Origin of the sequence: Klebsiella sp. RC2, assembly GCF_014192815.1 — a bacterium.
In the GTDB taxonomy this organism is placed as follows: domain Bacteria; phylum Pseudomonadota; class Gammaproteobacteria; order Enterobacterales; family Enterobacteriaceae; genus Klebsiella; species Klebsiella variicola.
This window is the reverse complement of record NZ_JACHYL010000003.1, coordinates 455,223-511,756: the sequence shown is the minus strand read 5'-3', so window position 1 is coordinate 511,756 and position 56,534 is coordinate 455,223. Positions and strand designations below refer to the sequence as shown.

General features: G+C 57.9%; 53 protein-coding genes and 1 pseudogene (2 of these 54 cut by a window edge). 39 read left to right on the top strand and 15 right to left on the bottom strand.

Going from position 1 to position 56,534, the window contains the following annotated elements; translation table 11 throughout:
• Both FHW76_RS12045 and FHW76_RS12040 read left to right on the top strand, forming a co-directional pair.
• Positions 1 to 747, top strand: the 3' portion of a protein-coding gene (locus FHW76_RS12045; RefSeq protein WP_008805236.1) for a M20 aminoacylase family protein. It extends 423 nt beyond the left edge of the window; only the last 747 of its 1,170 coding nucleotides appear in the window; the start codon falls outside the window, past its left edge; the stop codon is at positions 745 to 747.
• 25 nt (positions 748 to 772) lie between these two features.
• Complete coding sequence (locus tag FHW76_RS12040; protein WP_008805235.1) at positions 773 to 2,164, top strand: MFS transporter; 1,392 nt, start codon at positions 773 to 775, stop codon at positions 2,162 to 2,164.
• Here the strand turns inward: FHW76_RS12040 and pspF are convergent.
• Entirely contained in the window at positions 2,155 to 3,144 is a 990-nt protein-coding gene (gene pspF, locus FHW76_RS12035; RefSeq protein WP_008805234.1) for a phage shock protein operon transcriptional activator, read from the bottom strand. The two genes, FHW76_RS12040 and pspF, sit on opposite strands and share 10 nt — an antisense overlap.
• 152 nt (positions 3,145 to 3,296) lie before the next feature.
• Between pspF and pspA the strand changes: the two genes are divergently transcribed.
• The 8 genes from pspA to FHW76_RS11995 all read left to right on the top strand — a co-directional run bounded on the left by pspA (position 3,297) and on the right by FHW76_RS11995 (position 10,332).
• Positions 3,297 to 3,965: a phage shock protein PspA gene (gene pspA, locus FHW76_RS12030; RefSeq protein WP_004203910.1), complete on the top strand. Its 669-nt coding sequence runs from the start codon at positions 3,297 to 3,299 to the stop codon at positions 3,963 to 3,965.
• A 55-nt stretch (positions 3,966 to 4,020) separates the two neighbouring features.
• A complete protein-coding gene (pspB, locus tag FHW76_RS12025) occupies positions 4,021 to 4,245 on the top strand; it encodes an envelope stress response membrane protein PspB (RefSeq protein WP_002901911.1) in 225 nt (74 codons plus the stop codon).
• Complete coding sequence (gene pspC, locus FHW76_RS12020) at positions 4,245 to 4,604, top strand: envelope stress response membrane protein PspC (protein ID WP_004203911.1); 360 nt, start codon at positions 4,245 to 4,247, stop codon at positions 4,602 to 4,604. Before pspB ends, pspC begins: the two co-directional genes overlap by 1 nt.
• 28 nt (positions 4,605 to 4,632) lie before the next feature.
• Entirely contained in the window at positions 4,633 to 4,851 is a 219-nt protein-coding gene (gene pspD / locus FHW76_RS12015; protein ID WP_002901915.1) for a phage shock protein PspD, read from the top strand.
• Between the two features lie 102 nt (positions 4,852 to 4,953).
• Complete coding sequence (locus FHW76_RS12010) at positions 4,954 to 6,351, top strand: YcjX family protein (RefSeq protein ID WP_008805233.1); 1,398 nt, start codon at positions 4,954 to 4,956, stop codon at positions 6,349 to 6,351.
• Positions 6,348 to 7,409, top strand: coding sequence for a YcjF family protein (locus FHW76_RS12005; RefSeq protein ID WP_022064700.1), 1,062 nt, complete (start codon positions 6,348 to 6,350; stop codon positions 7,407 to 7,409). Before FHW76_RS12010 ends, FHW76_RS12005 begins: the two co-directional genes overlap by 4 nt.
• 227 nt (positions 7,410 to 7,636) lie before the next feature.
• Positions 7,637 to 9,178: a transcriptional regulator TyrR gene (gene tyrR, locus FHW76_RS12000; RefSeq protein ID WP_008805231.1), complete on the top strand. Its 1,542-nt coding sequence runs from the start codon at positions 7,637 to 7,639 to the stop codon at positions 9,176 to 9,178.
• Between the two features lie 101 nt (positions 9,179 to 9,279).
• Positions 9,280 to 10,332 (top strand): AbrB family transcriptional regulator, encoded by a 1,053-nt coding sequence (locus FHW76_RS11995; RefSeq protein ID WP_183476735.1) that lies wholly within the window; start codon positions 9,280 to 9,282, stop codon positions 10,330 to 10,332.
• A gap of 71 nt (positions 10,333 to 10,403) precedes the next feature.
• On the opposite strand, the gene tpx is transcribed toward FHW76_RS11995, so the two are convergent.
• Entirely contained in the window at positions 10,404 to 10,910 is a 507-nt protein-coding gene (gene tpx / locus FHW76_RS11990; RefSeq protein ID WP_008805229.1) for a thiol peroxidase, read from the bottom strand.
• Between the two features lie 102 nt (positions 10,911 to 11,012).
• On the opposite strand from tpx, the gene ycjG reads away from it, so the two are divergent.
• The gene (gene ycjG, locus FHW76_RS11985; protein ID WP_183476733.1) at positions 11,013 to 11,978 is read left to right on the top strand and encodes an L-Ala-D/L-Glu epimerase; all 966 of its coding nucleotides are present in this window, start codon (positions 11,013 to 11,015) and stop codon (positions 11,976 to 11,978) included.
• On the opposite strand, the gene mpaA is transcribed toward ycjG, so the two are convergent.
• Positions 11,975 to 12,682, bottom strand: a complete 708-nt coding sequence (mpaA, locus tag FHW76_RS11980) for a murein tripeptide amidase MpaA (RefSeq protein WP_032739682.1) — start codon at positions 12,680 to 12,682, stop codon at positions 11,975 to 11,977. The two genes, ycjG and mpaA, sit on opposite strands and share 4 nt — an antisense overlap.
• Before the next feature lie 71 nt (positions 12,683 to 12,753).
• On the opposite strand from mpaA, the gene FHW76_RS11975 reads away from it, so the two are divergent.
• Both FHW76_RS11975 and FHW76_RS11970 read left to right on the top strand, forming a co-directional pair.
• The gene (locus FHW76_RS11975; RefSeq protein WP_012542015.1) at positions 12,754 to 12,870 is read left to right on the top strand and encodes a hypothetical protein; all 117 of its coding nucleotides are present in this window, start codon (positions 12,754 to 12,756) and stop codon (positions 12,868 to 12,870) included.
• Positions 12,867 to 14,483: an ABC transporter substrate-binding protein gene (locus tag FHW76_RS11970; protein WP_022066380.1), complete on the top strand. Its 1,617-nt coding sequence runs from the start codon at positions 12,867 to 12,869 to the stop codon at positions 14,481 to 14,483. The genes FHW76_RS11975 and FHW76_RS11970 overlap by 4 nt, the downstream gene beginning before the upstream one ends.
• A gap of 37 nt (positions 14,484 to 14,520) precedes the next feature.
• Here FHW76_RS11970 and FHW76_RS11965 read toward each other — a convergent pair whose 3' ends face one another.
• Genes FHW76_RS11965 through FHW76_RS11950 form a run of 4 tightly spaced genes read right to left on the bottom strand, consistent with a single transcriptional unit; the run spans position 14,521 to position 18,193 of the window.
• Positions 14,521 to 15,927 (bottom strand): MmgE/PrpD family protein, encoded by a 1,407-nt coding sequence (locus FHW76_RS11965; protein WP_183476731.1) that lies wholly within the window; start codon positions 15,925 to 15,927, stop codon positions 14,521 to 14,523.
• Positions 15,928 to 15,933: 6 nt separating this feature from the next.
• Positions 15,934 to 16,608 (bottom strand): amino acid ABC transporter permease, encoded by a 675-nt coding sequence (locus FHW76_RS11960; RefSeq protein WP_012542012.1) that lies wholly within the window; start codon positions 16,606 to 16,608, stop codon positions 15,934 to 15,936.
• Positions 16,608 to 17,399 (bottom strand): amino acid ABC transporter ATP-binding protein, encoded by a 792-nt coding sequence (locus tag FHW76_RS11955; RefSeq protein WP_008805223.1) that lies wholly within the window; start codon positions 17,397 to 17,399, stop codon positions 16,608 to 16,610. The genes FHW76_RS11960 and FHW76_RS11955 overlap by 1 nt, the downstream gene beginning before the upstream one ends.
• A 5-nt stretch (positions 17,400 to 17,404) precedes the next feature.
• A complete protein-coding gene (locus tag FHW76_RS11950) occupies positions 17,405 to 18,193 on the bottom strand; it encodes an ABC transporter substrate-binding protein (protein WP_110209415.1) in 789 nt (262 codons plus the stop codon).
• Between the two features lie 95 nt (positions 18,194 to 18,288).
• On the opposite strand from FHW76_RS11950, the gene FHW76_RS11945 reads away from it, so the two are divergent.
• Positions 18,289 to 19,176: a LysR family transcriptional regulator gene (locus tag FHW76_RS11945; RefSeq protein ID WP_008805221.1), complete on the top strand. Its 888-nt coding sequence runs from the start codon at positions 18,289 to 18,291 to the stop codon at positions 19,174 to 19,176.
• A 171-nt stretch (positions 19,177 to 19,347) separates the two neighbouring features.
• Complete coding sequence (locus FHW76_RS11940) at positions 19,348 to 20,292, top strand: LysR family transcriptional regulator (protein ID WP_012542009.1); 945 nt, start codon at positions 19,348 to 19,350, stop codon at positions 20,290 to 20,292.
• Here FHW76_RS11940 and FHW76_RS11935 read toward each other — a convergent pair.
• On the bottom strand, positions 20,289 to 21,356 hold the full coding sequence (locus tag FHW76_RS11935) for an ABC transporter substrate-binding protein (protein ID WP_063106101.1): 1,068 nt from the start codon (positions 21,354 to 21,356) through the stop codon (positions 20,289 to 20,291). The genes FHW76_RS11940 and FHW76_RS11935 overlap by 4 nt on opposite strands.
• 223 nt (positions 21,357 to 21,579) lie before the next feature.
• Between FHW76_RS11935 and FHW76_RS11930 the strand changes: the two genes are divergently transcribed.
• The 3 genes from FHW76_RS11930 to FHW76_RS11920 are packed head-to-tail and all read left to right on the top strand — an operon-like array spanning position 21,580 to position 25,699.
• Positions 21,580 to 23,148, top strand: coding sequence for an ABC transporter permease (locus FHW76_RS11930; RefSeq protein ID WP_183476775.1), 1,569 nt, complete (start codon positions 21,580 to 21,582; stop codon positions 23,146 to 23,148).
• Positions 23,145 to 23,888, top strand: a complete 744-nt coding sequence (locus tag FHW76_RS11925; protein WP_008805217.1) for an ABC transporter ATP-binding protein — start codon at positions 23,145 to 23,147, stop codon at positions 23,886 to 23,888. The genes FHW76_RS11930 and FHW76_RS11925 overlap by 4 nt, the downstream gene beginning before the upstream one ends.
• Positions 23,889 to 23,911: 23 nt before the next feature.
• Entirely contained in the window at positions 23,912 to 25,699 is a 1,788-nt protein-coding gene (locus FHW76_RS11920) for an aryl-sulfate sulfotransferase (RefSeq protein WP_047666432.1), read from the top strand.
• 152 nt (positions 25,700 to 25,851) lie between these two features.
• Here FHW76_RS11920 and FHW76_RS11915 read toward each other — a convergent pair whose 3' ends face one another.
• Together FHW76_RS11915 and FHW76_RS11910 are read right to left on the bottom strand one after the other, a co-directional pair.
• Positions 25,852 to 26,238 carry a VOC family protein gene (locus tag FHW76_RS11915; RefSeq protein ID WP_012968423.1) on the bottom strand — a complete coding sequence of 129 codons (387 nt, stop codon included), beginning with the start codon at positions 26,236 to 26,238 and terminating at the stop codon, positions 25,852 to 25,854.
• 331 nt (positions 26,239 to 26,569) lie between these two features.
• Positions 26,570 to 27,454, bottom strand: coding sequence for a LysR family transcriptional regulator (locus FHW76_RS11910; RefSeq protein WP_183476729.1), 885 nt, complete (start codon positions 27,452 to 27,454; stop codon positions 26,570 to 26,572).
• Between the two features lie 172 nt (positions 27,455 to 27,626).
• On the opposite strand from FHW76_RS11910, the gene FHW76_RS11905 reads away from it, so the two are divergent.
• The 3 genes from FHW76_RS11905 to FHW76_RS11895 all read left to right on the top strand — a co-directional run bounded on the left by FHW76_RS11905 (position 27,627) and on the right by FHW76_RS11895 (position 30,979).
• A complete protein-coding gene (locus tag FHW76_RS11905) occupies positions 27,627 to 28,763 on the top strand; it encodes an alpha/beta hydrolase (RefSeq protein ID WP_032732860.1) in 1,137 nt (378 codons plus the stop codon).
• Between the two features lie 65 nt (positions 28,764 to 28,828).
• Positions 28,829 to 30,031: an MFS transporter gene (locus FHW76_RS11900; protein WP_032730160.1), complete on the top strand. Its 1,203-nt coding sequence runs from the start codon at positions 28,829 to 28,831 to the stop codon at positions 30,029 to 30,031.
• A gap of 78 nt (positions 30,032 to 30,109) precedes the next feature.
• Positions 30,110 to 30,979 carry an aldo/keto reductase gene (locus FHW76_RS11895; RefSeq protein WP_044612814.1) on the top strand — a complete coding sequence of 290 codons (870 nt, stop codon included), beginning with the start codon at positions 30,110 to 30,112 and terminating at the stop codon, positions 30,977 to 30,979.
• Positions 30,980 to 30,986: 7 nt separating this feature from the next.
• Here the strand turns inward: FHW76_RS11895 and FHW76_RS11890 are convergent, their stop codons facing one another.
• Together FHW76_RS11890 and FHW76_RS11885 are read right to left on the bottom strand one after the other, a co-directional pair.
• Positions 30,987 to 33,674, bottom strand: a complete 2,688-nt coding sequence (locus FHW76_RS11890) for a response regulator (RefSeq protein WP_183476727.1) — start codon at positions 33,672 to 33,674, stop codon at positions 30,987 to 30,989.
• Between the two features lie 2 nt (positions 33,675 to 33,676).
• Positions 33,677 to 34,111, bottom strand: coding sequence for a globin (locus FHW76_RS11885; RefSeq protein WP_012968418.1), 435 nt, complete (start codon positions 34,109 to 34,111; stop codon positions 33,677 to 33,679).
• Between the two features lie 106 nt (positions 34,112 to 34,217).
• Between FHW76_RS11885 and FHW76_RS11880 the strand changes: the two genes are divergently transcribed.
• The 4 genes and pseudogenes from FHW76_RS11880 to FHW76_RS11865 all read left to right on the top strand — a co-directional run bounded on the left by FHW76_RS11880 (position 34,218) and on the right by FHW76_RS11865 (position 36,318).
• The gene (locus FHW76_RS11880) at positions 34,218 to 34,472 is read left to right on the top strand and encodes a hypothetical protein (protein ID WP_023340012.1); all 255 of its coding nucleotides are present in this window, start codon (positions 34,218 to 34,220) and stop codon (positions 34,470 to 34,472) included.
• An 8-nt stretch (positions 34,473 to 34,480) separates the two neighbouring features.
• Entirely contained in the window at positions 34,481 to 35,695 is a 1,215-nt protein-coding gene (locus FHW76_RS11875; protein ID WP_043876229.1) for a PP2C family protein-serine/threonine phosphatase, read from the top strand.
• A pseudogene (locus FHW76_RS11870) lies at positions 35,685 to 35,837 on the top strand (anti-sigma factor antagonist); the annotation flags it as partial. The gene FHW76_RS11875 and the pseudogene FHW76_RS11870, both read left to right, overlap by 11 nt.
• 10 nt (positions 35,838 to 35,847) lie before the next feature.
• The gene (locus FHW76_RS11865; protein ID WP_022064664.1) at positions 35,848 to 36,318 is read left to right on the top strand and encodes an ATP-binding protein; all 471 of its coding nucleotides are present in this window, start codon (positions 35,848 to 35,850) and stop codon (positions 36,316 to 36,318) included.
• A 53-nt stretch (positions 36,319 to 36,371) separates the two neighbouring features.
• Here FHW76_RS11865 and FHW76_RS11860 read toward each other — a convergent pair whose 3' ends face one another.
• Together FHW76_RS11860 and FHW76_RS11855 are read right to left on the bottom strand one after the other, a co-directional pair.
• Positions 36,372 to 36,560 (bottom strand): hypothetical protein, encoded by a 189-nt coding sequence (locus FHW76_RS11860; protein ID WP_008805199.1) that lies wholly within the window; start codon positions 36,558 to 36,560, stop codon positions 36,372 to 36,374.
• A 302-nt stretch (positions 36,561 to 36,862) separates the two neighbouring features.
• The gene (locus tag FHW76_RS11855; protein ID WP_183476725.1) at positions 36,863 to 37,777 is read right to left on the bottom strand and encodes a LysR family transcriptional regulator; all 915 of its coding nucleotides are present in this window, start codon (positions 37,775 to 37,777) and stop codon (positions 36,863 to 36,865) included.
• 108 nt (positions 37,778 to 37,885) lie between these two features.
• Here FHW76_RS11855 and FHW76_RS11850 point away from each other — a divergent pair, with 108 nt between their 5' ends.
• Positions 37,886 to 38,647 (top strand): SDR family NAD(P)-dependent oxidoreductase, encoded by a 762-nt coding sequence (locus FHW76_RS11850; RefSeq protein WP_032732864.1) that lies wholly within the window; start codon positions 37,886 to 37,888, stop codon positions 38,645 to 38,647.
• Between the two features lie 157 nt (positions 38,648 to 38,804).
• Here FHW76_RS11850 and FHW76_RS11845 read toward each other — a convergent pair whose 3' ends face one another.
• Positions 38,805 to 39,371, bottom strand: a complete 567-nt coding sequence (locus FHW76_RS11845) for a DJ-1/PfpI family protein (RefSeq protein ID WP_183476773.1) — start codon at positions 39,369 to 39,371, stop codon at positions 38,805 to 38,807.
• 630 nt (positions 39,372 to 40,001) lie between these two features.
• On the opposite strand from FHW76_RS11845, the gene tssB reads away from it, so the two are divergent.
• From tssB to FHW76_RS11780, 13 genes are all read left to right on the top strand, one after another.
• The gene (gene tssB / locus FHW76_RS11840) at positions 40,002 to 40,493 is read left to right on the top strand and encodes a type VI secretion system contractile sheath small subunit (protein ID WP_004176434.1); all 492 of its coding nucleotides are present in this window, start codon (positions 40,002 to 40,004) and stop codon (positions 40,491 to 40,493) included.
• Positions 40,494 to 40,535: 42 nt separating this feature from the next.
• Positions 40,536 to 42,080, top strand: a complete 1,545-nt coding sequence (gene tssC, locus FHW76_RS11835; protein WP_129678708.1) for a type VI secretion system contractile sheath large subunit — start codon at positions 40,536 to 40,538, stop codon at positions 42,078 to 42,080.
• A 9-nt stretch (positions 42,081 to 42,089) separates the two neighbouring features.
• Positions 42,090 to 43,433, top strand: coding sequence for a type VI secretion system baseplate subunit TssK (gene tssK / locus FHW76_RS11830; protein WP_177968040.1), 1,344 nt, complete (start codon positions 42,090 to 42,092; stop codon positions 43,431 to 43,433).
• Positions 43,430 to 44,119, top strand: coding sequence for a type VI secretion system protein TssL, short form (gene tssL / locus FHW76_RS11825; protein ID WP_080928689.1), 690 nt, complete (start codon positions 43,430 to 43,432; stop codon positions 44,117 to 44,119). The genes tssK and tssL overlap by 4 nt, the downstream gene beginning before the upstream one ends.
• On the top strand, positions 44,116 to 45,819 hold the full coding sequence (locus FHW76_RS11820) for an OmpA family protein (RefSeq protein ID WP_183476723.1): 1,704 nt from the start codon (positions 44,116 to 44,118) through the stop codon (positions 45,817 to 45,819). The genes tssL and FHW76_RS11820 overlap by 4 nt, the downstream gene beginning before the upstream one ends.
• 4 nt (positions 45,820 to 45,823) lie before the next feature.
• Positions 45,824 to 46,315: a type VI secretion system effector Hcp gene (hcp, locus tag FHW76_RS11815; protein WP_023340018.1), complete on the top strand. Its 492-nt coding sequence runs from the start codon at positions 45,824 to 45,826 to the stop codon at positions 46,313 to 46,315.
• Between the two features lie 265 nt (positions 46,316 to 46,580).
• Positions 46,581 to 49,235, top strand: a complete 2,655-nt coding sequence (gene tssH / locus FHW76_RS11810) for a type VI secretion system ATPase TssH (protein WP_183476721.1) — start codon at positions 46,581 to 46,583, stop codon at positions 49,233 to 49,235.
• A gap of 1 nt (position 49,236) precedes the next feature.
• Positions 49,237 to 51,723, top strand: coding sequence for a type VI secretion system Vgr family protein (locus FHW76_RS11805; protein ID WP_183476771.1), 2,487 nt, complete (start codon positions 49,237 to 49,239; stop codon positions 51,721 to 51,723).
• A gap of 1 nt (position 51,724) precedes the next feature.
• Positions 51,725 to 52,774, top strand: coding sequence for a hypothetical protein (locus FHW76_RS11800; protein WP_064170153.1), 1,050 nt, complete (start codon positions 51,725 to 51,727; stop codon positions 52,772 to 52,774).
• Positions 52,764 to 54,698 (top strand): DUF3274 domain-containing protein, encoded by a 1,935-nt coding sequence (locus FHW76_RS11795; RefSeq protein WP_183476719.1) that lies wholly within the window; start codon positions 52,764 to 52,766, stop codon positions 54,696 to 54,698. Before FHW76_RS11800 ends, FHW76_RS11795 begins: the two co-directional genes overlap by 11 nt.
• A gap of 89 nt (positions 54,699 to 54,787) precedes the next feature.
• Positions 54,788 to 55,051: a PAAR domain-containing protein gene (locus FHW76_RS11790; protein WP_074158377.1), complete on the top strand. Its 264-nt coding sequence runs from the start codon at positions 54,788 to 54,790 to the stop codon at positions 55,049 to 55,051.
• Positions 55,051 to 56,490, top strand: coding sequence for a hypothetical protein (locus tag FHW76_RS11785; RefSeq protein WP_071582734.1), 1,440 nt, complete (start codon positions 55,051 to 55,053; stop codon positions 56,488 to 56,490). The genes FHW76_RS11790 and FHW76_RS11785 overlap by 1 nt, the downstream gene beginning before the upstream one ends.
• Positions 56,487 to 56,534 carry the start of an ImcF-related family protein gene (locus FHW76_RS11780; protein ID WP_086512234.1) on the top strand. 3,348 nt of this gene lie beyond the right edge of the window, so the window shows 48 of its 3,396 coding nt (coding positions 1-48); it begins with the start codon at positions 56,487 to 56,489; the stop codon falls past the right edge of the window. The genes FHW76_RS11785 and FHW76_RS11780 overlap by 4 nt, the downstream gene beginning before the upstream one ends.

Below are 56,534 nucleotides of genomic sequence, written 5' to 3'. Positions count from 1 at the left end.
GGCGGGCGAGTGATGGTCGAGGACGGTCTGTTTGACCGGTTCCCCTGCGATGCCATCTTCGGCTTGCACAATATGCCGGGTCAGCCGCTGGGCAAGATCGGCCTGCGCGACGGGGCGATGATGGCCTCCTCCGATACGCTGCATATTGAGGTGAAAGGCGTTGGCGGCCACGGCGCGGTACCGGAGCATACCGTGGATGCCACGCTGGTCGCCTGCCATATCACCCTCGCGCTGCAGTCGATCGTCTCGCGGAATATCACCCCGTTCGAACCGGCGGTGGTCACCGTCGGCAGCATCCAGGCCGGACACGCGCCCAATATCATTAACGATCACGTGCTGATGAAGCTCACGGTGCGCACCCTCAATGAGCAGGTGCGCGAGACCGTGCTGCAGCGGATCCATGATATCGCCGTGGCTCAGGCGGAGAGCTTCAACGCCACGGCCACGCTGACGCACGTCAACGGCAGCCCGGTATTGCGTAACGATCCGGCGGCCAACGCGATGGTGCGGGAGGTGGCGACATCGCTGTTTGGCGCAGAGCAGGTGGGCGAGGTGAAGCCGTTTATGGGCAGTGAAGATTTTGCCTTCATGCTGGAACAGCACCCGCATGGCAGCTATTTCACCATCGGCGCTGGCGATGAGCCGGATCGCTGCATGGTCCATAACCCGGGCTATGACTTCAACGACGCGCTGTTGCTGACCGGGGCGGCGCTGTGGTGCGGTCTGGCGGAACACTATTTGCGTTAATCACCGGAAACAGGAGGGCCATGCGATGAGCACTGTCACCGTGAGCGACACCCCCTTTGTCGGCAGCGATCGCCTGCTGGTGGGGATTGTGCTAAGCGTTTTAACCTTCTGGCTGTTTGCCCAGTCGGTGATTAACGTGGTGCCGGCGATGAAAAGCAGTCTTGATATCTCCCTTGAAACCTTAACCCTGGCCGTCAGTCTCAGCGCGCTGTTCAGCGGCTGTTTCGTGGTCGCCAGCGGCGGCCTGGCGGACAAGTTTGGCCGGATGCGGATGACCACCCTCGGACTGGGGCTGAGTATCGTCGGCAGCGCCATGCTGGTGGTCGCTCAGGGGCCGGGGCTGTTCCTGGCCGGCCGGGTGCTGCAGGGGCTGTCGGCGGCGTGCATTATGCCGGCGACGCTGGCGCTGATTAAGACCTGGTATGAGGGGCGTGCGCGGCAGCGGGCGGTCAGCTTCTGGGTCATCGGCTCGTGGGGCGGCAGCGGTCTCTGTTCCTTCGTTGGCGGGGCCATCGCCACCGGGCTCGGCTGGCGCTGGATCTTCGTCTTCTCCATTGCCGTCGCTCTGCTGGCGCTGTTTTTGCTGCGCGGCACGCCGGAGAGCCGCAGCGCCAGCGCCAGCCAGCATAAGCTGGACGTCGGCGGTCTGCTGAGCCTGATTGCCGCGCTGGTGCTGGTGAATTTGTTTATCAGCAAGGGCCATGGCTGGGGATGGAGCAGTCCGCTGTCGTTGACCATGCTGGTCGGGGCGCTGGCGGCGGGGGCGGTATTTATCCGCAACGGCATGCGCAAAGGCGAGGCGGCGCTGATTGATTTTGCGCTGTTTCGTAACCGGGCCTACGGCGCGGCAGTGCTGTCGAACTTTCTGCTCAATGGGGCGATTGGCACCATGATGATCGCCAGCATCTGGCTGCAGCAGGGGCACCACCTGACGCCGCTGGAGAGCGGGATGATGACCCTCGGCTATCTGGTGACCGTCCTGGCGATGATCCGGGTGGGCGAGAAGCTGCTGCAGCGCTATGGCGCCCGGCTGCCGATGATGGCCGGGCCGGTGCTGACCGCCATTGCCATCGGCCTGATATCCTGCACTTTTCTCGATAAGGCGCTGTATATCGGGGTGGTGTTCGCCAGCAACGTGCTGTTTGGCCTCGGGCTGGGCTGCTACGCCACACCCTCAACGGATACGGCGGTGGCCAACGCGCCGGAGAACAAAATCGGCGTCGCCTCGGGGATCTACAAGATGGGCAGCTCGCTGGGCGGGGCGATGGGTATTGCCGTGACGGCGTCACTTTTCGCGCTGTTTTTGCCGCTGGGCATGGCCCATGCCGCCCAGTATGCCCTGTGGTTCAACGCCGTCTTATGCCTGGGGGCGATGGCGGTGAGCGCGCTGCTGCTGCCGCGCGCCTCTCACAGCTGATGTTTTTTCAGCAGCGCGCGGAGCTGGTGATAGGTTAACCCCAGCAGCTCCGCCGCCTGCTTCTGATGATACTTCGCCTGCTGCAGACTCCGCTGCAGCAGGCGTTTTTCCTGCTGGAGCTGAAAATCGCGCAGATCCAGCGGCAGAGCGGGCAGCTCGTCCCCGGACGCGGCCTCCGGCACGGAGGCCGCGGTCTGACGGAAAGGGTTAAGGATAATGGCGTCCAGCTCGTGCTCGCTGTCGCCGTGGCGATAGACCGAGCGCTCAACGACGTTCTTCAGTTCACGAATATTCCCCGGCCAGCGGTAGCCGAGCAGCGTTGCGGTGGCACGTTCGCTGAAGCCGGGAAACAGCGGCAAACCGAGCTCGCGGCACATCTGAATGGCAAACTGGTTGGCGAGCAGCATGATGTCGCTCTGCCGTTCACGTAGCGGCGGAAGCTGCACCACGTCGAAGGCCAGACGGTCGAGCAGGTCGGCGCGAAAATGGCCTTCTTCCACCATCCGCGGCAGGTCAGCGTTGGTGGCGCACACCAGCCGGACGTTGACCTGCAGCGGCTGGCTGCCGCCCACGCGCTCCAGCTCGCCATATTCAATCACTCTTAACAGCTTCTCCTGCACCAGCATCGGCGCCGTCGCCAGCTCATCAAGAAATAACGTCCCGCCGTCGGCGCGCTCGAAGCGCCCAGGATGGCGCTTGCTGGCCCCGGTGAAGGCCCCGGCTTCGTGGCCGAATAGTTCCGAATCGAGCAAATTGTCGTTCAGCGCCGCGCAGTTCAGCGAGATAAACGGTCCCTGCCAGCGGCTGGAGAGGTAGTGGAGACGGTTAGCGATAAGCTCTTTCCCGGTGCCGCGCTCGCCGATGACCAGCACCGGTTTATCCAGCGGGGCCAGCCGGGAAACCTGTTCCAGCACCTCGAGAAAGCTGTTGGCCTCGCCCAGCAGATTATCCTTGTACTGCGCCATGATGAATTTCGCCATTAAGTAGTGTGATTAACCAGGTGACTGTAGCAATGCCCTGCACAATTCGCAACCACTCTGTTTAAAATCAATAAGATAAAAAGTTGGCACGTCATTTGTATTAGCTAAGCCACAGGTGAATGCCTGAAACCAGAACTATGAGGATTGAAATTATGGGTATTTTTTCTCGTTTTGCCGACATCGTGAACGCCAACATCAACTCCCTGCTGGAGAAAGCGGAGGACCCGCAAAAGCTGGTGCGTCTGATGATCCAGGAGATGGAAGACACGCTGGTGGAAGTGCGTTCCACGTCGGCCCGCGCGCTGGCGGAAAAGAAACAGCTGACCCGTCGTATTGAGCAGGCGGTCGCCCAGCAGGCGGAATGGCAGGAAAAAGCCGAGCTGGCGCTGCGTAAAGAGAAAGAGGATCTGGCCCGGGCGGCGCTGATCGAAAAGCAGAAGCTGACCGACCTTATCGCTCAACTTGATCATGAAGTGCAGCTGGTGGATGAAACGCTGGCGCGCATGAAGAAAGAGATTGGCGAGCTGGAGAACAAACTCAGCGAAACCCGCGCTCGTCAGCAGGCGCTGGCGCTGCGCCATCAGGCGGCGAGTTCGTCCCGCGATGTGCGTCGCCAGCTGGACAGCGGTAAACTGGATGAGGCGATGGCCCGCTTTGAATCCTTTGAGCGTCGCATCGATCAGATGGAAGCGGAAGCGGAGAGCCACCGCTTTGGCAAGCAGCAGACGCTGGATCAGCAGTTTGCCGAACTGAAAGCGGACGATGAAATCAGCGAGCAGCTGGCGGCGTTGAAAGCCAAAATGAATCAGTCCAACCAGTAAGTATGATTGCGCGGCGCGGCGTTGCGCCGCGGCTCACCCCCTGTAAGGAGTACACATGAGCATGCTTTTTCTCGCCATTCCGCTGACGCTGTTTGTGCTGTTTGTTCTGCCGGTCTGGCTGTGGCTGCACTACAACAATCGCGGCGCCAACGGCAGTCTGACGCAAAATGAGCAGCAACGGCTGCTGCAGTTGACCGATGACGCGAAGCGGATGCGCGAACGTATTCAGGCGCTGGAAGCGATCCTGGATGCTGAACATCCGAACTGGAGAGACAAATAATGGCCGGACTGGATCTGAATAAAAAACTGTGGCGTATCCCGCAGCGCGGGATGGTGAAGGGCGTTTGCGCGGGCATTGCTCAGCATCTTGATGTCCCGGTGAAGCTGGTGCGTCTGATTACCGTGCTGGCGATGATTTTCGGCCTCTTTTTCTTTGTCCTGGTGGCCTACATCATTTTGACTTTTGCTCTGGATCCGATGCCGGACAGTGAACTGTACGGTCACAAGGCGCCGAGCAATGGCGATCTGCTGGCCGCCGTGGATGCCGAACTGGCCTCCGGTGAACAGCGCCTGCGTGAAATGGAGCGGTATGTGACCTCCGACACCTTTACGCTGCGCAGCCGCTTTCGCCAGCTGTAAATCCTGTTTTTAACGAGTGAGGCAACGCATGAATAGCAAATGGCAACGCGCCGGGCAGCAGGTGAAGCCCGGTCTGAAAATCGTCGGTAAGCTGGCGCTGCTGACCGCGCTGCGTTACGGCCCGGCGGGCGTTGCCGGCTGGGCGGTTAAATCGGTCGCGCGTCGGCCGCTGAAAATGCTGCTGGCGGTGGCGCTGGAGCCGCTGCTCAGCCGGCTGGCCAACCGCGTCACGCGCGGGATGAAATAATGCCGCCGTGGGGAAGGCGCAAAAGGATTAACGTTGTCCTGCTTATCCCCGGCAGATAGCTTATGATGACGAGACATACCTTCAGGGCATAACGGACTGGCGATGAAGCGACTGAAAACTGAATTGAATGCGCTGGTCAACCGCGGGGTTGACCGGCATTTACGTCTGGCGGTGACCGGCCTGAGCCGGAGCGGTAAAACGGCGTTTATCACCGCGCTGGTCAATCAACTATTGAATATCCACACGGGCGCCCGCCTGCCCCTGCTGAGCGCCGCACGCGAAGAGCGGCTGCTCGGCGTCAAGCGCGTGCCGCAGCGGGACTTTGGCATTCCCCGATTCACCTACGACGAAGGGCTGGCCCAGCTGTACGGCCAGCCCCCCATGTGGCCAACCCCGACGCGCGGGGTGAGCGAGATCCGTCTCGCGCTGCGCTACCGTTCGAATGACTCCCTGCTGCGCCATTTTAAAGATACCTCCACGTTGTATCTGGAGATCGTCGACTATCCGGGCGAGTGGCTGCTCGACCTGCCGATGCTGGCACAGGATTATCTGAGCTGGTCACGACAGATGACCGGGCTCCTGCAGGGACAGCGTGCGGAGTGGTCGGCCCGCTGGCGGCAGCTGTGCGCCGGGCTGGATCCGCTGGCCCCTGCCGATGAGGCCCGTCTGGCAGATATCGCTGCCGCCTGGACGGACTATCTGCACGCCTGTAAGCGCGAAGGGCTGCACTTTATCCAGCCCGGGCGCTTTGTCCTGCCCGGTGAAATGGCGGGTGCGCCGGCGCTGCAGTTTTTCCCGTGGCCCGACGTCGACGCCATCGGCGAAGCCAAGCTGGCGCAGGCCGATAAACACAGCAACGCCGGCATGCTGCGCGAACGCTACAAATACTATTGCGAAAGGGTGGTGAAGGGGTTCTACAAAGAGCACTTCCTGCGCTTCGACCGGCAGATTGTGCTGGTGGACTGTCTGCAGCCGCTCAACAGCGGGCCGCAGGCTTTTAACGATATGCGTCTGGCATTGACCCAGCTGATGCAAAGTTTCCATTACGGGCAGCGCACCTTGTTCCGCCGGTTGTTTTCGCCGGTTATCGACAAGCTGCTGTTTGCCGCCACCAAAGCTGACCACGTCACGGTCGATCAGCACAGCAATATGGTGTCGCTCCTGCAGCAACTGATTCAGGACGCGTGGCAGAACGCCGCCTTTGAGGGGATCAGTATGGATTGCCTGGGGCTGGCGTCCATTCAGGCGACCCAGAGCGGGCTGATTGAGGTGAATGGCGAGAAAATTCCCGCCCTGCGCGGCGATCGGCTGAGCGACGGCCAGCCGTTGACCATCTATCCCGGCGAGGTGCCGGCGCGTCTGCCGGGCCAGGCCTTCTGGCAGCAGCAGGGATTTCAGTTTGAAAACTTTCGTCCGCAGGTCATGGATGTCGATCGGCCTTTGCCGCACATTCGCCTCGACGCGGCGCTGGAATTTTTGATTGGAGATAAACTGCGATGAGCGAACCGTTAAAACCGCGGATTGATTTTGATGGTCCGCTGCAAGCGGAAAAAATTCCGCCGCTGAAAAGCGCGCGCGCCTTTGACCGCCTTGAGGCGGACAACTTCGCGCCAGCGCGGCTGGTGACCGGCGAAGAGGAAGAGGGAGCGGCGGAAGCGGTGGTGGAGTCGGTCCTGCGACCCAAACGCAGCCTGTGGCGGCGGATGGTCAGCGCCGGACTGGCGATCTTCGGCGTCAGCGTCGTGGCGCAAGGCGTACAGTGGACGGCCAACGCCTGGCAGACCCAGGACTGGATTGCGCTGGGTGGCTGCGTCGCCGGGGCGCTGATTGTCGGGGCCGGCGTCGGATCGGTGGCCACCGAGTGGCGCCGTCTGTGGCGACTGCGCCAGCGCGCCCACGAACGCGATGAAGCGCGCGATATGCTGCACAGTCACGCGGTCGGTAAAGCGAAAGCGTTTTGTGAGAAGCTGGCGCAGCAGGCGGGTCTGGATCAGTCGCATCCGGCGCTGCAGCGCTGGTATGCCGCGATCCACGAAACGCAAAGCGACCGGGAAGTGGTGAGCCTTTATGCGCAGCTGGTGCAGCCGGTGCTGGATGCCCAGGCGCGGCGGGAAATCAGCCGTTCGGCGGCAGAGTCGACGCTGATGATTGCCGTCAGCCCGCTGGCGCTGGTGGATATGGCGTTTATCGCCTGGCGTAACCTGCGGCTGATCAACCGAATTGCCACGTTGTACGGCATTGAGCTCGGGTATTACAGCCGTCTGCGACTGTTTCGCCTGGTGTTGCTGAATATCGCTTTCGCTGGCGCCAGCGAACTGGTGCGCGAGGTGGGGATGGACTGGATGTCGCAGGATCTGGCGGCCCGGCTGTCGGCGCGCGCCGCACAGGGCATCGGTGCCGGACTGCTGACCGCCCGCCTCGGGATCAAGGCGATGGAGCTGTGCCGCCCGCTACCGTGGATTGCCGATGATAAACCGCGGCTCGGCGATTTTCGTCGCGAGCTGATTGGGCAGCTGAAAGAGACCCTGCAGAAAAGCAAAACCAGTCCGGAGAAGTAACCTCCGCTCAGAGACATTGCCGGGCGGCGGCTTCGCCTTGCCCGGCCTACCGGGCAGGTTGGATCCCGGCTCGCCCAGGCGTTCATTTAACCACTGACCGCCTGACTTTACGGCACAACGCCCATTTTTCCGCCATGCTGTCAATAATTGTTGACAGTTAGCTTCCCGAAAACTCATTCCTGTCCTATTATTCTCCCGTCATTGGCACTTTTAGGGTGAACACTCCCATGCGTCTTGAAGTCTTTTGTGAAGACCGTCTCGGTCTGACTCGTGAATTGCTCGATTTGCTGGTGCTGCGCGGCATTGATCTACGTGGTATCGATATTGACCCTATAGGCCGAATTTACCTCAATTTTGCCGAACTGGAGTTCGCCACGTTCAGCAGCCTGATGGCAGAGATCCGCCGTATCGCCGGCGTGACAGACGTGCGCACCGTGTCGTGGATGCCGTCTGAGCGTGAACACCTGGCGCTCAGCGCGCTGCTGGTGGCGATGCCGGAGCCGGTGCTGTCGCTGGATACCAAAGGCAGGGTGGAACTGGCCAACCCCGCCAGCTGCCTGCTGTTTGGCCAAAGCCAGGCGAAGCTGCGCAACCATCCGGTGGCCCAGTTGATCGCCGATTTTAACGTTCAGCGCTGGCTGGAGAGCAGCCCGCAGGAGACGCATGCGGAGCATGTGGTGGTGAATGGACAGAACTATCTGCTGGAAGTGACCCCGGTCTATCTGGAAGGGGAGCATAACGAACGGGTGCTGACCGGCGCCGTAGCGATGCTGCGCTCAACCGTGCGCATGGGACGCCAGCTGCAGACCATGACCAGCCAGGACACCAGCGCCTTCAGCCAGATCCTCGCGGTGGGGCCGAAAATGCGCCACGTGGTGGAGCAAGCGCGCAAGCTGGCGATGCTCAGCGCGCCGCTGCTGATTGTCGGCGACACAGGTACCGGCAAAGATCTGCTGGCCCATGCCTGCCATCTGGCCAGCCCGCGGGCGGGCAAGCCTTATCTGGCGCTCAACTGCGGCTCCATTCCCGAGGACGCGGTCGAGAGCGAGCTGTTTGGCGACGCGCTGCAGGGTAAGAAGGGCTTCTTTGAGCAGGCCAACGGCGGCTCGGTGCTGCTGGATGAAATTGGCGAGATGTCGCCGCGCATGCAGACCAAGCTGCTGCGCTTCCTCAACGACGGCACCTTCCGCCGCGTTGGCGAGGATCATGAAGTGCACGTCGATGTGCGGGTGATCTGCGCGACGCAGAAAAACCTGGTCGAACTGGTGCAGAAAGGGCTGTTCCGCGAAGATCTCTACTATCGCCTCAACGTCCTGACGCTGTATCTGCCGCCGCTGCGCGACTGCCCGCAGGACATTATGCCGCTGACGGAGCTGTTCGTGGCCCGCTTTGCTGATGAGCAGGGGGTCCCGCGGCCGAAGCTCTCCGCCGATCTCAGTACGGTGCTCACCCGCTACAGCTGGCCCGGCAACGTTCGCCAGTTGAAGAATGCCGTCTATCGCGCGCTGACCCAACTGGAGGGATTTGAGCTGCGCCCACAGGACATTCTGCTGCCGGACCATGACGTCGCGTCGCTGCCGGTGGGCGAGGAGGCGATGGAAGGGTCGCTGGACGACATCACCCGCCGCTTTGAGCGCTCGGTGCTGACCCAGCTCTATCGCAGCTACCCCAGCACCCGGAAGCTGGCGAAGCGGCTGGGGGTGTCGCATACCGCCATCGCCAATAAGCTGCGTGAATATGGTCTGAGTCAGAAAAAGGGCGACGAATAATCCTGCCAGGCCGGCGACCCTCGTTGCCGGCATCCTGGCCTGCAAAGCGGGCCAAACCTGTATATACTGGTTTTTTAATCCTTTTTCCGGGGTGGTGCATCTTGGCGTCGCGTCGCGCGATCGGGCAATGGCTGGCATTGCTGCTGCTCTCTGTTCTCTTTTCCTCGCTGCTGTTACGCCTTCATTTGCCGGCAGCGCTGCTGCTGGGGCCGCTGATCGCCGGTCTCATTTTGAGCCTGCGCGGAGTGAAGCTGAGCATCCCTCGTCCCTGTTATCTGGCGGCGCAGGCCATTGTCGGCTGCATGATTGCCCGGGCGATCAACCCCTCTGTTTTTGGTGTGCTGTTCAACAACTGGGCGCTGGTACTGGCGATCCTGTTGACCACCCTGGCGATTAGCGGGCTCACCGGCTGGTTGCTGGTTCGCTACAGCGCGCTGCCGGGCGCCACTGGCGCCTGGGGAAGCTCTCCCGGCGGCGCGTCGGCAATGGTGGTGATGGCCCAGGAGTACGGTGCCGATGTGCGGCTGGTGGCGCTGATGCAGTATCTGCGGGTGCTGTTTGTCGTCGGCGCGGCGGCGCTGGTGGTGCGTTATGCGTTGGGCAATGAAGCGCAGGAAATGACTCAGGATATTGTCTGGTTTCCATCGTTGACCCTGAATTTCCCTTTCACGCTGCTGCTGACGGCGGTGGCCTGTTGGCTGGGCATGCGGCTGCGCATCCCCTCCGGGGCCATGCTGTTGCCGATGCTGCTCGGCGCACTCGCGCAGGGCAGCGGCTGGGTGATGCTGGAGCTGCCGGAGTGGCTGCTGGCGATGGCCTATGCGGTGCTGGGCTGGACGGTGGGGCTGCAGTTTAATAAAGCCATTTTTCTGCTGGCGCTGAAGACGCTGCCGCAGATTATCGCCTCTATTCTTGGGCTGATCCTGATGTGCGCCCTGATGGCCCTCGGCCTGACTCACATTCTGCAGATGGACTTTATGACCGCCTATCTGGCCACCAGCCCTGGCGGCCTGGACACGGTGGCGATTATCGCCGCCGGCACCCGGGCGGATATGTCGTTCATTATGGCGCTACAGACGTTGCGGCTGTTTACCATTTTACTGACCGGCCCGGCGATGGCGCGGGCTATCTCCCGCTATGCGCCACGGCAATAAAAAAGCCCCCGCAGAGCGGGGGCTGAGTACATAGAATGTCCGCGGGCGTGATGCGCCCGGGCACGCTGTTATCAGGCTTTCAGAGCGGCCAGCGCGGCGTCGTAGTCCGGCTCTTCGGTGATTTCGTTCACCAGCTGGCTGTAGACGACCTGATCGTTTTCATCGATAACGACCACGGCGCGAGCAGCCAGGCCAGCCAGCGGACCGGCGGCGATGGCGACACCGTAGTCAGCGAGGAACGACGCGCCGCGCAGCGTGGAAAGGGTCACCACGTTGCTCAGGCCTTCCGCGCCGCAGAAGCGGGACTGGGCGAACGGCAGATCAGCGGAAATGCACAGCACCACGGTGTTGTCCAGTTCAGCGGCCAGCTGGTTGAATTTACGCACTGATGCGGCACACACGCCGGTATCAATGCTCGGGAAAATATTTAGTACTTTACGTTTGCCGGCGTACTGGCTCAGCGCGACGTCAGAGAGATCTTTGGCGACCAGCGTAAACGGCTGCGCTTTAGCGCCTGCCTGCGGAATGGTGCCCTGAACAGAAACGGGGTTGCCCTGGAAATGCACGGTTTGTGACATGGTTATCTTCCTGTTTACATATAGTTAACGTCGCGAGTAGTGTATGACATCCGCCAGCTACACGGCAAACCCTATTTAACATTGACCAGAGAGGACAAGGGAATGCGCAACGTGCGAGTGTATGAGGAAGCCTGGCCGCTACATACCCCTTTTGTGATCGCCCGCGGCAGCCGCAGCGAGGCAAAAGTGGTGGTGGTGGAACTGGAGGAGGACGGTGTGAAAGGGGTGGGCGAATGCACGCCTTATCCCCGCTATGGCGAGAGCATCGCTTCGGTCATGGCCCAGGTGATGGCGATCGGCGAGCAACTGGAGGCGGGCCTTACCCGCGAACAGCTGCAGCGGCTGCTGCCGGCAGGCGCCGCGCGCAATGCCGTTGACTGCGCGCTGTGGGATCTGCAGGCGCGGCGCGAAGGCAAAACCTTGCCTCAGCTGCTGGGTGTGGCGCTGCCCAACCGGGTGATCACCGCCCAAACGGTGGTCATTGGTACGGCGGATCAGATGGCGGCCAGCGCCGCGGCGCTGTGGCAGGCAGGGGCCCAGCTGTTGAAGGTGAAGCTCGACGATCGACTGATCAGCGAGCGGCTAATCGCTATCCGCCAGGCGGCGCCGGAGGCTACGCTGATTGTCGACGCCAATGAGTCCTGGCACAGCGAGGGGCTGGCGGCGCGCTGTCAGCTGCTGGCGGACCTCGGTGTGGCGATGCTTGAGCAGCCGCTCCCCGCCGATGACGACTCGGCGCTGGAAAACTTCGTTCATCCGCTGCCGATTTGCGCCGACGAGAGCTGCCATACCCGGGAGAGCCTGCCGAGGCTGCGCGGGCGCTATGAGATGGTCAATATCAAACTGGATAAAACGGGCGGTCTGACCGAAGCGCTGGCTCTGGCCGGGGAGGCGGAACGGCAGGGGTATGAGCGGATGCTGGGCTGTATGCTCTGCACCTCGCGCGGGATCGCCGCCGCACTCCCGCTGGTGCCGATGGCGCGCTTCGCTGACCTCGACGGCCCGACATGGCTGGCGGTGGACGTCGAGCCGGCGCTGCGGTTCAGCACCGGCGTGCTTCATCTTTAAGCCTGCCAGCGCAGCAGATCGGTCATCGCCGGCAGGTAACGCTCCGTTGCCTCGTCGGCGGAGACCGGTGGGAACTCAGCGGTGATGCAGGGGAGTCCGATATCGGCGCACCAGCTGCCAAAGGAGCCCGGCGTGTCGTAGCCCACGCTGCCCACCAGCGGTAGGGAGAAAGCGTTGGCCAGCCAGTGCCCCAGCGGGCTGTGGCCCGGGTCTTCGATACAGGCCAGCGGATCGTGAAAGGAGACCACCCACGCCGGATGGATCTGGTGGATCAACTGACACAGGGCCTGGGTCTCCCGCTCCGAACCCGGCTGCTCGCCGGTCAACAGCACCACGTCGCGTTCCTCTGCCGCGCTGTTCCAGCGATAAACCGTTTCCCCTTGTTTCCAGTTAGCGGCCGGAAAGTTACGGTTGAGGTCAACGCCGCGGGCATTGGCACGCAGCCCGAGCTGACAGCCGTCAGGATTGACCGTCAGCACCACGTGGTGGCGGCGCAGCTCGGGTTTCAGGGTGCGCAGGGCGCAGGAGAGGGTCACAATCGACGAATTTTCATCACCGTGGGTGCCGGCAATAATCAGGCCGCTACGGCTGTCGGCCTGCGGCGCAGGAAACCACAGCAGCGGCGCGCCCAGTTCCGAGCTGCCGTACTGCCGGGTTCCCGGCGGAAAGTCGCCGCGCTGCGGACGAGGACGTGAAATAGACATAGGGCTTCCTGTGTGTCGTTATTATTCAGTGTTGGCGAAAGCGTGTCGGGATCAAACCCATTCCCTGAGGCGTGAAATCCGACGACACATCAATTTTCTATCATATGTCGTTTGCAATTTCAGGTGATGAAACAAATAATTATCGCTCTGTTGGCGGTATTTTTTTCATTTTAAAGGGGATCTTATGAAGTATCCTGTCGCTTTGACATGCGGCGCGCTGTGGTTAGCCAGCGTATCTTCTTTAGCCTGGGCGGCGGACGTACCGCCGGGCACGGTACTGGCGGAAAAACAGCTGTTAGTACGCCATATCAAAGATGAACCCGCCTCGTTAGATCCCGCCAAAGCGGTGGGCCTGCCGGAAATCCAGGTGATCCGCGATCTGTTTGAAGGTTTAGTCAATCAGGATGCGAAAGGCAACCTGGTTCCAGGCGTGGCGACCCGCTGGCAGAGCAACGATAACCGCGTCTGGACCTTTACCCTGCGCGATGACGCGCGCTGGTCCGACGGCACGCCGGTTACCGCCGAGGATTTCGTCTATAGCTGGCAGCGTCTGGTGGATCCGAAAACCACTTCGCCGTTCGCCTGGTTCGCGGCGCTGGCGGGGATCGCCAACGCGCAGAACATTATCGATGGCAAAGCCGCGCCGGAGACCCTGGGGGTTACCGCCGTCGACGCCCACACTCTGCGGGTGCAGCTGGATAAACCACTGCCGTGGTTCAGCAACCTGACCGCCAGCTTTGCCTTCTACCCGGTACAGAAGGCGAATGTCGACAGCGGCGCGAACTGGACGCGGCCCGGCAGCCTGGTGGGCAACGGCGCCTATGTTCTGAAAGATCGCGTGGTCAATGAAAAGCTGGTGGTGGTGCCGAACACGCACTACTGGGATAACGCCAAAACGGTGATCCAGCAGGTCACCTTTGTGCCGATCAACCAGGAGTCCGCCGCCACCAAGCGCTATCTCGCTGGCGATATCGATATCACCGAATCTTTCCCGAAAAATATGTATCAGAAACTGCTGAAGGATATTCCGGGGCAGGTATATACCCCGCCGCAGCTGGGTACCTACTATTACGCTTTCAATACCCAAAAGGGGCCGACGGCGGACGAGCGGGTGCGACTGGCGCTGAGCATGACCATCGATCGCCGGGTGATGGCGGAGAAAGTACTGGGAACCGGGGAAAAACCGGCCTGGCGTTTCACGCCGGACGTGACGGCGGGCTTCACCCCCCAGCCGTCGCAGTTTGAGAGTATGAGTCAGGCCGAACTTAATGCCCAGGCGAAAGCCCTGCTGGCTGCCGCCGGCTATGGCCCGAATCGTCCGCTGAAGCTGACGCTGCTGTATAACACCTCTGAGAATCACCAGAAGATTGCCATCGCGGTGGCGTCGATGTGGAAGAAAAACCTCGGCGTGGAAGTGAAGTTGCAAAACCAGGAGTGGAAAACCTATATCGACAGCCGTAACACCGGCAATTTCGACGTGATCCGCGCTTCGTGGGTAGGGGACTACAACGAGCCGTCCACCTTCCTGTCGCTGCTGACCTCCACCCACAGCGGAAATATCTCGCGCTTTAACGATCCGGCGTACGACAAAATCCTCGCCCAGGCGGCGGTGGAGAATTCGGCCAAAGCGCGTAACGACGATTACAACGCGGCGGAGAAGATCATTATGGTCAAAGCGCCGATTGCGCCGATCTACCAGTACACTAACGGCCGGCTGATTAAGCCGTGGCTGAAAGGCTACCCGATCACCAACCCGGAAGATGTGGCCTACAGTCGTACCATGTATATCGTGAAGCACTAACCGGTCGTGGTTGCCTGACAATGTCAGGCAACCCTTGCTACGCCGGTAGCGAAAAGCCCATCAGGTCTGCCGAAGAGGAGTAATACCGAGCCGTTTCCTCCTCCATCACGCTCGTAAGCAGTTCGTTAACCTTTATCTTATGTCCGGGCAAATTTCCCCGAGCTTTGGCAATAATTTCCCCATCGCTAAGGGGCCGCTCGGCGCTGCCCAGGGGTTTGTAGCGTTCCTGCACTGCACATTCGCCACGGCTGTTTGTGACCACAACGCGCGCGCCAGGCTGGCGTGCCGGACCGTTCATTCGTTGTGTAAATTCAGGTGTGACAGTGGCCGTGACTTTATCCGCCAGCGCCAGCAAGGCTGGGTTTTGCATATTGTCTTCAGTATACCAGTCGGCACCCGGCGCCAGGCCAGCGGCGATCGCTGCCAGCGTCCACGGCAGGCTGAACTGCGCGTCGGTCACCGTTTGCGGCCGATAGTCCATCATATCATTGACCAGGCGGGGGAAGCTTTGTACCTCAATGGTGCGGAGATCCGCAACAGACCAGCCGGTCTGCTGCATGATGCCCTCCATGCATTCCAGCGCGCAGGCCAGCCAGCGGCAGGCGGGATATCGCTTAAAGCTACCGTAGCCAGCGTACCAGTGACTGCCGAGCTCATCGGTCAACCTGTCTGGCGCGAACTGGTCGGAGCCAATCATCCGCCAGAAACCCTGTTCGCCATCGAGTACATCAAGGCTGCCGCTGAGGCCTTGCTGCGCCATGATCACCGCCTGCACGGCGGCTTGCGCGGCGGGCGCCACGGCATCTTTGAGCGACAACAGCGGCCGTTGTCGCCAGTTATACTGGTGCAGGCTGGGGAGCGGTGTTAACGCGGCGGCCAGGCCCACCGCGTGATGTAATTGCTCAGGGTTTAACCCCAACAACCGACCGGCCACCACGGCTGCGCCGATGGATTGATGCTGCGCCACGCCGTAGACCTGGCTGAAGCGTTCTGCCGAAGGCTGGATGGCGTGGATGAGCCGGTTATTCACCTCGAAACCGGCCGCCAGGGTGGTAATCAGCACGTCCTGAGCTACCGGCTCAGGATTGAGGTCAAGCGCAACCATCGCGGCGGCAACCAGTGTGGCCCCCGGATGGCCGAGCCCTTTGCCGTCGATCTCCACACCGTCATCGTGATCCAGGCCGTTTATCATGGCGGCGTTCGCGAACGCGGCCGCCAATGGGCTGAAACCGGACTCACCGAAGACGCTACAGTGACCGTTTCCGCCAAATAGCCGGGAGGCGCGTATCATCGGTTCGCTGACCCGGTGGCCACTGGCCGCCCAACCGCAGGCGAGGGCATCCAGTAAATGCAGTCGAATTTTGCGCCGAACGGGAGCCGGGATAGCTGGCGCAGATAAGGTACTGGCAAAATTGACCAGCTGGCATGTTGCGGAAATAGTCATGGTTACTCAACGTTTGAAGTAGCGGCTGCGGATCCGGCGCTCGGCATAGCTTGCCAGCAGTGACAGCGGAAGAATGGTGGCGACGAAAAACAGCGCCACAAAAGTCAGTGTCTCCAGAGGGCGGAAGGTGGCGGTACTCAGCCGTTGCCCTTGATAGAGGATCTCACCCGTTGCGATATAACTCGCCAGCACGGAATTCTTAACCGACATCACGCACTGGCTGACAAACGCCGGTAAAATTCGCAAAAAGGCTACCGGCGCGGTAATGCGAACTAATACTTTCAGCGGTGACATCCCCACCGACAGGCCCGCTTCGACCAGACCATGATCGACCGATTGCATACCAGAACGAAATATTTCAGCGAAAAATACGCTGCCATATAACGAGATGGCGAGGACACAGGTCAGATACGAGGAGAGGGTCAGGCCGAACAAAATGGGCAGACAGTAGTAGGCCCAGACAATCAGCACCAGAGGGGGGATTGAACGCACAATCTCAATCAATCCCTGGGTGGGTAAGCGGATGACCGCCCTGGACGCGCCGCGCAACGGGGCCAGCAGCGCTCCGCCAAGTATGCTTAACGTGACTGAGGCCAGCACAATTTTAAAGGTGGTCAATATCCCTTCCAGCAAAACCGCGTGATATTGCCACAGTATTGAGAAATCCCAGTGATATGACATTAGCGCAGCTCCTCTGCCGTTACGCCGGACAGCGTCATAAAGCGTCGGATAGGGGCATCGGGCGGCCGTGACCAGATCTCCTGCGGGGATGCTTCTTCCACCAGTTTGCCATTATCCATCAACAGCAGCCGGCTACAGACCTGCAGGGCAAAACGCATTTCATGGGTAACCACCAGCATGGTGGTGCCGCTGGCCGCCAGTTCGGAAATAACGGACAGCACCTCCCCGACAGATTCCGGATCGAGTGCGGAAGTCGGTTCGTCAAACAGGATCACTTGCGGCGCCATGGCCAGGGCGCGGGCGATAGATACCCGCTGCTGCTGACCGCCTGAAAGTTGAACCGGGAAGTCTCCGGCTTTTTCTTGCAGGCCCATACGCGTGAGCAGCGCCATGGCTTTTTCGATGGCTTTTTTACGCGGCAAGCCCAGGACCTGTACCGGACCTTCAATAATATTCTGCAATACACTGCGGTGTGGCCACAGATTAAAGTGCTGGAATACCATTGTCATTGAGGCACGCTGGCGCGCTAATGTGCGCTGTGTGACCTGTTTTCTCTGCGCGCCGTGAAAGCCTATTTCTTCCTCACCCAGCCAAATATGCCCACTATCCGGGACTTCAAGCATGTTCAGGCAACGCAGCAGGGTGGATTTACCCGCGCCGCTGCGGCCAATGATGCCAATCACCTCCGAGGGACGAACCGCGAAGGAAACATCATCTATAATTTTATTACCTGAAAATGATTTGCTAAGCGCTTCAATTTTCAGTAACGGTAATAATGATTGTGGGTTCATCAGAGTTATTTCGCTGGGTGAGTATATTTCTGCCATATTTTTTTCAGCGTGCCGTCTTTATCCAGCTGTTCGAGCCGTCCATTCAGCCACGCCTGTAATTCCGGTCGTTCTTTACGCAGGCCCATATTGGTTGCCTGTTCTTTGACCGGCTGTGGGATAATCATCGTGCCCTGATGACGCTTTTGAATATATTGCGCCATCTGGATATCGTTAGTGACGATGGCATCCGCGCGGCCGCTCTCCATCTGGAGCTGCATGTTGTCGCTATCGGGAACGATAATCCACTGGGCTTTGTCCAGTTGAGGCTGCAGCAGCGTGACGGCTGCCGAGCCATCAATCGCGCTGAGCCTGGTCTGCGAGGTGTTGATGGTGTCCCAGCGCTGATATTTCTGCGTCTCTTTTTCCAGAGTCAGGACGCCCATCTGGTGCGAGCCCATAGGGCGGGTAAAGTCGACGGCTTTGGCCCTTTCTGGCGTATTATTAAAACCACCTAAAATATCGAAGCGGTTGGACTGTAAACCCGCGACGGCGGTGCCCCATTGCGTATCAACGTATTCAATCTTGATATCGGTGTTTTTAAATATCGCCTGCACAACATCCGGAACCAGCCCGGTCCACTGGTTGGTCAGCAGATCTTTCTGATACCACGGCGGTGCGTTGACCGCACCGACGCGGATCACATGGTCTGGCAGAATCGTATTGATTTCTTCCCCGGCCTGAGCAGGAGGCTGGGCTAAGAACATCCCCGGTATAAGCAACAATATCGACATGAAGCGTGACGTGAAAAATTTCATTTTATGCCCTCTGGTGAATATAATTATGGATTCTATAACCCTGAGTGCATATTTTTTAAATGCATAATCAGCATATCGTTATCAGGAAAATGGCAATGACACCCAAGCAACTCGAGGTCTTTATCAGTATCGTTCAGCTAGGTTCAGTGACAGCAGCAGCGGCGCAGCTGGCCATGTCGCAGCCTTCGGTGAGTAAAAGCCTGGCGCTTATCGAGCAGCAGATGGGGTTCAGCCTGTTTGAGCGCTATCAAGGGAAGATGCAGCCAACCGCGGAAGCCAGAGCGCTGTATAAAGAGGCGCTGCGCGTGCATCAGGACCGGCTTCGTTTTGAGCGTTTTGTTGATCACATCCGCCAGTATCGCGTTGGTCAGTTGCGGGTCTGTGCCACGCCTGCGCTGGCGCTGAATATATTGCCGCTGGCGGTGGCGCGTTTTCGGCAGAGCTTTCCGGATTATGGTGTGGTGGCGGATATGTGTCTCAACAATGAAATTGAGACGGCGGTTGAAGAAGGGCGTTACGATCTCGGTTTTCTGGTGAAACCCGGCTACGAACCAGAGGAGAACCCGTTGGCCATCTGCCGGGGCGAAATGGTGTGTGTGCTGCCCGGGCAGCATCCGCTGGCGCAGCAGACGGAAATCCATTGGCAGGATATCCCGACGCGCGACCTGGTGTATATCACGACCGACGCGCGGCTGGTTGCCATGATTGCCGAAGAGGTGCCGGCGTTCCGCCAGCGCCAGGTGGCGGCGGTAGAAACCAACCGCTACAGCATGGCGATTAATCTTGTCAGACACGGCAACAACAGTATGACTATTGTTGACAGTTTTTCTCTACAGGGCGTCGACACCAGCGGTCTGGCGGTGCGGCCGTTCCGTCATGCATTGCCGGTTTCTGTCGTCGCGGTGACGGATGGACATAGCACCCTGTCTCAGCCGGGCGAAGTGTTTGCGAAAGTGATGACGGAATTAATGGCTGAAACGTGAGATCAGCGTGAGGCTCTGTGGCTGGCCGCTCATGCAGATTCATCACTATTCTGCAACGCGAACTTTCACCCCAGTCACGGTGCGCTAACCCACCGGGAGTGGTGTCTGTGGTTTACCGCCAGGCCGCCTTCCAGTACTTTTGTTGAATAGTAGAGGGAAGGGAGCGGATCGATGCATCTGGATTTTCGCCAGTTACGCAATTTTGTGGCGCTAGTGGAGTACGGCAGTTTTAATCGTGCGGCGGAGGCGGTTTGCCTGTCGCAATCGGCGTTTAGCCGCAGCATTCAGGCGCTGGAGCAGAGTGTCGGTCATCCTTTATTCGACCGCCAGAGCAAGCTACCGACGCTCACGCTGCATGGGCAAAAGCTGCTGCCTTATGCGCGCCGTTTTCAGGAACTCAATATTGAGCTCAGCAGCCAGCTGCGTGAGGCGGACGATGCGCAAAATGGCGAGGTCGCTTTTGGCTGCGGCCCGGCTCCCGGCGCGAGGCTGATTCCGGCGGCCATCGGAGAGTTTCATCGTCTTTTGCCGCAGGCGAGGGTGCGTTTTCACATTGATAACTGGCTTGCTCTGCATCAGGCGCTTACCTCCCAGCACTATCCTTTTGTGGTCGCCGATAGCTGGCAGGCCGAGCTTGACCCGCAGTTACGCGTGCAGCCGCTTAGCCCACAACGCTGTTTCTTTGTCTGCCATGCCGAACATCCGCTGGCAAAACAGGGGACGATCTCGATTCAGGAGATGTTGCGCTACCCTTTTGCCGCCCCCTATTTGCCGCCGGGGGTACGCAAGGTACTGGCAACCCTCAGCCAGCAACAGGACTTTACGCCCGCGATCCAGTGCGACCATATTTACGCGCTGCTTTCCACTCTGGCGCAAACCCACGCGATAAGCTTCGCCAGCGAGGACGGCTTCGCGTTGTGCCAGCACAGCCATCGGCTGGTGAAACTGGAACTTAGCGATCTGCCAGATGAGTGGCGGCTAATGCAGACCCGGTTTGCCATTATCTCCCCGGTTCACGCGATTCAGCCGCCGCTGGTTGAGAGGCTGATTGAGATTATCCTCCACACCGACCGTCAGCATCAGCTTCAGCTGCTGGCGCAGGAGGAGGGGGATTAACCGGCGTTTTTCGCCTCACCTTTGGCATCGTACGGTGGCCAGCGGTTTTCCAGTTGCTGCGTTTTCAGCGCCTGCTCGACAAACTGGCCGTCCACCCACTGCTTAACGTCAAAAGCGCTGCGGATCAGACGACCCGATTTAGCCTGCTCGACGCTACTGCTGAAGCTGTCGGTCAGGAACGGGTCAATACGCGGTGAGGTGGTAAAGTTCAGATCCTGTGGCTGCAGCGCTTCCAGAAATAACGCCTTGGGGATCTGGCTTTGCTGCGCCATCTCGGCAGACCAGGCGTCTCGATTAGCCGGATCGCTGATTTCAGCGGCATTCTTCACCAGCACATTAACGATCTGCTGAGTCGCCTGCGGCCAGGTCTCGATAAACGTCTGCGTGCCGAGGAACCCCGCCTGAGTGGTGTTCTGGCGGCCTGAATCGCCGCTTTTAACCACCACATCAATTTTGTCGCCGCGTAGCGCCAGCAGGGAGACGCCTCCCCATACCGCATCGACGCGACCGGCCGCCAGCGCCGCTTTACCCGCGTTCCAGTCAAGATTGATGACCTGCAAACTGCGCTCATTGAGGCCGGCGGTTTGCAGCGCCCGGTCAAAGGCCAGCTGGTCCGCCGTACCGCGATAGACCGCCACCCGTTTGCCTTTCAGGTCGGCCAGCGTTTTAATACCCGAGGCTTTGGTTACCGCGAGCCAGGATTCCGAGCCGCGGCTGCCCAGAAGCAGGCGTGTCGGCAGACCATTGGCCTTACCGATAATCGCCGCCAGATCGCCGAGGTAAACAAAATCAAGCTGTCGGTTGGCTAACGCTTCATTCACCGCCGGGCCTGCCCCCTTGAAAAACTGCCACTGCACTTCCACCCCCTGCGGTTTAAACACCTCTTCCAGCTGATGGCGGATAAACGCCATGCCGACCGGCCCCTCAATAAAAGGTTGACTGCCGGCGCTCTGATCCGGCACGCCGATGCGAATGGTTCGTAGCGTCTCGGCTTGGGCGTTTACCGCCAGACCGATGACCGCGACCAATGCCATCAAGCTGCGGCTAAAAAATGCTTTCATCATAACGTATTGCTCCCTTGAGTTTTTTTCTCACCCTAAAGAGCCGGCGGGCCGTGTGTTAAATGCTTTTATTCGCCAAGCATGGGTGAAAAAAAGCTAAATCAGACGCCGCGTGCCCGCCAGGCTGAAATGCATTCGATGCATCGAGATTATTCACCTTACGCAATAGCGGGGCAGCGTGAGTCACGTTTTCATAGCGGCATCACTTTCCGATGAGTGGACCGATATGTCGCAGATGATCTTAAGAACCGATGCCCCTGGCAGGCCGGGTTTCCGGCTTAACGGCTGGCTGTGGCTGCTGCCAGCGCTACTGTTGTTGCTGTGGTACATCGCCGCCCGCGAGGGATGGATGCCCGCGCAAATTTTGCCCGCCCCGTCGGTGGTTGCCGATACCGCGTTGTCGCTGCTGAGCGGCGATCTGCTGGCGCAGTGGGGATTTAGTCTCCAGCATCTGGCGCTTGGCCTGCTGCTGGGCGCCATCGCCGGCACGCTGCTCGGGGCGCTGTTTGGCCTGGTGCCAGCGGCCGCGCAGCGGGTGGAACCGCTGTTCTACGCGCTGGCGCAAATTCCGACGCTCGGTTGGATCCCGCTATTGATGGTGCTGTTCGGGATTGATAACGGCCTCAAGCTGGCGGTTATCGTGAAAACCACTGTGGTGCCGATGACCATCAACACTCAACAGGCGGTAGCCAGCGTGCCGCAGACCCTGAGCGAAGCCGGCAGGGTGATGAACTTCTCCCGCTGGCAGCGGCTGCGCTGGCTGGTGATCCCGGCAAGCCTGCCGGGCTGGTTTACCGGTCTGCGTCTGGCGCTTTCGCAGGCCTGGGTATCGCTTATCGTTGTCGAGCTGTTGGCTTCTTCCGAAGGTATTGGCTACCTGATGGTCTGGGGCCGCCAGCTGTTTCAACTGGATATCGTCTTTGTCACCATCGCGGTGGTTGGCCTGAGCGGCATGCTGATGGAGTGGGCGGCGAATCGGGCCTGTTCCCGACTGGTGTTCTGGCCGCAGCCAGCCGCCGGACGCCTGGCGTGGAAACCGCAGGCCAGCTGGCGGGCGTTACCGCTGCCGATAGTCCTGCTGGCGCTGTGGCAGCTGGCCAGCCAGTGGGGCTGGATTGATAGCGGATTATTCTCTTCGCCGCTGGCGGTGGCGGCACGTTTTGTTCAGGGGATCCTGAGCGGAGAGCTGAGCGCCGCGATGCTGGCCAGTCTGGGGAGAGCGGTTGTCGGCGGCGCGCTGGGGATTGCCGGCGGTTTGCTCTGCGGACTGCTGCTGGCGCTGCGCCCACGCGCCGGACAAATTTTTACCCCCACGCTTAACGTGCTGCGCCATATTGCTCTGTTTGCCTGGCTGCCGCTGCTGACGGCATGGGTGGGTAACGATAACGGCGGCAAAATCGTCTTTATCGCGCTGGCGTCGTTCTTTCCTATGTTCTTCAGCACTCTGCAGGCGGTGCTTCAGCGAAACCCGCAACTCGATGAAGTCGCCAGGGTGCTGCGGCTGGGCGAATTCGCACGCCTGCGCCGGGTCATTCTTCCCGGTGCCGCGCCGGGGATCTTTGCCGGTCTGCGGCTGGCGCTGATTTACGCCTGGCTTGGCAATATCGGCGCGGAATATTTCATGTCCTCCGGCGTCGGGATCGGCAGCCTGATGGTCAATGCCCAGCAGCTGCTGGATATGCCCACTATTCTCTGCGGCATGGTGCTGGTCGGTATCACCGGCGCGGCGCTGGATAAAGCCGGACGTTTACTGGAAATGCGCGCCACCCGCTGGCGTCAACAGGAGCAGTTATGACCTCTTCAACTCTGGTCTCTTTTCGCCACGTGCGTAAATCCTGGCAACAGGTGACGGCGCTACAGAATTTCAACCTGGATATCGCCGCCGGTGAACTGGTCGCGCTGGTGGGCAGCAGCGGCTGCGGTAAATCGACGCTGCTACGGATGCTGGTGGGCCTTGAGTCTGCCACCCAGGGGGATATTTGTATTAACGGCGAGCCGGTCACCGGCGTGGGCAAAGAGCGCGGCATTGTGTTTCAGGAGCCGCGCCTGTTCCCGTGGCTTAACGTGCTCGACAACGTGATGCTCGGCCTGGCAGATGAAAAGCTCACCCGGGCGACGAAGCGCCAGCGGGCACTGGAGATGCTGGCGCGCGTGCAGCTCAGCGAGTTCGCCAGCGCGCTGCCCGCGCAGCTTTCCGGCGGCATGGCCCAGCGGGTGGCTATTGCCCGCGGTCTGGTGGCCCGCCCGCAGATCCTGATGCTCGATGAGCCTTTCGGCGCGCTGGATGCCCTGACGCGTCACACCCTGCAGCAGGAACTTTTACAGATCCACCAAAGCGCGGGAACCACCACGTTACTGGTGACGCACGATGTTGAAGAGGCCGTCGCCCTGGCCGATCGCGTCGTCGTGCTCTCCCCGCGTCCGGGGCGGATACGAGAAATCGTGAACCTGGCGCTGCCTCATCCGCGCCAGCGTGATGATGACTCGTTTACCGCCGCCTGCCGCCACATTCGCAACCTGATTACTTCTGTCTGATTTTATTATTTAAGGAGCAACATATGGGACATCCTTCCGTTTACCCGACCGGCGCCACACTTTATGATCCGCAGCGCGCCTGGAGCGGCTACACCCTTTTCCAGGCCACCGAACACGGCGCGGTACTGGTGGATATGAATGGTCACGTGGTGCGGGAATGGCCTGAACTGCATGGGTTTCCCAACAAAATTCTGCCCGGCGGCGCCATCCTTGGCCACAGCGGCGAGCGCGACCCGCGCTATGGCATGCAGGATATGCTCGATCTGATCCAGGTGGACTGGGAGGGCAACGTGACCTGGAAATTCGACCGCTACGAACAGGTCAGTGACCCCGGCAATGAAACGCGCTGGATGGCGCGCGCTCATCACGACTATCAGCGAGCGGGTAACCCCGTCGGCTACTACGCGCCGGGGCTGGAGCCGCAGGTCGATGGCGGCAATACCCTGATCCTCGCCCACACCAATCTGGTTAATGAAGCGATCTCCGACAAGCTGCTGCTGGACGACACCATTATTGAAGTCGACTGGCAGGGCAATGTGGTCTGGGAGTGGCGCTGCAGCGACCATTTTCATGAGCTGGGCTTCGACGATGCGGCGCGCACCGCGCTGTACAATAACCCGAATATGCGCGCCAGCGGCGGCGGAATGGGCGACTGGATGCATATCAACTCGATGTCGGCGCTGGGGCCGAATAAATGGTATGACGCCGGCGATGCGCGCTTTCATCCCGACAACATTATCTGGGACGCCCGCGAATCCAATATTATCGCCATTATCGATAAGCAGAGCGGCAAAATAGTCTGGCAGCTCGGCCCGGACTACAGCAAACCGGAGCTGAAGCACATCGGCTGGATCATCGGCCAGCATCATGCGCATATGATCCCCCAGGGGTTGCCGGGCGCGGGCAATATCCTGATTTTCGACAACGGCGGTTGGGCCGGATACGGTGCGCCTAATCCGGCGTCGGCGGATGGGGTGAAAAACGCCTGGCGCGATTATTCACGGATCCTTGAGATCAACCCGCTGACCCTCGATATTGAGTGGCGCTACTCGCCTTATGAAGCGGACCTGCCACAACCGACTGATTCATACCGCTTCTACAGTCCGTATATCAGCAATATGCAGCGCTTGGAAAATGGCAATACGTTGATTAACGAAGGTTCGAACGGCCGCATTTTTGAAGTGACCCGCGATCACGACATTGTCTGGGAATACATTTCGCCGTTCTGGGGTAAGACGCTGAATAATAATATGGTTTACCGCGCCTACCGCATTCCTTACGCGTGGATCCCGCAGCTTGCGCAACCACAGGAGACGCCGATTGCGGCAGTTGATGTCCGCACTCTGCGTCAGCCGGGCGCGGCGGCGGCGGGCCCGGCGCAGAGCGTGGTGCGCGTGGCGGGCGTACAGCCGTACAGTAAAAGCGCCGATGCGCTGTGCGTCGCAACCGATAACGATACGCTGCGCCGCAGTCCGAAGCTGTTCCGCGTTGCGGAAAGCGCATTCCGGCCGATAAGCGCGGCGAGTGAACTGGAGGGTGAACGACCCGTGCTGCTGTTCGTTGGCGCGGAGCGCTGTGTGCACTGCCGTAAACTCTGGCAGCTACTGGCCCATGAAAAACTCAGCCAGCGGATTGCTCAGTTTGAAACGCGCTATCTGGATGCCGACCTGCATCAGGAACTGGCCAGCGACCTCGGCGTACGCGGCCTGCCGACGCTGCTGTTGATAACATCGGGGCAGCCGATATCGCGCGCACCGACGCAATACTCAGTGGCAAGTCTGCTCAACTGGTTGAACAGTGTCAGTCTGTGATGCTGCCCGGGTAAGAGGATAACTGTGGCGCTGCGGCTTGCAGCGCCAGTTTCTCCCTCTCTCCCTCTCTCCCTCTCTGGCTACAGCAGAAAGCGCACTTTTCTGGCAGTATAGCCGACTGATACCAGGTCCAACCCTCTGAAAGCGAAGCATCAGAAGATCTCATCTGCTGGGTTTTTGTCATGATGCTCAACGTATTCGGCAATCATGCCATCCGGATGCCGAACCAGCATGTTCCAGCCGGTGGGCACGGCCTTCACCGGATTGATAATCGTTGCTCCGGTGGAAGGCAGATGTTTCTCCCAGGCGGTAATGTCGTTGACCAGGAAAGTGGCCTCGGTGGCGCGAAAAGGCGCCAGGCTTTGCTCGGTTCCGCCGATTAAAAGCACTGAACCCACCTGCGCCAGTTTGAGATCGTATTCGGGATAGTCGAAACGCAACCTTGCCTTCTGCGCGATAAGGTTTTCATAAAACGAAACGGTCTCTTCAAAGCGGGTAATCAGCACGCATCGACGGACCAGGATATTGAGGACTTTCATTACGCCTCCTTCGCCATTGACTGAGAGTTAGCGTAGCAGCCCTGAGGTGGAAAGGAATGCTTAAGCGTTTTGGAGGTATTTCAACAACAGGCGTGGGTAGGCGAAGAAAAAGGGTTTGCGTAGCAGGGAAATATGCGTTTTTTTAACTCGTTACGAAGCGGTGCTGTATTATAACTTTATGATCACATAGGTAAGTCGCAAAATTGATACTGATATCAGATCATTTCCGCCTCGCCTAACAATTTGCATGGTTCGGAATTAAGCGAAAGCTCTGAGTTCAGACCCCTCCACCAACCGCTACCGGTGGTCTGCTGCCTGCAGGCAACCTCAGTTACATTCGCAATGTATCAATGACCGCTCTCAGCGCGGGCGACGCATTGCGGTGCGGGTAATAGAGAAATGAACCTTCCAGACGCTGGCTATAACGCTGGAGCACCCGGATAAGTGTGCCCTGGGCTAGATCGTCGGTAATCAGCTCTTCCGGGACATAGGCCAGCCCCAGACCGAGCCTTGCCGCTTTGGCCTCCATATAGCTATCGGCGAAAGCCCACTGTCCCTGAGGCGGGTGGGTGATTTTTTTGCCATCCACATTAAGTTCCCAGGCGTAAAGGCTGCCGTCGCCGAACTGATAAGCGATGCAGGGGTGGGCGACTAAATCGGCGGGCGTTTGTGGAAAGCCGTAGCGGCGAAAATGTTCCGGGGTACCGACAACAGCCATCTCCATATCGGGCGAAATGCGTACCGCAATCATACCACTCCCGACTTCCGGGCCCAGACGCACGCCCGCATCGAATCGCTCCGCAATAATATCGACAAACCGGCTTTCGCTGATCAGTTCCAGTCTGATATCGGGATAGCGGTGTTTAAATACTGCCAGCTTCGGCAGCAGGACTTTATCAATGGCATGCTGGCTGGCATTGATGCGTACCGTACCGGAGGGCGTTTGACGATAGTGGGCCAGCGTGGCGAGTCCCATATCTAAGGCGTCGAAACCGGATTCGACATTGTGATAGAGCTGCTCACCCGCCTGAGTGAGCGACAACCGGCGGGTGGTGCGCACCAGAAGCTGAACGCCCAGCCGCTCTTCGAGTTCGCGAACCGCACGGCTTACCCCGGACTGCGCCAGGCCAAGTCGTTGCGCTGCGGCGGTAAAACTGCCTTCCCGCACCACCTGCATAAACAGATAAAGGTCATTATAGTTTTCCCGTTTCGCCATTCTCCTGCCTCGTCATCCACATGCCATTTAGAACAATATGGTATTAATTTTAGCATTTTTTACCTACTAATCAGAACCATTACTGCTGGCTACACTAAGCGCACGACAATAAAGCAAAGCTGCATTGTCTACTGGAGACTTGCATTGATCACGTTTATTTAGGGGAATTTTGATGACGGTTTTCACCAAAAAACTGACAGCCGCGATACCCGCCATGCTGCTTTGCGCCTCATTAACTGGAGTGACAACGATGAGCTATGCTGAGACAATTAACCCGAATGCGCCTGTTTCACTGATTGAAAAATGGGATAAAACGTTTGCTGAGAGTTTGAAAGTGGATCACCGTAAGGTGACCTTCCAGAACCGCTACGGGATAACCTTAGTTGGCGATCTCTACCTGCCGAAGGATCGCGGTGAACGCAAACTGGCAGCTATTGCCGTGAGCGGTCCCTTCGGCGCGGTAAAAGAGCAGTCCAGCGGCCTGTATGCCCAGACGCTGGCCGAACAGGGGTTTGTCACCCTGGCGTTTGACCCATCCTATACGGGCGAAAGCGGTGGCTACCCACGCAACATGGCCTCACCGGATATCAATACCGAGGATTTCAGTGCCGCGGTGGACTTTCTGGGCCTGCAAAAAGAGGTGGATCGCAACCGTATCGGTTTGCTCGGCATTTGCGGCTGGGGCGGTATGGCCCTAAACGACGCGGCGATGGATACCCGCGTCAAAGCGGTGGCGACCAGCGTCATGTATGACATGAGCCGCGCGATGGGTCATGGGGTAGGCGATGGCAAAGACCGCTACACGACAGCCGACCGCCGAGCGGTACTGCAGTACTTGAACGCGCAGCGCTGGAAGGATGCGGCAAACGGCACTTCCGCCCCCGGTGGGCATGACATATATGTTGATGATAAAGGCAACGTCAGCGCTGCCGATCGTATTTTGCCGGAAACCTTGCCCGCCAACCCCAATCCGGTCCTGAAAGAGTTCTTCGATTATTACCGTATGCCGCGAGGTTTCCATGCGCGTTCGGTTAATTCAACCGGGGCTTGGAATGCGACGATGCCGCTGTCGTTTATGAATATGCCGCTGCTGAGTTACGCCAGCGAAGTGACTATTCCGACGCTTATTGTGACCGGCGAACAAGCCCATTCACGCTATTTTGCCGAAGATGCCTTTAAGGCGATCGGCAGTAAAGAGAAAGCGCTGGTGATTGTCCCTGGCGCAAACCACGTCGATCTCTATGACAACGTCGCGGGCAAAATTCCCTTTGCTACATTCACTCAATTTTTCAAAACCAACCTGCAATAGCTCTCCTGTGCCGGAGACATCCCCAAAGCCGCCTGCAGGCGGCTTTGTTTTGTCGGAGATAAATAATGTCTGGATTACATAATACCCGCGCATACTGGAGCGGCGTCCTGGCGATGACGCTCTGCGTATTTGTGCTCATTGCCTCAGAGTTTATGCCGGTCAGTCTGTTGACACCCATCGCGGGTGATTTACACATTACCGAGGGATTAGCAGGCCAGGGGATCGCGCTTTCTGGCGCGCTGGCGGTATTGACCAGCCTGACGATTTCCCGTCTTACCGGGTCGCTGGACCGTAAATGGCTGTTGCTGGGGCTCACGGCGTTGATGGCGGCCTCAGGATTGATGATTGCCCTGGCGTCCAGTTTCCCGGTTTATATGCTGGGCAGAGCGCTCATCGGGATCGTCATCGGCGGCTTCTGGTCGATGTCGGCGGCAACGGCCATTCGGCTGGTGCCGCAACGCCAGGTCCCCCGCGCATTGGCCATCTTTAACGGCGGTAACGCGCTGGCCACCGTTGTGGCAGCGCCGCTGGGCAGCTACCTGGGGGCCACCGTCGGCTGGCGCGGCGCCTTTTTATGTCTTGTTCCGCTGGCGATGGTAGCCTTCATCTGGCAATGCGTTAGCCTGCCGTCGATGAAAAGCCAGCGCGCACCACAGCGGCAGGGAACCGTGCTGCGTCTGTTCCGCCGCTCGACGGTATCCCTTGGATTGCTGGCCTGCGGGCTGTTCTTTATGGGGCAGTTTACCTTATTTACCTATGTGCGACCGTTTCTGGAGACGGTGACCCGGGTCAGTTCTTCTGGTCTGCCCCTGATATTACTGGCGATTGGCGTCGCTGGTTTTGTCGGCACGCTGCTCATTTCGACCGTTCTGCACGCCCGGTTTTATCTGACGCTGGTGGCTATCCCTTTGATTATGGCTGCGATTGTCGGAGCGCTTTTGCTGGCCGGGCACCATACCGGTGCTGTCACCGTACTGTTAAGCCTGTGGGGCCTGCTGGCGACGGCGGCGCCCACCGGCTGGTGGACATGGATTGCGCGGACGCTGCCCGAAGATGCGGAGGCGGGCGGTGGTCTTATGGTTGCTGTGATCCAGCTATCGATTGCCCTCGGGTCAACGGCAGGCGGCCTGGTGTTTGATAGTCTGGGATGGCACAGCACGTTTGCACTGAGCGGTCTGTTATTGCTGGGCGCGGCAGGGGGGACTTTTCTGCTCTCTGTCAAAATCAGATCATCTCAGCGCACTGCGATTAATGAATTGAATGCATAAGTCAAATCAGGAATGACAGGCTAATCGTGACCGCGTTCTTGTCTTACCATGATGTTTTAACAAGAGGGGAGCTTCACCGTGGAATATTCTGTATTAAGTAACAACCTTAAAATGCCGATGCTGGGTTTTGGCGTTTTTAAGGTGACCGATAAAGCAGAGTGTAAGCAGTCAGTGCTGAACGCCATTCGTACCGGCTACCGCCTTATCGATACCGCTGCCGTCTACGATAATGAAGATGCGGTGGGGGAGGCCGTTCGCGAAGCCATCGCCGAAGGTCTGTGTACCCGTGAGGCGCTGTTTATAACCTCCAAACTGTGGGTCCAGGACATGGCCAACACCGGGATGGCGAAAGCCGGGATTGCCGCGTCCTTAAAAAAATCCGGGCTGGAATATTTCGATCTCTATCTGTTGCATCAGGCGATGGGCGATTATTTCAGCGCCTGGCGCGCGCTGGAAGACGCGTATGAAGCCGGGAAGCTGAAAGCGATTGGCGTCTCCAATTTCTACCCCCATGTGTTAGCTAACTTCTGCGAAACTGTCAGAATCAGGCCGATGGTGAACCAGGTTGAACTGCATCCTTATTTCGCGCAGCCTGCGGCGCTGGAAACCATGAAGCATTATCACGTTCAGCCGGAAGCGTGGGCGCCGTTAGGCGGTGGCAGACATAATCCGTATCAAGAGGCGATGCTGCAGGGGATTGCCGATGCCCATCAAAAAACCATTGCACAGGTCATCCTGCGCTGGAACGTGCAGCGTGGCGTCACGGTGATCCCTAAATCCACCCGCCAGGAGCGTATTGAAGAGAACTTTGCCATCTGGGATTTCTCGCTCACCACGAGCGAAATGGCGCAGATCGGCGCCCTGGATTTAGGTTACGTTGGCGAAGCGGTGAAACACTTTAACCCTGAATTTGTTCGCGGCTGTCTGGGGGTGAAAATCCACGACTGAGAGGAGCTTAGCGTGAAGCCGCCTGCGCTCTGCGCCGCAGCCACAAGTGGCAGCCTGTGATCGCCTCAGCCAGCGCGTCGCGCAGAGCGTCAGACACGGTTTGGTCGGGCGACGTCGCCTGGCTCTCCAGCTGCTGGAGCACCCCGGCAAGGCGTTGAAAGCCGAGGGTGACCGCCTCGCCGCGCAGCTTGTGGGCGGTACGGCGCAGCGTCTCCCGGTCATTGGCGTCAATGGCGTGGGTAAGGGCCGCCGTTGCGGCGTCAAGCCCTTCAGCGAAGAATCCCAGCAACTCCTCGACCAGCTCAGGATCGTCTGCGCACTGTTTTAGCAGGTGGGCCTCGTCCGGCAGGCCTTTCTCTTCCTCCAAACCGCTATCTTCCGCTGCGCCGACGCGGGCGATGGCTTCCCGTAGCGCCTCCTGACTCACCGGTTTGGCGATATAGTCGTCGAAGCCCATCGCCAGACAGCGCTCTCTATCGCCCTGCATGGCGTGGGCGGTCATGGCCATCGCGGGCTGGTGCTCCCGGCCCCGCGCCAGCGTCTCTTCGCGCAGCAGGCGGATGGCGGTTTCACCGTCCATCTCCGGCATTTGCAGGTCGATCAGCAGGAGATCCCAGCAGGCGGCGCGCCAGCGCTCCAGCGCCTCCCGGCCGTTATTCACCACTTCGCAGCGGTGGCCAAGCTGTTCCAGCAGTCGTCTGGCGACCTTTTGATTCACCAGGTTATCTTCGGCCAGCAGGATATGCAGCCCGGCCTGGGCCTTGATCGGCACCGCAACGGGGGCTGGCGCTGTTGTCGCTACTGGCGTGGGGACCAGAATCCCGGCGATAACCTGATGCAGTTCGCGCTGCGCCACCGGTTTATGCAGATAGTGGGCAATGCCGATGCGCTTGAGCATATTGGCGTCGAAATGGCGGCTCATGGAGCTGAGCATAATAATCTGGCTTTGCCGGGCTTCAGGCAGGGCGGAGAGCTCCAGCGCCAGGGATACGCCGTCCATATCCGGCATCTGTGCATCCAGCAGGATCAGCGGCCAGGGCGGCCCTTCGGCGGCCCGACGTAACGCCTCGCTGGCGTTGTCCACGCAGCTTGGCATCAGCCCCATCTGGCGAAGCATGGTGTCGAGCAGGCGCAGGTTGGTGCTGTTGTCGTCAACCACCAGCACCCGCTGGTGGTTGAAGCGGCTCAGCGGAGCGCTACCGGAGGCCGTGGCGTTCAGGCCTCCCAGCGGCAGGGTGAAGGCAAATTCGCTGCCCGCCCCGGGCTGGCTCTCCACCATCAGCTCGCCGCCCATCAGGCTGACCAGGCGGGCTGAAATGGTTAACCCCAGCCCGGTGCCGCCGTAGCGGCGGGTGGTAGAGCTATCGGCCTGGCTGAAGGCTTCGAAGATCGCCTTTTGCTTCTCCGGGGCGATGCCGATCCCGGTATCGCGAATGCGAAAGCGCCAGCGGCTTTCGTCGTCGGCCGGCGCTATCGCCAGCAGAACCTCCCCCTGATGTGTGAACTTCAGCGCATTACCCAACAGGTTAGTCAGGATTTGCCGCAGCCGGGGGCCATCGACGATCAGCACCTCCGGTACCGCAGGTGAGATGTCCACCAGCAGCTCAAGGCCCTTTTCGCTGGCGGCAGGCATATGCGGGCGGATCAGCGACTGGATAAAGGGGCGGATCTCCAGCGGCTCTTCGTCCACCTGCATCTTGCCCGATTCAATGCGTGAGAAATCAAGAATGTCGTTAATAATGTGCAGCAGCGACTGGGCTGAGCTCATCACCAGCGAAAGGTACTCCCGCTGCTCCGCGGTCAGCGGCGTATCGAGGCAGAGCTGCGTCATACCGAGAATGCCGTTCATCGGGGTGCGGATTTCGTGGCTCATATTGGCGAGGAAGGCGCTTTTCGCTTCGTTCGCCTCGCGGGCCTCCTTCGCCGCCTCAATGGCCAGCAGCTCTGCGGCTTTGCGCCGGGTAATATCCTGCAACGTCCCGATCACCCGCTCTGCCTGCTGCTGCATATTGAGGGTGACGATCTGCCCGGAGAGCAGCATCCAGCGCCAGCCCTGCGTTGGGTGCTGGACACGAAGTTCACATTCAAAAACCGGCATATGCTCGTTTTGCGAGGCAATCATCGCCTGTTGCAGGGTAGCGCGATCTTCCTCGTGGACCAGATTGAGCATAAAACGCAGCGGATAGCGCCACTGTGCCCGCGACTGGCCGACCATCGCCAGCAGGGTGTCATTCACCTGCAGGTTGTCGTGGAAGACCTGCCAGTCCCAGATACCGATCTGGATCGACTCCGCAGTGAATAAAAAATCGTCGTGAAGCTGGTGAAGTGCGCGTCGGGCCTCGTCAAGCTCAGTGATGTCGGTATGCAGACTGACAATTCCACCATCCGCCAGCCGCTGATGCTGAACGTAAATCCGGCGGTTGCCCGACTGGCGGACCTCGCAGTGGTTCGTCTGGCGGCAGTTGCGGATAATCGTCTCGCGTAGCGTCTGTTGCCGACCAGGGTCGATGTTATACCCTGCATCGATGAACTTCTCCGCCAGGCTCTCAAGGGGAGCGCCGACGGTCAGCCAGGGCGCGATCGCGGGATAAAACAGCGCCACCTTATCATTCCAGGCCTGCAGTCGTTCGCGCTCATCGTAGATCATCACCGCTGAGGGCAGGACGTTGAGGTCGACACGGTTAGCGGCGCGCATGATCAGTGACCTGCGGTCTGATAGTGGAGCTCCGCCTGGCGGCGTAGATACTCAAGACCAGGGGCGATCGCCATTGCCCATGCAGTGAGGATCTCTTCATCGCACAGTGGATCGCTGGCGCGGACGGTTTTGAGCATGGCTTCTCGCCACAGGGCAAAAAACCGCGGTGGCAGACGCAGGCCTTCCTCGCTCTGCGCTCGCGCCAGCCGTTCCAGAAAATCGGGTACAAAGAGGTCGCCGTTGACCGCCAGCATGGCGAAAAAGCTCTTAAAGATCATCTGCTGGCCTTCCTCGCCCGGGCGTCGTGAGAAGTGCTGCTCCGTCTCGGGCGACATATGGATAAAGGTGCTGTAGAAGGCCTGAAAAAAGCGCTTTTTATCGTGCTCCGGTACGACGCGATTCAGGCTGGCTTCAAAAAGATCGCGATAAAACTTCATGGTGCGTTCCTCATGACCCGTTCGCCCGGCAGCGGCCGGGCGGGTTAGGATCCGCAGGCGACACGCGCTGGCCATGCATGAGTTTTCCCCTTACAGGATTTCCTCGTTGCCATTCTGCGGAAAAGCGGGCCGCCGCTCACCCGTCTTTATCCAGCATCAGCCACACGATACTTTTGCTGACCAGCCATTTATCGCCGGTTTGTCGCTAAAGTCGATTGGCGTTGCCGTCAGGTTGGAGTATAGCCTGGTTGACAACCCCATTGCTGATGAGCAAGCCAACCCGCTACTGACTAAACTGATAGCGTACAGCGGCAAGTTTCGTGAAGGCACGATCAGCCTTATCTGGTTCCTGCCGATTTAGGAGGCGCGATGTCGGCACAGCACGTCCTGATTGTTGAAGATTCGCTGGTTTATCGTCGGTTGCTAAGCCGGATGTTGACGCAGTGGGGCTATATCGTCAGTGAGGCGGAAAACGGCGTCGCCGCGCTGGCGATCCTCGAAAACCAGCCCGTCAGCCTGGTGATTAGCGACTGGGAAATGCCGGAGATGAATGGCCTGACGCTGTGCCGGGAAGTTCGCCGTCGCCAGTTTGGTCACTACGTTTATCTGATATTGCTTACCGCTCGCGAAGATCCTGGCGATTTAACGCAAGGGTTTGCGGCAGGGGCCGATGATTTTCTCAGCAAACCGGTGGAGCAGAGCGAACTGCGGGCGCGGCTGCACGCCGGGGCGCGGATCCTCTCCCTTGAAGCCGACCTCGCCGCGCGCAATACGCGGCTAAGTGAAGCGCTGCGGCAGATTGAACAGGATCTGGAGCTGGCGGCGCGCATCCAGCAGTCGGTTCTTCCCGCCCATCAGCTGCGCTATCAGGGTTTTTTCTCCGACTGGATTTTCCTGCCGTCGGCCTGGGTATCGGGGGATATTTTTAATGTTTTCCCGCTGGGGGAGCATCTCGGATTTTACTGCGTGGATGTCTCCGGGCACGGCGTGGGGGCGGCGATGATGTCGCTTGCCGTCGCCCGCCAGTTTCTGCATGGCAGGGCGGTTGAGCGTTTTCTTTTCTCTGCTGATAACCAGCCGGCATCACCTGCCGAGGTAGTGCAGATCCTGAATGGTCGTTTTTGTAGCGACGAGGCAGAGATTGTCAGCTATTTCACCCTGATCTATGGCGTCATCGACCTCACAACCGGTGAGGGGAAACTGTGTCAGGCCGGGCATCCCACCCCGTTTATCGTCACCGTGGATGGAGGTGTGCGCTCGGTCGGCAGCGGTGGGGCGCCGGTGGGGTTGATAAACCATCTCTCATGGGCAGATGTCAGTTTCTCGCTGGCGCCGGGAGAGCGGCTTTGCCTGTTCAGCGACGGTATCACCGAATGTGAAAACCGGAGCGGTGAACAGTTTGGCGAAGCGCGTTTACAAGCGTGGCTGCAGGACAGCGTGACGCAGCCGCTGCCCGCGCTGCTGCCGCGGTTTGCCCGGTACTTGATCCACTGGCGCAATGGCGACGCGCAGGAGACCCAGGCGATGGCCGATGATGTTTCACTTTTGATTATTGAACGTACAGGGGACAGTGATGAAAATTGAAACCGAACGGCAGGCCTCGGTGACGATCCTGACGCCGGCGGTGCGTCGGCTGGATGCTTCCGTCGCAGTAGCCTTTAAAGCGGCAGACGCCCAGGAGATAGGCGAATCTCGCACCGATCTGATTGTTGATTTCAGCAAAATTGCACAGCCAAATGAGTGACGTGCCCGTGAACAACATCATGATGTTTCCTGCCGAACTCACCTCGCTTTCACCGCTGGCGGAGTGGCTTGCCCAGCGAATGGCGCCGCTGCCTGTTGCGGACGAGTGGCGCTTCGCGCTCGATCTCGCTGCCTGTGAAACGGCAACGAATATTATTCGCTATGCGCTGCATGAGGATCGGGAAAGTCGTTTTGGTGTGGAATTTAGGGTCGCGGACCGACGGGTGACGCTGCGCTTTACCGACGCGGGGGAAACCTTTCCCGCCGAGCGCCTGGCGCTGGCGCGTGGTGATGAGCATTTCGATGTCGATCCGTTAGCGGAAAGCGGTAGAGGCTTGCGGCTTATTCTGTGTGCGGTGGACTTTTTTGACGTTGAAATGAATGCAGGGAAAAATATTACCACCCTGATAAAAGCGTTGCCTGATCCCGCTGTTAATTATTCAACCGACAAAAATGGCGGTTGAGAAAAAGACGTCATCCGCCTGGCGGATAACAGGCATGCTTTACCCGCGCATACTTATTGTTGTGCCTGCGCAGTAGACTGCGCGCCCAGATGACGAGGGCGGATAGCATCAAATGTCATCATCGCTGATTTGCAGAAAATGCATTTCGCACCAAAGGGATTTTTTTCCGTCACATCAAACTGGGACGTTCTGTACTGGGAGCCATGGCAGCATGGGCATCTAAAATGGATATGTTCAATCATAATGTAAACCTTGTATGGGTAATGTTCTGTTGAAAAGACAAAGGTCGTTTTCAGGAAAATTAACGCGGCTGATTTTTGTTAGTGGTAAGCCGGGTATGGCGTCAGTCGGAGGGCTTTATTAACGAGCCAACAGGGATCTGACAGAGCCTGTTTACAGAAAAAGCAAAATACTAATGGGACTGCTCAAAGGAAGGTGGTATCAGGGATAACGCCTGGAGATGAGAACGCGTACTTAGATAATAACTTTTCGTCTGGTAAATCGACTTAACGATTAACGCACGAGCCGCAAAAAATAGCAAATATTATTTTAGCCTTCCGGATGCCTGCTGCGCCAGGGGAGGCTTCATCAGCGCCGTCACCCAGTCGATAAATACCTGTACCCGGGCAGAGAGCTGCCGATTACTGGGATAGAGCAGGGAGAGCGGGAGCGGCGCAGGGCGAAAATCGGCCAGCACTTCCGTTAACGCGCCCGACGCCAGATCGGCCTCAAGGCGGGGCAAGGGGGCCTGATACAGGCCAAAGCCAAGCCTTGCCGCTTCGGCGCTGACGTCGGCATCGGAGGTCAGCAGCCGACAGGGCAAACTGACTTCGCTCTGGCGGCCATCCTGGGTAAAGCTCAGCGGCAAGGTTCGTTGCGTGCGCGATGAAACAAACCCGATCATCACGTGGCCCGTCAGTCCTTCAATCGTATGCGGAGTACCGTACCGGGCGAGGTAGGCCGGACTGGCGCAGGTGATTTCCTGCAGCCTGGCGAGCGGCCGGCAAATCATCTCGCTGTCGGGGAGATGGCCGCCGCGAATGACGCAGTCGACCCCTTCGCGAACCAGATCGACGTCGCGCTCGCTTTCGCCGATCTGCAGCGTCATGGCAGGATAGCGGGCGAGAAACTGTGGCAGCGCGGGCAGCAGCAGGGTTCGCGCCAGATTGCCCGCCACGTCCACGCGGATAATACCGGCAATGCTCCCCCCGGCGCTACGGTTGGCCTCCTCAAGGGCCGCCAGAATAGCCACGCAGCGCTGATAATACAGCGAGCCCTCCGCCGTCGGTCGTACGTGCCGGGTGGTGCGCTGCAGCAGCCGCGCCCCGAGACTGGCCTCCAGCGCCTTAATGGCCGCGGTCGCCACCGGCCGGGAAAAACCCAGATCCGCGGCGGCGGCGCTGAACGAACCTCGTTCGACGATGCGCACGAACAGGGTCAGGGTATCCAGTTTATCCATGACATTGTTCCAGCTGGCAAAACAATCCTGTCGGGCAATGCGGTCTTATCGTCGGCATGCAGAAGCCTAGAATCGCTCATGTTTTCAGCAGAGTAAAAAGGGGGAAACATGAACAATAGCGCAAAAATTGCCCTGGTGACAGGCGGCAGTCGCGGCCTGGGGCGCGCGACCGTTGAAGCGCTGGCTCAGCGCGGCGTGAATGTGGTATTGACCTATAACGCGCATTTTGCCGAGGCGAATGAGGTGGTTAAACGTGTTGAAGCACTGGGCGCCCGGGCGATTGCGTTGCCCTTCAGCGCCGGCGAAACCGATACCTTTGACGGATTTGTCAGCGCCTTTCAGGAGGCGCTGGCGGAGCTGGGGGCCGATCGGTTTCATTACCTGGTCAATAACGCCGGCAACGCCAGCGGCATGGGTTTTCTTAACGCTACGGAAGCGGAATTCGATGCGCTGTATCGTATCCACGTGAAGGGCGTTTTTTTCCTCAGCCAAAAACTATTGCCGCTGATGGCCGATGGCGGACGGATAGTGAATGTCTCGTCCGGGCTAACCCGTATCGTGATGGCGAACCGGGCGCCCTATGCGATCATGAAGTCCGCGGTGGAAACCCTGACCCGCTATATGGCGTTTGAGCTGGGCAGTCGCGGAATTACGGTGAACTGCGTGGCGCCCGGCGCCATCGCCACCGATTTCAGCGGCGGGGTGGTGCGGGATAACCCGCAGGTCGCTCAGGCGGTGGCGAACATGACGGCGCTGGGTCGGCCTGGTCTGCCAGAGGATATCGGGCCGATGATCGCCTCGCTGTTATCCGATGATCATCGCTGGGTGAATGCCCAGCGCATTGAAGTTTCCGGGGGAATGCGCATCTGAAGCGAGGGGACTATCCGGCCAACGTTTTGCTGAGTTGAGTCAGGTTAAGCTGCTGCGGGAACGGCTGATCAAACACCGCCGTGCCGGTGGGAAGGAGAGCACCAGCGCGGCGATGGCCAATTCCCTTCGCCAGAGAAAACGCTTTCTCTACAGGCCGTTATTCCGCCAGCAGGGCGGCGAATTTCGCCAGCCACTGCGGGTGGGCCGGCCAGGCGGGGGCGGTAACCAGGTTACCGTCCACATGCGCCTGATCGATACCAATATCCGCATAGTGCCCACCGCTCAGGCGCACTTCCGGGGCGCAGGCGGGATAGGCGCTGCAAGTGCGGCCCTGGAGAATACCGGCGGCGGCCAGCAGTTGCGGGCCGTGGCAGACGGCGGCGATAGGTTTACGCGCGGCGTCGAACGCCTGTACCAGTTTAATAACCTCCTCATTCAGGCGCAAATACTCCGGCGCCCGGCCACCAGGGATCACTAGCGCGTCATAGTCCTCGGCCTTCACCGCGGCAAAATTGGCGTTCAGGGTGAAGCGGTGCCCCTGCTTTTCGCTATAAGTCTGGGCGCCGTCAAAGTCATGGATCGCGGTCATGACATAGTCGCCAGCGGCTTTATCCGGGCAGACGGCATCGACCTGGTGGCCAATCATCTGCAGTGCCTGAAAAGGGACCATCGTTTCGTAATCTTCGGCATAATCGCCGACCAGCATCAGGATCTTCTTGCTCATCATTTTTACTCGTTGTGGGAGAAAGGTGTCTTAGATATAGCCTGGCGATCCGCAGAATGCGACCCCCTCAGGATGCCAAAGACGGTAGCGTGTGCATCTTGCTATCGGGGTCATGTTTTTCTGGTAACGACAACTTTTGCCGACATCGCCGTGTGGTCAGTCACCCGGGAAAATAGCCTTTTTCAGCTAATGACGGCTGTCTGTGGTGGAAAATATCGCGGGTTCCGCAGGCCTGTGTGCCAGGGCTGCTGACGGTTCAGCGTGGACGAAAACAGGAGAAGTGGCTTAAATGCGTGCCTGATCTGCTAACGATAATATCAATTATCTCATGACAATATTATTCACGGGAATTGCCGCTATCATATTCATTTAATCTATTTTTTTTTATCGCCTTGATGATATGTGATGTGAATATTCATGTGTTCAATGTTAATTGAGGGTGTTGGCTTTGGACTTTATATTTGGCTGTAAGTCATTCATTGTTGTTACTATTAAAATAAACTTGTTTGCCTTGTGAATGCATTAAAGAAATATTCTTGTTAAGTTGATCGATAATCTGTTTTTGCTCTATTATCATCCGGTTTTTATCGTCAACTCTTCAATAATTATTCCTTAAGGAAAGGAACTGCTATGGCTGATACGTTCCAGAATGAAGTCCCCAGGGCGCGCATTAATCTCAAATTATCTCTTCATACCGGCGGCGCGCAGAAGAAGGTCGAACTGCCGCTGAAGCTGCTTACCATTGGCGATTTTAGTCATGGTAAGGAAAACCGGCCTTTATCGGAAAGAGAAAAAATCAACGTCAATAAAAATAACTTTAACAGCGTACTTTCGGAATTTAGCCCGGAAGTTAACCTCTCGGTGCCGAATACGCTGGCCGGTAATGGTGAAGAGGAGAATGTCAGACTGCGTTTTACCGACATCAAAGATTTTGAACCGGAGCAGGTTGCCCGGCAAATACCGCAACTCCGCGCCATGCTGGCGATGCGTAATTTATTACGCGATCTCAAATCCAATCTGCTTGATAACGCCACTTTCAGAAAAGAGCTTGAGGCAATCCTGAAAGATCCGGCGCTGTCCCAGGAATTACGCGACGAAATGAGTGCGCTTGCCCCGAAATAATGGCGGGGCAAGTCTGTTAATGGATTAACCGGGAAAATGCTAATGTCTGTTACCACAGAAAACGCCCCTGTTCAGGGGCAAACCACGTTGCAGGAAAATAGGGCGGGCGAGGGCGTTTACGCCTCGCTGTTTGAAAAAATTAATCTCGCCCCGGCGTCTCACCTCGGGGATATCAACGACTTTCTGGACGATGCCGCGCTCTCCGAGGCGCCGGCGGCGGAACGTCTCACCGCGGCGATGCAGGTGTTTATGGAGCGCATCCGTCAGTCCGGTCAGCGGGTGGAAAAGCTCGACAAAACGCTGATTGATCACCATATCGCCGAACTGGATTTCCAGATAAGCCGTCAGCTGGACGCGGTGATGCACCATCAGGAGTTTCAGCAGGTCGAATCCCTGTGGCGCGGCCTCAAACAGCTGGTGGACAACACCGACTATCGGCAGAACGTCAAAACGGAGATCCTGGACGTCGCCAAAGACGAACTGCGCCAGGACTTTGAGGACGCGCCGGAGCTTATCCAGAGCGGCCTCTACTGGCACACCTATACCGCGGAGTATGACACTCCCGGCGGCGAGCCGATCGGCTCGGTGATCTCGGCCTATGAGTTCGACGCCAGCCCGCAGGATGTGGCGCTCCTGCGCAATATCTCCCGCGTCTCTGCGGCCGCCCATATGCCGTTTATCGGCGCCGTCGGCCCGGCCTTCTTCCTGAAAGAGACCATGGAAGAGGTGGCTGCTATTAAGGATATCGGCAACTACTTCGATCGCGCGGAATATATCCGCTGGAAATCATTTCGTGAAACCGACGATGCCCGCTACATCGGTCTGGTGATGCCGCGCGTGCTGGGTCGTCTGCCGTACGGTCCGGACACCGTGCCGGTGCGCAGCTTCAACTATGTCGAGCAGGTGAAAGGTCCGGACCACGAAAAGTATCTGTGGACCAGCGCAGCGTTCTCCTTCGCTTCCAATATGGTGAAGAGCTTTGTCAATAACGGCTGGTGCGTGCAGATCCGCGGTCCGCAGGCCGGCGGCGCGGTGAAAGATCTGCCCATCCACCTGTACGATCTGGGCACCGGCAACCAGGTGAAAATTCCTTCCGAGGTGATGATCCCGGAAACGCGGGAGTTTGAGTTCGCCAGCCTGGGCTTTATCCCGCTGTCGTACTACAAAAATCGCGATTACGCCTGCTTCTTCTCGGCCAACTCCGCGCAGAAACCGGCGCTGTACGATACCGCCGACGCCACCGCCAACAGCCGCATCAACGCGCGTCTGCCTTACATCTTCCTGCTGTCGCGCATCGCGCACTACCTGAAGATGATCCAGCGCGAGAATATCGGCACCACCAAGGACCGGCGGCTGCTGGAGCTGGAGCTGAACACCTGGGTGCGGAGCCTGGTGACTGAAATGACCGACCCCGGCGACGAGCTGCAGGCCTCCCATCCGCTGCGCGATGCCAGCGTGGTGGTGGAAGATATTGAGGATAACCCGGGCTTCTTCCGCGTGAAGCTGTACGCGGTGCCGCACTTCCAGGTCGAGGGGATGGACGTCAATCTGTCGCTGGTTAGCCAGATGCCAAAGGCGAAGGCGTAGGTTCGGACGATGATGAAAACGGAACGTCCGTTGTGGGGCCGGGGCATTATGGTGTCGCCCCAGCATTTTCAACAGCAGGCTGCGTATGCAGCCTGGACTGCGGAAGTGATTGCCCGGATGGGGCTTAACCACCCCTGGGGAGTGATGGAGGCGACCTTCGAACCAGAGATGCTCAAACTGGGCCGCCTGCAGGCTCACAGGCTGCAGGTCCGGTTCCAGGATGGCACGATGATTGATACGGACAATGCCGATGCGCTGCCGTCCGCGCTGTCACTGGACGGCGCGTCCGGCGAGGCGGTGATCGTGCTGGCGCTGCCCCTGATGCAGGCGAATGGCGGCAACTGTCTGAAGCCGGAGGAGGTGGCCGAAAGGCCGGTGCGCTTCCGGCAGCGCTGGCGTGATGTCCGCAACCAGTTCGGGGATGATACCCGGCAGATTGCCGTCATGCAGCCGGAGCTGACCCTCCGCTTCGCCCATCAGGACAACAGCGATTACCTGACCTGTCCGCTTGTTCGCCTGCAGCGGGACTCGCAGGGGGCCTGGCTTATCGACGAGACGTTTCTCCCGCCGCTGCTGCAGATCCAGGGCAGCCGCTGGCTGGCGACGCAGCTTGAACAACTGCTTACTCAGCTTCGGGCTCGTCTGACGCGCCTGATGGCCATGCGTCGCGAGAGCAATGAACGGATGGCTGATTTTGCCGTGGCCGATGTCTCTCTGTTCTGGTTGCTGAACGCGCTGAACAGCGCCGAGCCGGTGCTGGGGTACTTTCTGCGTTACCAACAGAGCCCGCCGGAACGCCTCTATCCGGAGCTGGCGCGCCTGGCTGGCAGCCTGCTGACCTTTTCGCTCACCCATCAGGCGAATGCCGTCCCGATTTATCAGCATGACCAGCTGAACGCGGTTTTTCCGCCGCTGTTTGATTTACTGAGCGACCTGCTGGAGGCGAGCCTGCCGTCGCGGGTGGTGGCGATTGCCCTGGAGCATGATGCCCGGCTGCACTTCTGGCAGGCGCGTCTGCACGATGCCCGGCTGCGGGAAGGGGCTGACTACTACCTGTCGGTTCGTTCTTCGGTACCGGTCGCCCGACTGCAGGAGCAGTTTCCGCGACAGTGCAAAGTGGGCAGTCCGGATCATGTCAAAGCCATCGTCAACTCCTCGCGGACAGGGGTGCCCCTCACGCCATTGCGTCATGTGCCGGCGGCGATCCCGCTGCGTCTGGAAAATCAGTATTTCAGCCTCGATGTGTCCCACCCTCTGGCGACGGAAATGCTGCAGAGCGGCACCTGTATGTTTTACGTCCCGGGGATGCTCGGTGAGCCTGAACTTGAACTTTTTGCGGTACTACGAACGTGAATGAGCCTAAACGCGGTAACGCCGCGTCCATTGATATTGATGCGCTGCTGCAGAACACCTGGCTACAGGTTATCAGCCTGCGCCACGGCCCGCAGTTCCGCGATGAGGAAGGGTACACGCTATGGCAGCGCTGTATTGCTGATGTCGAGCGCGTGCAACATGAGCTGAAGGCGAGCGGGCTTGATGACGCCAGCTGTCAGCATATTCTCACCGCCCAGTGCGCGCTGCTCGATGAAGCCGTGAAGGGGCGCGGCGTGGAGGATGAGGCCTGCCTGCAGTGGTATGACATTCCGCTGCAGGGACACTTCCTCGGCACCATGGACGCCGGCGACACCCTGTGCGAGCGGATGCGCGAGGTCCTGCGTGAACCGGCGCCCGACCTGGCCGTGGTCACCTGTTTTCAGCGGGTGATGCTGCTGGGTTTTGTTGGCAGCTTTCGCTCCCTCAACGATCCCGAGCGCCTGAAGCTGATCAACGCGCTCAGTGAGCGTGTTCCTCCTTTTCAGTGCCCGTCAACCGCTCCCGTACTGGTAGAGAGTCGGGCCGGACTGGGGATAAGCGGCTGGCTTGCCTCCTGGCCGGTACGTATTGGCCTGAGCGTGATGGTGGTACTTGTCCTGTGGTGGGGGCTGAACCACTGGCTCGATCACCTGCTGCTGACCCTGTTACCGGGGACGGTGAAATGAGCCCCGCGCAGCAGCGTGGGCTGGCGCTGTGGGCCAGCCTGCTGAGTGCGCTGGTGTGCCTGCTATTTTTGCCGGTTCCCCGCTGGGGGGCGTGGCTCATTCTGCTGGTCACGCTGGCCCTGATCATCGGGATCTGGCGCATCGCCAGTCGTCGTACCCGACGTAACGTCGCATCAACCCTGGCCCCTCTCCCGGAGGGCGCTTATCGCCAGCCGGTGGTCCTCGTTTGCGGCGATCTGCCGTTTGTCTGGTCGCAAAAGTCTCCGGTGCGGGTCGTCAAACAGGGCTGCTGGATCCGCGTGGAAAAGACGGAGGAGCTGCAGCAGGTCGCGCGTCAGATATTGAGCCAGCGGCCGGAATGGGGGCCTCAGCTGTCGGTGCTGCTCTGCGTCTGCCCGCAGCGGCACGCACAAAGCGATGCGCTGACCAGCGCTCTGCTGGCCCTGCGCTGGCAACTCAGCCAGCTGCGTCAGCAGACGGGGTATGCCGTACCGCTGGCGCTGCAGGGGCAGGTGGGCAGCGCGATGAGTCGCGACCTGTTGTGGCAGGCGGCGATGCCGGGCGAAGCGGTGAAAGTCTGGCAGCCCTCCTGCGCCCCCTGTTCCGTACCGGCCTGGGTAAGCGCCGGCGGGGCGGCCGCGCTGGAGCAGCAGGTGCTGATGAACAGCCTGATGGGCTGGTTTGAACAGCACGTCCATGCCGTGTTGACGGAAGAAAATACCGACCTGCCGCCTCTGACCCCAGCGGCCGTGCTGTGGGGGCTCGGGCCCTCGCTGCCTGGAAGTCTGGCATCGTCGGCCTGGACGACGTGGTTATCCCGACATAGCGGCCTGTCGCGGGTAGCTGGCTGGCAGCCTGGCGAGAGCGACACCGGGGACGCTTCAGCCTTACCGGAATTCATCCTGCCGCAGTTACCGGCGGGACGGGGACTCACGCCACGAGGCAGGGCCTGGCGCGCGGCGCTCGCGATTTTCACCCTCGCGGCTGTCGCCGCGCTGCTCAGCAGTGGCTGGAACAATCGACAACTGCTGCAGCGCGTGGGCGTCGATATTGCCCGTTATGAGCGGATTGCGATGGATGATTATCGGCCAAAAGCCAGCGCTGTCAGGGTGCTGCGTGAAGATGCCGCGCTGCTCGATAGCTGGGCGCGTAACGGCGTCCCGCTGCGCCTGAGTCTGGGCTTGTATCGCGGGGAGCAGATTCGCCTGCCGTTGCTGGAGGCGATTCGCGGTTACGTGCCGCCTCCGCCACCCAGGCCGGTGCAGCGCGTCGCGCCGGACGTCATCCGCCTTGACAGCATGTCGCTATTCGATACCGGGAAATGGGTACTGAAGCCTGGTTCGACAAAGCGGCTGGTCAACTCGCTGATGGACATTAAGGCCAGGCCCGGGTGGCTGATCGTGGTGGCGGGCCACACCGACAGCGTCGGTGAGGAAAAAGCCAACCAGCTATTGTCGCTGAAACGTGCGGAATCGGTCCGCGACTGGATGCGCGATACCGGCGACGTGCCGGACAGCTGCTTTGCCGTTCAGGGCTATGGCGAAAGCCGACCAATTGCAACAAACGATACGCCGGAGGGCCGTGCGCTGAACCGTCGTGTCGAAATCAGTCTGGTGCCGCAGGTAGACGCCTGCCGGTTACCGGACCAACCCTCTGCGTCATCCCAGGATGATGGCGCTTCACTACACAATGGAGAGTAATTCCATGGCAATTCCTGTTTATCTTTGGCTGAAAGACGATGGCGGCGCGGACATTAAAGGGTCTGTCGACGTTCAGGATCGTGAAGGCAGTATCGAAGTGGTGGCCCAGGAGCACAACCTGTACATCCCGACCGATAACAACACCGGCAAACTGACCGGCACGCGTATCCATACGCCGTTCCTGTTCACCAAGGAGATCGACTCCTCCAGCCCCTACCTGTACAAGGCAGTGACCACCGGCCAGACCCTGAAATCCGCTGAGTTCAAGTGGTACAGAATCAACGATGCCGGCCAGGAAGTGGAGTATTTCAATACCAAACTTGAGAACGTCAAGGTGGTGAAAGTGAATCCCCTGATGCACGACATCAAAGACCCCGCCTACGAGAAGCACAACCATCTGGAACAGATTGAGCTGCGCTACGAGAAGATCACCTGGACCTATAAAGACGGCAACATCATTCACTCCGATAGCTGGAACGAACGCGCCACCGCGTAATTGCCCGTCATATTTCGCGCCGCTGGCGCGCAGGCGACGTTCGCTCACTCCGGCCGCATCGTTATCGCTGCGACCGGGGTTTATTGCGGACTATCGCCTGATGCGGGCAGCGTTTCTCTGCCCGCCGTTTTTTGCTGAGTGCCTGAGATGCGGGTTCTCAGCAAAGAAAAACACAATCTGCCTGCCTGACCTTGTGCGCTTTGGGTTCCCTGTTCGGGAACAGCGACGGGCGGTAGCGTGTCCGGAACCAATAAGAGAGGATCTCATGGAAAATCCAGCCAGCCTGTTACGCCGTCTTAATCCCTGCTGTGCCCGCGCAATGGAGGGGGCGGCCTCCCTGTGCCAGACCCGGGCGCATGCCGAGATCCTGCCCGAGCACTGGCTGCTCAAGCTGCTGGAACAGGGGGAAGGCGATCTGACGGTGCTGGCGCGGCGCTATGAATGGGATATGGATGCGCTGTGGCAGGATCTGCTGAGCTGGCTGGATAAACAGCCGCGCTCGGTACGTCATCGTCCCCAGCTCTCTGACCATACCCTGAGGCTGATGCAGGAGGCCTGGCTGATTGCCTCGCTCAGCGGCGAAACGCAGATCCGCAGTGTTCACCTGCTGATGGCGCTGGTTGAAAAACAGAATCTGATCCAGTGCGATGGCCTGTGGCCGCTGTTAACGCTGGGCCAGCGTCAGCTGGAACGCCTGCGCCCCTTGCTTGATGCCCAGTCCGACGAACGTCCGCCAGCGCAGCAGGAAGCGGCCCTGGCGCAGCCCCATGGCGGGGACGTGGAATTTGTGGGGCGTCCTGCGAGCGGTGAACTGAATGCGGATGGGCTCAACCCGGCGCTGCAGAACGCGCTGGACAAATTCACTCTCGACGTCACCGCCAAAGCCAGAGATGGCCAGATTGACCCGGTGTTCGGACGCGACACGGAAATCCGCCAGATGGTGGATATTCTCTCCCGTCGGCGTAAAAACAACCCGATCCTCGTCGGTGAGCCGGGCGTGGGCAAGACCGCTCTGGTGGAAGGCCTGGCGCTGCGCATTGCCGAAGGCAACGTCCCCGACGCGCTGAAGCCGGTGTCGGTGCGCACCCTTGACCTCGGTCTGCTGCAGGCCGGCGCCGGGGTCAAAGGCGAGTTCGAGCAGCGGCTGAAAAATATCATTGAGGCGGTACAGCAGTCGCCTTCGCCGGTGCTGCTGTTTATCGACGAGGCGCACACGATCATCGGCGCGGGAAATCAGGCGGGCGGCGCGGATGCCGCCAACCTGCTGAAGCCGGCGCTGGCCCGGGGCGAACTGCGGACCATCGCCGCCACCACCTGGAGTGAATACAAGCAGTACTTCGAGCGCGACGCCGCGCTGGAGCGCCGCTTTCAGATGGTCAAGGTAGATGAGCCGGACGACGAGACCGCCTGCCTGATGCTGCGTGGCCTGAAGTCTCGCTATGCCGACCACCACGGCGTGCATATCACGGATGATGCGGTGCGCGCCGCCGTGACGCTGTCACGACGTTATCTCACCGGTCGCCAGCTGCCGGACAAGGCAGTGGATTTACTCGACACCGCTTCCGCCCGCCTGCGCATGAGTCTCGATACCGTGCCTGAGCCGCTGACCCGCATGAAGGCGCAGCTCACCGCGCTGGCGATGGAGAAGCAGGCGCTGCTGGAAGATATTGCGCTGGGCAACAGCGCCCGCGGCGAACGGCTGGCGGCCATTGAGCAGGAGGAGATCCGCCTTATTCTGGCGCTGGATACCCTCGAAACTCAGTATGGTCAGGAGCTGCAGCTGACGGAGGCGCTGCTCGCCTGTCGCCGCGATATCTCCCGCCAGGCGGAAATTAGCGATCTACAAAACGCACTTATTGCCGTCCAGCTGGGCAATCCGCTGCTCGGGCTGGACGTCGACGTCCGCACCGTGGCGACGGTGATTGCCGACTGGACCGGCGTACCGCTCTCCTCGCTAATGAAAGATGAGCAGACGGAGCTGCTGAGCCTGGAAGAGAGCCTCGGCAAACGGGTGGTTGGCCAGGAGGCGGCCCTGAGCGCCATTGCCCGGCGCCTGCGCGCCGCGAAAACCGGCCTGACGCCGGAGAACGGTCCGCAGGGGGTGTTCCTGCTGGTCGGGCCGAGCGGCACCGGCAAAACGGAAACGGCGCTCGCCCTGGCCGATGCGCTGTTCGGCGGCGAGAAAGCGCTGATCACCATCAATCTCTCCGAGTACCAGGAGCCGCACACCGTCAGCCAGCTGAAGGGTTCTCCGCCGGGCTACGTCGGCTACGGCCAGGGCGGGATCCTGACCGAGGCGGTGCGCAAACGCCCCTACAGCGTGGTGCTGCTCGATGAGGTGGAGAAGGCCCATCGCGATGTGATGAACCTGTTCTATCAGGTCTTCGACCGGGGGGTGATACGCGACGGCGAGGGGCGTGAAATTGACTTTCGCAACACAGTGATCCTGATGACCGCCAACCTCGGTAGCGACCTCCTGATGCAGTTGCTGGATGAACAGCCGGAGGCCAGCGAATCAGACCTGCACGAGCTGCTGCGCCCGGTGCTGCGCGGCCACTTCCAGCCGGCGCTGCTGGCCCGCTTCCAGACGGTGATTTACCGTCCGCTGCCGGCGGCAGCGCTGCGCGCCATTGTCGGGATGAAGCTCGGGCAGGTGAGTCAGCGTCTGGCTTGCCATTACGGAATCACCACCACCCTCAGCGAGAGCCTGTTCGACGCGCTGACCGAGGCCTGCATGCTGCCGGATACCGGCGCCCGCAACGTCGACAGTCTGCTCAATCAGCAGATCCTGCCGGCGCTGAGCCAGCAGCTATTGAGCCATATGGCGGCGGGGCAGAAACCGCGCCAGGTGACGCTGGGGTATCACGAAGAGGAAGGCATCGTGATGGCGTTTGACGAGGGGGCGATCGCCGATGAGTAGCGTGAAATCGTTGTTGTTCAGCCACAACCACCACCTGCTTTCGGTGAAGGGATGTGAAGCCGGGCTTGATGTGCTGGCGTTTGAGGGCGATGAAGCCCTGAGCCAGCCGTTCCGCTACCGTATCGAATTCACCAGCGCAGACCATGCCATCAGCAAAGAGATGATGCTGATGAAGGCAGCCTCCCTGACGCTGCAGGCGCCGGTGGCTCAGGGCTTCGGCATCAATGTTCAGCAACCCGTGCGGGTGATCCAGGGCGTGGTGACGGGGTTTGAACGGCTCAGTACCTCCAGGGATGAAACGCACTACGCGCTGACGCTTCAGCCACGCCTGGCGCTGCTTAACCGCTCGCACCAGAACGCCATTTACCAGGACCAGTCCGTTCCGCAGATTGTGGAAAAAATCCTCCGCGAGCGCCACGGCCTGCGCGGTCAGGATTTTCTGTTCTCGCTGACAAAAACGTATCCGCGCCGCGAGCAGGTAATGCAATACGGCGAGGATGACCTGTGCTTTATCACCCGGCTGCTGGGTGAGGTGGGGATCTGGTTTCGCTTTACCGCCGACACGCGGCTGCACATCGACGTCGCTGAGTTCTGCGACAGTCAGCAGGGCTATGAGAAGGGACTGACGTTGCCTTCGGTCCCGCCGTCAGGGCAGCAGTCGGCCGGGGTGGACGCGGTGTGGGAGATGGCATGCCGCCACCGCGTCGTGGAGCAGCAGGTCAGTACCCGCGACTACAACTACCGCGAGGCGACGGCGGACATGAACGCGCAGGTGGATGTCACCCGCGGGGAGACCACCACCTTTGGTGAGGCTTACCACTGGGGAGATAACTACCTGACGGCGGGGAATGCCCATGACCGGCATCCGGCGCCGGAGTCCGGGGCGTTTTACGCCCGCCTTCGCCATGAGCGTTATCTGAACGGCCAGACCCGGATGCAGGCCACCACCAGCTGCCCGACGCTCTGCCCGGGGCAGGTGCTGAAGGTCACCGGCGGAGAGGAGGTGGCCGGGGAGTTTGCTGATGGCGTGCTCGTCACGGCGATGCACAGCCACGCCCGGCGCGATGCCGACTTTGCGGTGGAGTTTGCCGGCATACCGGACAGCCCGGACGTCGGCTACCGGCCTGAGCCCGGCGCGCGTCCGGTGATGGCCGGGACGCTGCCGGCCCGCGTGACCAGCACCCGGGAAAACGACACCTACGGGCATATCGACAAACACGGACGCTACCGGGTGAATATGCTGTTTGACCGGGCGCGCTGGGAAACCGGGTTCGAGAGTCTGTGGGTCCGTCAGTCGCGACCGTATGCCGGAGACACTTACGGCCTGCACCTGCCGCTGCTGGCGGGGACGGAGGTGGCGATTGGCTTTGAGGATGGTAACCCCGACCGGCCGTATATCGCGGGCGTCCTCCACGACTCGGCGCACGGCGACCACGTCACCATTCGCAATGACAAACGTAACGTCCTGCGCACCCCGGCCAACAACAAAATCCGCCTCGACGACGAGCGCGGAAAAGAGCATATCAAGGTCTCGACGGAGTACGGCGGTAAGAGCCAGCTGAACCTGGGGCACCTGGTGGACAGTGACAGGCAGCCGCGCGGCGAAGGCTTTGAGCTCAGGACCGACAGCTGGGGAGCTATCCGGGCACAGAAAGGGATATTTATCAGCGCGGACGGACAGGCGCAGGCCCGGGGGCAGGTGCTGGCGATGGAGCCGGCCCTTGCCCGGCTTTCAGCGGCATTACTGGAGATGGAATCCCTTGCCGCCAGCGCACTTCAGGCTCAGGCCCTGGCTGCTGATGTCAGTCGTCAGCAAAAACTCCTGAAGCAGAAAATTGAACAACTGCATGGGGAGGTGATCCTTGGCAGTGCGCCGAAAGGAATTGCCCTGGTGAGCGGTGAAGATATGCAGTTTTCGGCCAGCGATAATCTGACTCTTACTGCAGGTAAACAACTCGATATTGGTGCACATAAGGACTTTACCATGGCGGTAGGTAAGCAACTGAGTCTGTATAGTCGTGGAGGTGTCAAACTATTCAGCTCGCAAAATGATATTGATATTCAGGCTCAGGGAGGGAATATCACTACTTGGTCGACGGAGGATACGCATATTTCAAGTGGCAGAAAAATGGTCATTACAGCACAGGATGAACTGACGCTGATATGCGGTGGCGGCTATATCAAAATCACTGGTGGGAGTGTTGAAATTGGCGGATCGGGCAAACTGCTGATTAAAAATTCGGGGATAAAGAAAGCAGGCGCTGGCAGTATGCAGGGTGTTATGAGGTCGTTTGAACCCTCAACATTTGATGAAAAATTTATAATCAGAAATGCGCTGACTAAAGAACCACTGCCAGGGAGAGCGTACAAAATTACCATGCCAGATGGTTCAGTTGTTTCTGGTGTAACAGATGATTCTGGAGCAACGTCACTCAATTCATCTGATGTTATCGACAATATGAACATAAGCTTGGTTAAGGCGAAATAAGATGAGATGGAGTCAATCAGACCGGAAAGTACTTACAATTATAGCTATTGTCGGTTTGCTACTGTATGTCATTTATAAAGGCTTACAGTTCCTGTCAGGGGTCAGTATGGGGGCCAGTTTTGGCGTAGGGCTGGGAGGTATGAGCGGTTCTCAGAAGGTGGAGGAATCACGAAAAGTTGAAACTGATGCTCCGCCTCAGGTTCTTTATCGCATAGATAAATATCGATACCTGACACTGGAGAACTACATATCTTGTGATAAGGGGGGGCAGGTTTATTACAATGATACTCAGAGGGAAATAAAAACTCAATTGGGATGGGAACACGAATTTTATGATTTCTCGTATCGCCGTGGTAATTATTTTGCGGCTTATAAAGGAACTGTTATTAATGGCGCGAATAATGGTTATCTGGCGTTCCCTGGTGCATCAACTAGACAGTATTGCGGTAGCGGAAGATCAGCGCAAGGGTGTCCGGTTTTTTTCTTTTTTTCAGCGGATTATGGTAGAACCTTTATATATAAAATTGTAGCGGCGGAATACAGCACACCTGAACGCTTTAGTAAGCTCAAAGTGGTAGTGGCTAATGATGGGGTTTATTTAAGAGATGAGTCTCAAAAAGAGAGTGTGTATTCTCACCCTATAGGTCTTCGCGATCTTTATTCAGTCAATAAATTAAGGTTTTCTGATGGGGCTTTAATAAGTATTTATGATGACTGGCAAAATGAAATTGCCGAGTTAGTGAAGGAGGAGTTGATAAGAAAAAAAATACCTTACGCAAATGAGTATGGGCCAGATTTTCGCATACTTGACTATATTAGAACCTTAACGCCACCGAAAACACGTCATGAAAGTAATTTAATGGTAGATAAATTATCAGAAATTCGAATGGAAATTGAAGATAAAATCTATGGTAGTAGAGTTAAATTCCCTGAAATTTCAACACAAAGTATTGATTCTAAATATACATGTAATAGAAATGTTGGGGCTAAAACCATCACGTATACGTTTGTCACAAGTGGAAAAAAGGAAGTGGTAAAAAATGAGCAATAAAACTGAGCCTATCCGTGAACTTGAATGTAAGTTTGATGATAATGGGAGTCCGTCCTGGGACTCCTTTCCTTCTCATAAAAACTGCCAGGTCAGAGGTGGGTGTGACTTACCACCTCATTTGCCTGGTATTATTATACTTGTACACGGTGTTAACTCGACAGGAGAGTGGTTTTCAGTTGCGGAGAAAAAACTTTGTGAAGGTCTGAATAAAAGACTTGGGTTAACCGGAACATCACATGAACTGGAAACCAATAAATATCTTTTTGACGATAAAATAGATGCTATGCCTCTAATGTCCAGGGATTTACCTGATGTTAATATAAATAAATCTCCCGTAATTCGTTTTTACTGGGGGTATGCTTCGTCTAAAGGTAATGAAGATAGATACATCATACCTTTAGCTAATGAGAAAGGTGTTGATTATCATCAACTAAAAAGGGAAAATATATCCTATGCCAATATTATGGCACAGGGTCCATTTTTCTGGGGCGGCGGGCCATTCCAGAACGGTACAAACAATTTGCATTCTTTATGGAGTGAAAAAGGGTTCAAAGAGAGAGTCGGTGGAGTCAAAGTTCAGTGGCTTAATGAGGATAAGGATCGCCTGTTAACCAATGCGCCACCGCGAAAATACTATGCCCATGCAGCCAAACGCCTTGCAGACATGGTTGACAGTATCCGTAATAAATATCCTAAAGATACAGTCACTATTATTTCTCACAGCCAGGGTACAATGATTGCAATGGCAGCGGTAGCGATAGCTAAGAACGCACCTGATGCATTATTTTTACTTAACTCACCCTACGCATTGGATCACAACGACCTTAATGGCGCGTCACTTCCGGTAGATGAGTGTATTTCGCCAGAAGGCCGGCAGAATACGCTATCTGCCATCATTGACAAGGTGGCCTGCAGAAGAAATCATTTGTCATCTCTTGGCTATGAAGGGCTTTGTGTCGGACAGACGGCAGATAAAAAGAACTGGCGACCTGATGTTGCACTTGTTGGGGAAAATGGAGATGGTCTTGCTGAGCGAGATAATCACGGGCGCACTTACATCTACTTCTGCCCTCATGATCGTGTTATGGGGTCACGCCCGCTACGCTCAATTGGCTGGCAGGGATTACCTAATGATTCACAGGGGCAGCCCCATCCACTGCTGAAAAAGCATCAGGGATATTTATTTCAGCGTATGCTGGCGCGCAGTACTCCATGTGGCGAAACTCCTAATCCCGTTACACCGTTTGCAAAATTGCCGGATGGAAAACCATTCTGGGACGACAAAGGCGATAAATATCAAAGCAGTAGTTTCACCTATCCCGACCCTCCGGAATGGCAAACAGTTTTTATTAATGCGGAAATGGTGCCTGAACCTATAGAGGCTGCAAAATTAGCTGATTTTGACGAATCACGCGTTGGAGCGGAGCATGACGATAGAGAGATAGATGGCTGGGGTGAAATTAACCCGGACAAAAAAAGTAAAAACGACAATACCTATGACAACTATATCAATCTTTACCCCAATCAGGATATTGTGACTGGTTTTAAAAATACGGGTACTGAATCCGAACCAAGAATGGTTCCCGTAACACGTAAGGAGACATTTGAAGAAAAGGATCTTCGCCTGAGGACCTATGTTTCTCAGCCCACGGATCACAGCACTCTGCCAATGCGTGCTGATTTTATGTCTAAGGTGGTCGCATATGACTTACCCATTGGATACTGTGATGCAACCTGGGATAAAGAATTTATGGCTGATTTACGGCGAAAAGCTGACTGGACGCAGGGGGAGGATCCGTATCTCTTCACTGGAATACCTGACAATGTGCCTGAGCCTGATATAATTAGTCGTGAAACTGTTACTGATAAATTTAATAAGGAGAAATATAAATTACCCATGTACAGGTCTGTCAATAAGGCATAAATAAGTGTTAATAAACCATTCGGTTTAATATACGTGATGAATATCAAAATATATATTCAAGGTCTTAATTTTAACCAAAGGAATGGCAAGTGGGTAAATATATCGTTGTAATAGGGGATGCTACTTCACATGATGGTAGAGTAACTTCAGCCTCGTCCAGTTTTGAAATATCGGGAAAAAATGTCGCCCTCCTGAACGATACTGTATCCTGCCCGTATCATGGTACAAATAACATCATTGAGTGTGATTTTTCTGCCTATGAAGAAAACGGCCGTGGAGTTGTTATCCATCATTGTAAAACACAGTGCGGAGCTGTGGTTATTGCCAGTTTACAGGATATGGAGATCGGATAATGGGATGGTCTCTACCGGTTATTCCAAAGAAAAACAGCGCCCAACAGTGGTCGCCTTGGTTATGCCTCTTGATTGTTTTATTAGGTTTTGTTCTGTCGCTAATTATTGCAGTGTTGGACTCTCCGGAAAATAGATTTCTTTCTTTTAGTAGCGGTTATTGGCTGCCAATGATACTACAAACTACTATCGGATGTTTTACTGTAGTCACCTTCTACACGTTCTGGTGGGAGGTTCAAGCTTTTGCTGTATGGCGTTGGAATTCCTGGAGACATAATACGAATCTTCTGTGGTTCAGAAGAGCACACAAGCACCACTTTGTAAGCTTCCATTGTATAATACCAGCCAACTCTCAATTGCTCCCTAAAATCGCTGGTGTATCGTCGGAAAGCATTGATGAAAAACCGCCGCTGACACTGCTTCCTGGCGAGCCACTAACGCCGGGTATTTCGCGTTTTGAACAACTATGTCGATTACTGTTTGTCAGTATGCCACAGAGGCTTCTTGATAAGCATTCGGGTAATTTAACGGTGATGTTACTTACCTCCTCTAGCGAAAAAGAAGCGGAACAGCGGGCATTTCGACGACTCTGGGATAGCGAAAAACTCTCTGGTTTACCTTATACATTGGTGCTCCCGAAAGAGTTCGCCTTTAAAGACTGGAACCAGTGTGTATCTACTACATGCGGCAACATTCTGGTGCTGGCGATGCATTATCGGCAGCCTAATGAGTCATTACCAGAGTTTGCAAGCGTTTTACTGCTTAAACCATCATCTTTAGTTAAGCAAGGTGAATATAATTTTATCCCCAAAATTTTCCATGCAATGCCCCTTCGTGGTGATGCCATGGAGAATGAATTAATTGAGTGGCGTGATATGGGGCAACAACCATCAGATCAAAGATATTTAGTCTGGCATAGTGGATTAAACATTACGGTCCGACAAGAATTGGGTAGAGTTTTAAATACACTACCATTACCACTGATTGATAATATCGGAGTTGGGGGAGTAATTGATTTTGACAAGGAATTTGGCGTTTATAAAAGGCTTGCTGGATGGTTGATGATTGCGTCAGCTTGCGAAATGACACGTTATGGCCCAGCAACACATTTACTTTTGTGCGAAAATGAAAATGAGGGTTGGGCTGTGACAATAGGAAAGAGTTGTCCGGTGATTTCTCCCCAATTAAGAGAATTTTATTTATCCCCATTTCCTGCTGGAACAGTTATGATGGCGTTGTTGTTTAGTGTTAGTATTTTCGGTTTGATAGCAAATTGCTCACCCTCGATTGCATTTTCCTGGTCTGGCATGGTGATATTTTCATTTCTTCTTGTAGTATCTTTTTCTTTTATAGTCATTCTTACGCGCAATGTAATTTCAAAACTGCTGTATCCTCGTTTTGTTAAGGCTGTCAGAGAGCCCAAAAAGGAAAGGTTGGAATGAGAAAAAATATACGATTGGTAGGTTTTGGTCTCCTGATTTTGGTT

What these genes read in the sequence shown, in the direction of transcription:
- FHW76_RS11950 (WP_110209415.1), bottom strand. Translation starts at nt 18,193, where the DNA reads ATGAAATTTTTCACGTCACGCTTCATGTCGATATTGTTGCTTATACCG.
- FHW76_RS11865 (WP_022064664.1), top strand. Translation starts at nt 35,848, where the DNA reads ATGAGTGACGTGCCCGTGAACAACATCATGATGTTTCCTGCCGAACTC.
- FHW76_RS11860 (WP_008805199.1), bottom strand. Translation starts at nt 36,560, where the DNA reads ATGATTGAACATATCCATTTTAGATGCCCATGCTGCCATGGCTCCCAG.
- FHW76_RS11955 (WP_008805223.1), bottom strand. Translation starts at nt 17,399, where the DNA reads ATGAACCCACAATCATTATTACCGTTACTGAAAATTGAAGCGCTTAGC.
- tssK (WP_177968040.1), top strand. Translation starts at nt 42,090, where the DNA reads ATGATGAAAACGGAACGTCCGTTGTGGGGCCGGGGCATTATGGTGTCG.
- FHW76_RS11930 (WP_183476775.1), top strand. Translation starts at nt 21,580, where the DNA reads ATGTCGCAGATGATCTTAAGAACCGATGCCCCTGGCAGGCCGGGTTTC.
- FHW76_RS12040 (WP_008805235.1), top strand. Translation starts at nt 773, where the DNA reads ATGAGCACTGTCACCGTGAGCGACACCCCCTTTGTCGGCAGCGATCGC.
- FHW76_RS11940 (WP_012542009.1), top strand. Translation starts at nt 19,348, where the DNA reads ATGCATCTGGATTTTCGCCAGTTACGCAATTTTGTGGCGCTAGTGGAG.
- FHW76_RS11785 (WP_071582734.1), top strand. Translation starts at nt 55,051, where the DNA reads ATGGGATGGTCTCTACCGGTTATTCCAAAGAAAAACAGCGCCCAACAG.
- FHW76_RS11915 (WP_012968423.1), bottom strand. Translation starts at nt 26,238, where the DNA reads ATGAAAGTCCTCAATATCCTGGTCCGTCGATGCGTGCTGATTACCCGC.
- FHW76_RS11970 (WP_022066380.1), top strand. Translation starts at nt 12,867, where the DNA reads ATGAAGTATCCTGTCGCTTTGACATGCGGCGCGCTGTGGTTAGCCAGC.
- FHW76_RS11905 (WP_032732860.1), top strand. Translation starts at nt 27,627, where the DNA reads ATGACGGTTTTCACCAAAAAACTGACAGCCGCGATACCCGCCATGCTG.
- FHW76_RS11925 (WP_008805217.1), top strand. Translation starts at nt 23,145, where the DNA reads ATGACCTCTTCAACTCTGGTCTCTTTTCGCCACGTGCGTAAATCCTGG.
- mpaA (WP_032739682.1), bottom strand. Translation starts at nt 12,682, where the DNA reads ATGTCTATTTCACGTCCTCGTCCGCAGCGCGGCGACTTTCCGCCGGGA.
- FHW76_RS11795 (WP_183476719.1), top strand. Translation starts at nt 52,764, where the DNA reads ATGAGCAATAAAACTGAGCCTATCCGTGAACTTGAATGTAAGTTTGAT.
- FHW76_RS12010 (WP_008805233.1), top strand. Translation starts at nt 4,954, where the DNA reads ATGAAGCGACTGAAAACTGAATTGAATGCGCTGGTCAACCGCGGGGTT.
- FHW76_RS11935 (WP_063106101.1), bottom strand. Translation starts at nt 21,356, where the DNA reads ATGATGAAAGCATTTTTTAGCCGCAGCTTGATGGCATTGGTCGCGGTC.
- FHW76_RS11945 (WP_008805221.1), top strand. Translation starts at nt 18,289, where the DNA reads ATGACACCCAAGCAACTCGAGGTCTTTATCAGTATCGTTCAGCTAGGT.
- tssC (WP_129678708.1), top strand. Translation starts at nt 40,536, where the DNA reads ATGTCTGTTACCACAGAAAACGCCCCTGTTCAGGGGCAAACCACGTTG.
- FHW76_RS11920 (WP_047666432.1), top strand. Translation starts at nt 23,912, where the DNA reads ATGGGACATCCTTCCGTTTACCCGACCGGCGCCACACTTTATGATCCG.
- tssH (WP_183476721.1), top strand. Translation starts at nt 46,581, where the DNA reads ATGGAAAATCCAGCCAGCCTGTTACGCCGTCTTAATCCCTGCTGTGCC.
- FHW76_RS11875 (WP_043876229.1), top strand. Translation starts at nt 34,481, where the DNA reads ATGTCGGCACAGCACGTCCTGATTGTTGAAGATTCGCTGGTTTATCGT.
- pspC (WP_004203911.1), top strand. Translation starts at nt 4,245, where the DNA reads ATGGCCGGACTGGATCTGAATAAAAAACTGTGGCGTATCCCGCAGCGC.
- hcp (WP_023340018.1), top strand. Translation starts at nt 45,824, where the DNA reads ATGGCAATTCCTGTTTATCTTTGGCTGAAAGACGATGGCGGCGCGGAC.
- FHW76_RS11855 (WP_183476725.1), bottom strand. Translation starts at nt 37,777, where the DNA reads ATGGATAAACTGGATACCCTGACCCTGTTCGTGCGCATCGTCGAACGA.
- FHW76_RS11965 (WP_183476731.1), bottom strand. Translation starts at nt 15,927, where the DNA reads ATGACTATTTCCGCAACATGCCAGCTGGTCAATTTTGCCAGTACCTTA.
- pspA (WP_004203910.1), top strand. Translation starts at nt 3,297, where the DNA reads ATGGGTATTTTTTCTCGTTTTGCCGACATCGTGAACGCCAACATCAAC.
- FHW76_RS11910 (WP_183476729.1), bottom strand. Translation starts at nt 27,454, where the DNA reads ATGGCGAAACGGGAAAACTATAATGACCTTTATCTGTTTATGCAGGTG.
- FHW76_RS11800 (WP_064170153.1), top strand. Translation starts at nt 51,725, where the DNA reads ATGAGATGGAGTCAATCAGACCGGAAAGTACTTACAATTATAGCTATT.
- tyrR (WP_008805231.1), top strand. Translation starts at nt 7,637, where the DNA reads ATGCGTCTTGAAGTCTTTTGTGAAGACCGTCTCGGTCTGACTCGTGAA.
- tssB (WP_004176434.1), top strand. Translation starts at nt 40,002, where the DNA reads ATGGCTGATACGTTCCAGAATGAAGTCCCCAGGGCGCGCATTAATCTC.
- ycjG (WP_183476733.1), top strand. Translation starts at nt 11,013, where the DNA reads ATGCGCAACGTGCGAGTGTATGAGGAAGCCTGGCCGCTACATACCCCT.
- FHW76_RS11885 (WP_012968418.1), bottom strand. Translation starts at nt 34,111, where the DNA reads ATGAAGTTTTATCGCGATCTTTTTGAAGCCAGCCTGAATCGCGTCGTA.
- FHW76_RS11845 (WP_183476773.1), bottom strand. Translation starts at nt 39,371, where the DNA reads ATGAGCAAGAAGATCCTGATGCTGGTCGGCGATTATGCCGAAGATTAC.
- FHW76_RS11900 (WP_032730160.1), top strand. Translation starts at nt 28,829, where the DNA reads ATGTCTGGATTACATAATACCCGCGCATACTGGAGCGGCGTCCTGGCG.
- FHW76_RS12005 (WP_022064700.1), top strand. Translation starts at nt 6,348, where the DNA reads ATGAGCGAACCGTTAAAACCGCGGATTGATTTTGATGGTCCGCTGCAA.
- FHW76_RS11820 (WP_183476723.1), top strand. Translation starts at nt 44,116, where the DNA reads ATGAGCCCCGCGCAGCAGCGTGGGCTGGCGCTGTGGGCCAGCCTGCTG.
- pspD (WP_002901915.1), top strand. Translation starts at nt 4,633, where the DNA reads ATGAATAGCAAATGGCAACGCGCCGGGCAGCAGGTGAAGCCCGGTCTG.
- tpx (WP_008805229.1), bottom strand. Translation starts at nt 10,910, where the DNA reads ATGTCACAAACCGTGCATTTCCAGGGCAACCCCGTTTCTGTTCAGGGC.
- FHW76_RS11960 (WP_012542012.1), bottom strand. Translation starts at nt 16,608, where the DNA reads ATGTCATATCACTGGGATTTCTCAATACTGTGGCAATATCACGCGGTT.
- FHW76_RS11850 (WP_032732864.1), top strand. Translation starts at nt 37,886, where the DNA reads ATGAACAATAGCGCAAAAATTGCCCTGGTGACAGGCGGCAGTCGCGGC.
- FHW76_RS11890 (WP_183476727.1), bottom strand. Translation starts at nt 33,674, where the DNA reads ATGCGCGCCGCTAACCGTGTCGACCTCAACGTCCTGCCCTCAGCGGTG.
- pspB (WP_002901911.1), top strand. Translation starts at nt 4,021, where the DNA reads ATGAGCATGCTTTTTCTCGCCATTCCGCTGACGCTGTTTGTGCTGTTT.
- pspF (WP_008805234.1), bottom strand. Translation starts at nt 3,144, where the DNA reads ATGGCGAAATTCATCATGGCGCAGTACAAGGATAATCTGCTGGGCGAG.